A 57,671-nucleotide genomic window follows, 5' to 3' on the forward strand; every position below is an offset into this window, starting at 1 on the left:
CTGAATATTCTAAACTTATTAACTGATTGTCTTGGTTCCGACGCCGTTCATCAAAGAGATTCCGGTGTAGGCCAATAACAGGAAGAATGCGATCAAACCTCCCCAAACCAAGGTTCTTTTAAACCAATTCGGGTAAGTGCTTTTTCCTCCGAGAAGATAAATCGCGGGACTCAGGATCGGAACCAAAGTGATCGCCAAGATCCAGGAAAGTTTTTGATTCTGTTCCAAGTCCGTTCTGTCTTTCAGATCGAACAAGGACATGGAAGTCCAGCAGATATAAATCGCGAAAGGAAGTAGGAATCCCAACCAGTGATAGAAGAACGGGAAAAGACTTCTCGGTTTTACGAGAGTGATCGCACCCGTGGTCGGCGCCGGTTTTCTCGGAACCGATTTCAAAACTTCTTCTGTTTCTTTCGGAAGAGAGATTTTGTTCAGGTCGAGGTTGAAGTCTTCGAACGCGGTCAACGCGGGTCTCACGGGTGCGTTGCTTCCGTTCGGCATATTCAACTGAGGACCTGGAATCGGTTGTTCCTTATAATTACCGGAAGGAAATCTTCCGCCCGAAGCCTGAACCATCAAACCCAAGGCGCCGAGCATCATAGAAAGATCCCCGCCCATCGGAAGCCTGATAAAGGAATTACAGCCGTTCCATTTTTCCAAGAAGGCCGGAAGTTCGGTTCTGTATTCGTTACCGGAAAAACAATTTCCCGTGCTCATCGGACCGACGAGAGCGATATCCGCTCTGCCCGAGTTATAGACGACGTTGTCCTGAACCACGTTGTTATGCGAAATCCAAAACTTCTCATCCAAGTTGGGGAGAATTACGATTCCGTTGTTTTCGTGATCGACCACGACGTTCTTGCGAATGATGTTCGAAAGACCGCCCGCGATGAGAATTCCGTTTCCGAAAGAAGGATATTCCAAGGCCGCGATCGGAGCCTTCGGGTTATTGTTGTTGTAGACTAAGTTCCCGATGATCGTGGTTTCTCTTTCGGGAGGAAGAAGTTCCCGATCCAGAGTGTTCGGAGCAAGACCGACGATATTGTTTTTCCAAACGGAACTGATGAGATACAATTCTCCGCCTGAGTTCGTTCCGGAATAACCGAGTGCGTTGTGTTCCGAAACCACGTCGTAAAGAATCGCCTTACAAGGATAACATTGACCGATGTAAATTCCCGAGTCGGGCGAACCGGAAGCGTACGTATGTTCGATCACACCGTTCATGGAATCGAACGCGTAAACTCCGTAATCCCCGTTGTTGTGTGCGGTAAGATAAGAACCTCGAAAGCCCTTCACGCCGGTCCAATAAAAACCGTTCAACGTCGCGTTTCTCGCGGTCATGTTTTCGATCACAACCCCGTCCGCCGCGACAACCATGATACCGTTTCCTCTTTGAAACTGACCGTCGATGATCACCTTGTTCCGATCCACACCGCGAATCGTGATCGAAGGAGTCGTAACGGTGACTTCTTCCAAGTAAACGCCTTCGCTGATAAGAATCAAATCACCCGGATTCGCGGCGTCCACCGCGTTCTGAATCGTGGGATATTGGGAAGGAACCTTGCGTGTGGTTCCCGAAAATTGCGAAACATTCTTCCAGGATTTTCCCGCTTTTGCGGCCGGATTGTAAGGAACGTTTCCTACGACAACGTCCCCCACCATTCCGCTTTTGCCGTCGGGCGTCGCGTGAAAGGAACAGAAGTAAGGGAAAACGCCTTCTTTCGGAAAAGTCACCTTGGTTTTAGAACCGCGGGGCATAACGATATTCCCGAAAGACTTTTCGGTGGACCAATTCTTGTCCACGGCGACCGCGTTATGCGGATTGTTCCCCGAATTGACGAATTCGACGATTCCACCGACGGGAATTTTCTGCATAGGAGGAGAGAAAGAATTATCGATCATCAAGACGTGAGCGAAACCTTCGATCTCGTCCTTCTTTTCCCCGGAGCAGGCGGAAACGAGAACCCCTAACGTAACTCCGACCAGTAAAAGAGCGAATAGATAGGGAACTTTTTTGATTTCGAAACCTGGTTTTTTCATTTTTGATTGAACCCCCGGGTTTTCCGGAATTTTATTGTATACTTAATCTGAGGTTGGATGGGAAATGGAATGCTCATTTGTGTTCAGATTCAAAAAGGTTGCAAGGTAAAAACAATCCTTATCGATCTATAAATGGCTCCATATCTCTCTATTCAGAATAATGAGCATTTGCTCACATATTTAAAAAAACTCAAGACAAAAATTCAATGAGAGAGATTTTTCCAGAATCGAATTCGAACGTTCGTTATCTTTCAAAGAAAGAGAATCGATTGTTCAGGGATTGACGGAACGCCGATGGCCCTTTTTTCCCAAATCAAAGATCTTTTCAAAGTCCCTTCGCCGAATTCTACACATCCGAACGCCTGGAAACGAAATATCATCCAGGTTCTTTTGATCCTCGCCGCTTGTTTCGGTTTCGTCATTTATATCCCGAGCGTTTATTTGGCTTGGACACAAGGTCTCGGAGAAGTCGTCATCGTCGACACGCTCGCCCTTCTCCTCATTTGGTTTTTGCTTTTACTTCCAAGTCGTTATTACAAATCCAAATCCTATTTTTTACTGGCGCTCGTCTTCATCATGGGTTGTCTTCTTTATACGAAGATCGGACTCGGGGGCGCGGGAATTCTTTGGTTCTTTTTGATCCCCGTCTTCTGCGGAATTTTTCTAAGTCCAACGCTCGCTCTTTGGGGTTGGGTGATCGCTTCGGTCTGCGTGTTTGGCGGAGTATTGCTCGTAAACTATAAGATCTGGATCGGAAACGAGACGGGATTTCAGATTTTGGTCGTAGGCGCGAACTTCACCTTCCTTTGCGGAATTCTCACCTTTTCGGTGATCTCGATCTTAAGAGGACTTGCGGAAGGAATCCGAAAACAAAAACAACTCATTCTTCTGCAAAGAAAAACGAACCGCGAACTCCAAACCGAGGTTTCGATCCGCAGAGCGACCGAAACAAAACTGACCGAATCGTTAAACGACAAGGAAACCCTTTTTCGGGAAATTCAACACAGGGTTAAAAACAATATTCAACTCATCCTTGCGATGATGACCCTCGAACAGGAAAAGACGAAATCCGAACCCGCAAAACGAGCGATCTCATCGGCGATGAACCGGATTCAATCCATGGCGATGGTTCAGGATTATCTGTTTCATAAGAATTCTTACAAGGTAATTCACGCAAAGGATTATCTCAATTCTCTCGTAAATCATCTGTTCGTTTCCTACGGTCCGAGCGACGGAAGAATACAATCGGATTGTAATATAGAAGAAATTTTTCTTCCGATGGAAAAGGCGATCCCCTGCGGTTTGATCGTAAACGAACTTCTTTCCAATTCCTTCAAACACGCGTTTCCGGAAAACCGAAAGGGAAAAATCACTACCTTCTTTCAAAAATCGGCTTCCGGTTATTTGATCTTGGAAGTGGGAGACGACGGAATCGGCCAAGGATCTCCGGACAAGGACCCCGAAGAAGGAAGCTCCCTCGGACTCAGTCTTATCGAAGCTCTTTGTATGCAGTTAAGGGGAGAATTGGAAGTGGAAAAAGAAAACGGGTTTCGGGTGAGAATCCGCTTTTTTCCTTAATAGAAACATTCCATTTTTGGAATATTCAAAATTTAAGTTTTTGTTTCCGCCTTTGATCTCGGGCGTTTTTTATTCGGGAAAGGATTCGAAACAAAGGGTTCTTTCCTTCATAAAAGAATGAAACTGTTTATGCCCGGCGCATTCCTCTTCGGAACTTACGAAATAATCGTAACCGCCCCCGGCCATTTTAATTCGACAACAACCTTGCACCGGCGGCTTGGACGAGGTTTCCAAACCTCTTTCCGATTCCTTTTTTTCCGTTTCCTTAGCGAAAAGAGTTCCGCACAGGATCAAAATCAGTAAAACTCCGAGACAATTTTTGAGTTCGAATCTTCTCTTCATCGTTTACAAACCTTCACAAATCTATGTTCACGATATCGGCCCATTTTACGCAAATAAAATCGAGCTTCTTCGATAAATTAAATTGCAATTATAATTTCTTTACTAATACTGAAAGATTAGTTTTGATTTACAGGAACTTTATTCTTATGAAATTTTTTGCCCATCTTCGAAGGACGTTATCCCTTTCGAAAATTCTTTTTTTATTTTCGGTCCTCGTTTTTACCGATTCGATTTTCGGAGAGACCATTCTTTTTAAATCTGGAGAACGCGCATACGCGACCGTAATCGACCAAGACCCCGAAACGGTCACGATCATCAAGGAAGGAAAACGGGAAAGATTAGGAAAATCTAAAATTCTCAAGATCATCTTCAAGGAAATCCGGGACGAACAGGAAATCGCCAAAATCATCGAAGCCGAAAAAAAGAAACTGAACAAAGAAGGCAAAAAAAGCGATAAGGAAGAACAACTCGATACGATCTATCTGGAGCAAATGATCAAGGAGAACAGTTATAAGATCGTTCAAAAACGTTTGGCTCTGATGGAAAAATATCTCGAGGAACGGGACGGAGACTGGGAACGTTATATCTCCGCCAAAAGAAATCCCTGGGAACCGGTTTGGAAATCGGCGATCCTTCCGGGTTGGGGTCACAGTCTTATGAAGCAGGAAGGTTGGAGTTCCACCTATTCCACGCTATTTTTCGTTTCCCTGATTTCGTATGTGGGTTTGGACGCGGCCGAAAAGGACAGGGCTAGCGCGTACAACAAAAAGATCGAAAAGATTCTGGAGAATCAATTCACCGCGGGTTTGATCCCGAGTTCCAGTCTTCCGGCCGGAGTTCTGGATCAGTACAATCAGATCAATACATTCAAAAACTTGAATTCTCTCAATTCCATCCGTTCGGACGAATCGAGTTATAAACACGCAAAACACGCCGCAGCCGGAGTCGCGATCGGAATCTATCTGATTCAGTTGACCCATTCTTACTTTACGGGAAAAACCTGGGCGCAGAACAACGTGATTCAATCTCCAACGGGTGAAACCGTTTCGGAAGGTTTCGGAATTCGCGGAAATCCTTTGGTTTATAAGGAAATCGCCGGCGGAGCCAAAAGTGTGGACGTGGGCGGTCAGGTGATGTATTCTTTATTTTTCTAATTTAGAAAAATAGAATATAGTGAAAATAAAAAACCGGTCGATCGCGCGCGAATCAGACCGGTTTTCTTTTTTTGTTCAGGCTCTTGAACTCGAACTCCGAGCCTCGAACTCGAAACGGTTTTTGCCGATTCGAATTTCAAACGCTCTTACTCGAAATTCTTCCTCTTATTCCGGAACTTTGAATCCCTTGGAAGCCAACCATTCCTTGTTGAAAATTCTGGATTGATAACGAGCGCCCGAATCGCATAACACGGTTACGATGGTATGACCCGGACCGAGTTGTTTCGCGAGTTGAACCGCGGCGGCCACGTTGATTCCGGTGGAACCTCCGAGAAACAATCCGTCCTTGGAAAGAAGTTGATAAACGACTTTCAGACATTCCTCGTCTCCGATTCGGATCGCGTCGTCCATCGGAGCGTCTTTCATGTTTTCCGTGATTCTTCCGTTGCCGATTCCTTCGGTGAAAGAACTTCCCTCCGCGAGAACCTCTCCCTTCTTTACGAAATTATAAATTCCCGAACCGAACGGATCCGCGACCACGGTTTTGATCTTGGGATTTTTTTCCTTTAAGAATAACGAAACTCCTGCATAAGTTCCGCCCGTTCCGAGCGAAGTGATCCAAGCGTCGACTTTGCCGTCGGTTTGTTCCCAGATTTCTGGGCCCGTCGATTTGTAATGCGCTTCCCGGTTCGCGAGGTTGTCGAATTGATTGGCCCATACTGCGTTGCCCAATTCTTCCGCGATTCTTCCCGAAACCTTTACGTAGTTGTTCGGATCCTTGTAAGGAACCGCGGGAACCGTTCTTACTTCCGCGCCGAGCGTACGAAGCAGATCGATTTTTTCCTGAGACTGTGTGTCCGGAATGATGATGAGAGTTTTATATCCCTTCGAGTTGCAGATATGCGTAAGACCGATTCCCGTGTTACCGGCCGTCCCTTCGACGACGGTTCCACCGGGTTTTAGAAGTCCCTTTTTCTCCGCGTCTTCCACGATAAAAAGCGCGGCCCTATCTTTTACGGAACCGCCGGGGTTTAAGAACTCCGCCTTTCCGTAGATATTACAACCGGTTTCTTCGCTGAAACTGCGAAGCAGAATGAGCGGCGTGTTACCGACCGCGCTCGAAAAATCTTTTTTAACGTTCATAGCGCCATCTTTTTTGCGTAGAATGCTCTAATCTCTGATATGCCCTGAAACGCTTTCGTAAAAAGCGTTTCACTTGATTTGTATTTAAAAAAAATACTCCGCGAAAAACGCGGAGTATTTTTTCCTTCTTTCGAGCCGATCGAAACGGGTTCGAAAGAATATTTCTATATTTGAATGTTCTAATTTCGCTTTAACGTAAAATCGAACACGTTTCCTCGGACGCGATAACGCTTACGCGATCGTCACGTCTTTGGAAAGATAAACGTCCTGAATCGCGTTCAAAAGAGCGATTCCGTCTTTCATCGGTTTTTGGAACGCCTTTCTACCGGAGATAAGTCCCATACCGCCCGCTCTTTTGTTTACGACCGCCGCTTTGACCGCGTCGCCTAAATCGTTTTCGCCGGAGGCTCCGCCGGAATTGATCAGACCGATTTTACCCATGTAGCAGTTCGCCACTTGGTAACGCGCCATATCGATCGGGTTATCGGCCGTAAGAGTGGTGTACATTCTATCGTCCTTTTTACCGAATTTCAAATCCTTAAAGCCGCCCGCAAAAACTTCGGGAAGTTTTTGTTTAACGATGTCGGCTTGGATGGTCGCGCCTAAGTGGTTCGCTTGTCCGGTTAAGTCGGTGGCTAAGTGATAGTCTACTTTGTCCGGTTTGAATGCGTCGTTTCTGAGGTAGGCCCAAAGAATGGTTACGAGTCCGAGTTCGTGCGCTCTGTGGAACGCTTCGGAAATTTCCTGAATTTGACGGGAAGATTCGTCGGAACCGAAATAGATCGTAGCTCCGACCGCGGCTGCACCCATATCAAACGCTTGTTCCACGTTTGCAAAAAGGATTTGGTCGAACTTGTTCGGATAAGAAAGAAGTTCGTTGTGGTTGATCTTTACGATAAACGGAATTTTGTGCGCGTATTTTCTGGAAACGAGTCCCAACACGCCGAGGGTGGACGCGACCGCGTTACAACCGCCTTCGATGGCGAGTTTTACGATGTTTTCAGGATCGAAGTAAGCCGGGTTTTTCGCGAAAGAAGCGCCCGCACTGTGTTCGATTCCCTGATCGACAGGAAGAATGGAAGTAAAACCGGTTCCTGCGAGTCTTCCCGTGTTCAGGATCGACTGATAGTTTCTAAGAACCGAATTGTTTCGATCGCTTTTGGAAAGAATATCGTCTACGTAGTTTGCGCCGGGAAGGCTTAAAGATTCTTTTGGAATCGTTTTACAAGTATGGTTTAAAAGAGAATCCGCTTCTGCACCCAGGGCGGCCTTAATTTTATCGATCATTCCTTAGTTCCTTGCTCGATTTGAATGTTGAATACAGGTTTTTTCACTACACCTGGTTTTTCCATCGATTTTCATTCGCAAAATGCGAACGAAAACGGTTAAATTGAGTCCCTCATCGACTCGTTTTTGGATGCAAGGGAGAATCTAAATTCTCCCTCAAACTGGAATTTGGATGATAAAGTCCCAGCCCGAGTTCGATTTTTTGAGAAGAAGTTGTCCTCGGTTCGCCTGGAGAATCCCGTAACAAACCGAAAGTCCCATACCGATGCGTGCGTCGTTCGATCGAAAGTTTTCGAACGGCTCGAACCTGCTTTCCTCGTTGAGATTGAGTTCGACTCCGAGTTTTCCCGAAACCAAAACCTTGAGGATGGAATTCTCCCCCGCGTCCAACGCGGCTTTCAAATGAATGCGCGCCTTTTTTTGGTTTTCGGAATAGTAATACAGAATGTTGTACAAAACTTCTCGGATCTGATTCGGGCGAATCGAAACCTCGAGATCGTCCGGAATATTCTTTTCGAGTTGAATCTCTTGGGACTTTAACATCTCCGAAATCATATCTTCCACGGAACCGACGAGTTGTTTTACGTTCGTTTGCACCGGTTGTTCCGGATCTTTTCTGGAAAACAAAACGAGGTTGCGGATGATCGCCGCGATTCTTTCCCCTTGTTCGATGACAAGACGGGCGTAGTTTTTCGTGTCCGAATCTCCGCCCTTATGATTGCGAATGATATGTCCGTAGTTGATGATTCCCATCAAAGGATTGTTGATCTCGTGCGCAAGACCGGCCGCGAGTTTTTGAATCGAATCCAATCTTCTTTCGGATTGAATCACCTTTTCCATTTCGGAAATTTCTTTCTCGGAAACGGAAAGAGAGGAAAGTTCGGACAAGGTGATGATGGAACCGGCGATCGTTCCGTCTTCGTCGCGTATGGGAGAAACTCGAAACGCGACTTGAATGCGACTTCCGTTTTTACGAGTGAGCAAGGAAGGAATGTATTTCAGTTGATCCGGTTTTCCGATTCCGGTTCTGATGTTTTCACCGTCGTCGGTCGAAAGACTGAGAACCCGTTCCCCGTTCTCCCCTTGAACGTCGGAAAGGGCCCAACCCGTTAAGGCCTCCGCGGTTCGGTTCATAAATAAGATTTTTCCTTCCCGATCCAAGGAGATCGCGCCTTCGCCTATGTTTTGAATGACGTCCCTGAATTCCTTTCCTTCTTCCCTTGCTTTGCCGAAACGTTGTTGTTGTTTGAGCGCGATCTCGATCGAATTCTTAAGCGCTTGGGGTTGAAAGGGTTTGGAGATATAACCGAACATCGAAGCTTTGTCCACAGCCCGGTTGAACGTTTCTTCGTCCGCAAACGCGGTCATAAAGATAACGGGAACGTCCATTTTCTTTTGGATTCTTTCGGCGGCTTGAATCCCGTCGAGTTCTCCCTCGATGCGAATGTCCATGAGAATCAAATCCGGTTTGGTTCGCTCCGCGACTTCCAAAGCCTCGTCCGCGGTTCTCGCGGTTCCCGAAATTCTATAACCCAATTTCTGAAGAGAAACCTGAAGGTTGAACGCAATCAGCCATTCGTCGTCCACGATCAGAATCGAAGGACTGGAATTATTTTCGGAGGGATTCATTCTGAATTGCTCGACCTTGGCGAAAAAAATGTAAAAGTATACGTGAATTGAAAACCATTTTTCGATTTCAATGTAAGAATTCTAACCCGAAACGCCCGAATTCGAAAGATATTACGCGCGGACGTTGAAAAATCATTGAATCGAAATCGACGCGCCTTATTCTTTTGGCCGAGTCCGTTTTCAAAGAATTCCCGATGCGGGCTTCCAAAACGCGGGACGCCCGAACTTCTTGATTGGACGGAATTTTCCGTTTCGACCGGCGTATGAAAATTACAAATTTCCTGGACATTCTTTGAACATGGGATACATTGCAAATCATATCTCTTGAGAGGTAATTTCCTCATTCTTACCAAAATCAAAACCGAACGGAGACGGTGATGTATATAAAACAGATCCTGGCAAAAAAAGACCGAAAACTTCTTTCGGTGGAACCCGAGACCTCGGTAATGGATGCGGTCAAGTTTATGACCAAATACGATATCGGCTCGGTGATGATCTTAACGGACGGTAAACTCAAAGGAATTTTCACCGAACGGGACGTTCTCCATCTTTCGGCGGAACTGGGTCTGGATTTTTTCAAAAAATCGGTTTCGGAAGTGATGTCCACCTCTCTGACTACGATGAGTCCCGAAGACGACGTGGACGAACTTCTCGCCATTATGCTCAAAAAAAGAATCCGTCACATGCCCATCTTGGAAGAGGGAATTTTGATCGGAATCATTTCCATCGGGGACGCGGTCAAAGCCAAGATCGAAAAAACCGAAGAAGAGAATAAAAATCTCAAACAATACATGTACAACGAGAACGGATTTATCTAAAAGATCCGTTTTTTCCGATTGCAGGAAACCAAACCGGGGTCAAATTAGAAACAGACCGAATTATGAAACTGATTCTTTTTATTCTGATGACCTATCTAGTTTATCGTTTTCTTTCCCGATTTTTTACGAACCCTTCTACGCGTTCCGAACCTCAGTGGAAAACGTTTTATACGAACGTTCCCCCCACGGAACAACCTCCGCGCGAGAAAGATATTTCCGGCAAGGGTCGTGTGATCGATTCCGCTTCGTTGGGAGAAAAATGAAATATTTCGCTTCGCGGATTTCTTGGTTTTTTCGCGTTCTCGCCTTCGGATTGTTATTCGTTTCGGCGACCGCCTGTTTCAAACCTACGGGAGAATTCGGCTGGGCCCTCCTCGACGAAGAGAAATTCGACGTTCTTGAAAAGAAAATCATGACCGTCGGAGAATATACGATCACAAGGGAGAATCTGATTTTTTCCGACGACAAAACGATCCGTTATATTTATCGATTTTCCAGATCCGTTCCCGAAACCGCGGAAACCTACGTGAGTTTGAGCCGTTTTCAACTCGGATACAACGAGATGGACGTTCTTAGAAAAAGACCGAACCCGGTTTCAAAAACCATCGAAGGTTCCTTTCAGGGTTTGAGTCCCGGAAAATATCTTTTGAAAGTGGCCTACGAAGGGGACGTGATCGACGAGGTGGAATTTTTGGTCCGCTCCGCGCAGACTCCGTATATGGAGGATTCCCCCTCTTCCCCCGCGGACGACGACATCGAAAAAGCGATGAAGTAAATAGAAACGGATCGCGGCGTTCCGGAGATCTATTCAAATATTATAAAATTCTAAACTAAAGCGGTTCTCGTTTGATTCCGTCTTCGAGAATCTTGTTGATCCGATCTATGTTTTTCAAAGAAAGATTGATTTCGATCGGGTTTCCGATCTTCACGATGTCCTCGTAGATTTTTCTCGCGGAAAGAAAATCCTTTTCCTCTTCCAAAAGAACTGATAATTTTTTCATCGCAAGAGTCACCGGTGTGGAATTCAATTTGGTTCTCGCCACTCCGAGACGGCTCGTGGATTCCTGAAAATCCAAATCCTTGAGACGGTATTGGGCCATGACGGAATCGTCCGTTCTTTCCAAAAGATTTCTTTTGATCGCGAGCGTTTCCTTTTTGAGGGCCGCGTTTTTGATTTCTTCGTTTTTGTAAATTTCGCGAAGTCTTTCATAGGATTTGATCGCCGAGTTTAGGGAGAATTTTTCCTCTTGGCGCTTTCTATGATACGCGTATAACTTCGAAGTTCCGTATTCCGCGAGAAATTCCTGACGATTCAATTCGCAGACATCCGCAAAGGAAAGATTGGAAGTTTCGGGGTTCGGTTTTTCCTTCAACCAAATTCCGTAATACAAGGCAGCGCGTTCCAAGTCCCCGGTTCTGTTTTCAAAAAAGGAACCGAGTTCGTATGTGAACGGAATTTTCTTTTTGGAATCGGTTTCCGCCTTGTAATAGAGTTCGTAAAAGGAAGAAGCCAAAACGTTTTGTTTCAATTCGGTATAAAGAGAAGCGATCGAAAAATAAACTTCGGCGAGTTTCGATTCTTCCGTTTTTTCGGCGCGTGCGAGATCCAAATACTTTTTATAAAAGTCGATCGCCTTCGCTTTTTTACCAGAAGACTTGAGTTCCTTGGCGAGATCCAAAACCGGTTCCTTCATCGTAGGATCGAGTTTGCTCGCCAATTCCCAGAGCGCGGCGGTCGCGTAAAAGTCCGTATTGCGTTTATAATCGAAAAGAACAAAGATCCCGGTTCCGGCGATTCCCAAGTTGTTTACGACTTTCAGTCTTTCTTTGTTTTCGTTCTCCGCTTGTTTAACGAGATTCGCCAGATAATAAACGACTTCGGCGTCTTCTTTGGATTTTTTCTTTCGGAAGTTTTCATACGAACCCGATTTGGAATCGTCGTATTCCTTTTGTTTATTCTTCAGATCGTTTTCCGATTGGGAAATTCTTTCCTTAAACGCGGGAAGTTCGCCTGCGTTTAACGTTCTTTCCGTCGTTTGTCCGTTTTGCCCGCGTTCGGTGATTTTCGTTTCCCTTCCTCGAACGAGATTCGCTTCGAAAAGATGAAAGAAGTCCTTGGAATCCTTCAAATCCTTTTTCGATTTTTCCAAATTCTCCAAAGAACGTTTGTGGGAAAGAGCCGCTTGTTTTTCGGAAGGATCGAAAATTTCGACGAGTCTTCTTTCGTCCAAAAATTCCTCTTCCGAATGGGAAAAGTCGCGATAACGAAGAGCGGCTAACGCGGATTCGACGGCCTTCGCGTTTTGTTTTTTCTTGTCGTATTCCCTGGAAAGAAGCATGTGAAGATCGAACAAAATCGGAGAATCCCTCATCATACCGGAAGGCGTGAGTTTTGAGAACATGTTTAGAATCAGAAGACGGATCGTGTTTCGGTTGGTCTTCTCGTCGAAGATCTTACCGAGTCTTTTTTCCTCTTCGATTCTTCTCGAGTCGATAAACTGGGAATAATATTGTCCGAGTACTTTTTGGATTTCGGAAATCGCATCCTTGGAAGGATCTTGGAGGGATTGTTTGAGATCGTTTAAGTTTTGTTCGGTGATTTTTACCGAAGGAGGATCGTATAAATTTTTGGAATCGTATCTTCGATCCTGTTCGTCCGCAGAAATAGAAAATGCCCCGGCAAACGCGAGGCATACGAAAAAAAGAATTCCGAAAACGTTTGGGAGAAAGGAATTTAAAAAGCCGAACCGGCTTTGGACAAAACCGAAAGCGCGTTCAAAGAAAAACTTCGGAAGCCGACCGATTCCATCGGAAACGTTTCGATCGGGTCTTCGATTTCGAGAATTTCTTTTTTCATCCGACATTGCTTCCTAGTTCGGCCAATTCTTCCGATCCCAAAATCTTTTCCACGTCTATGATTATGATAAATCGATCGTCTTTCTTTCCGATTCCGGTGATATATCTTCCCGAAATTCCTTTGACCGAAGGAGGCGGAGGATTGATGGATTCCGGCGGAAACAAAACCACGTTCGCCACCTTGTCCACGATGATTCCCACGGATTGTCCGTTGACCTTGACTACGATCGCACGATCGTATTCCACTTCCCCGTCTCTGGGAACGGTGAGTTTGACGGCAAGATCCACCATCTTGACCACCTTACCCCGGATATCCATGATCCCCGCAAAATAACTTTTTGCTTTGGGAATTCGGATTAAATTGCTGATCTTGATGATCTCGTCCACGAGAGAAATCGGAATCGCGTATTCCTCGTCTCCCAGACTGAAAAGAATGTATTGGTGGTCGATTTCGGATGACATGATTTACCTCAATACCGGGTATATCCGACGTAGTAAAAGTAAGATCCAAGACTCATAAAGAGAAGGACTTTTACGAAGAGCGGATTTCTTTTTCTCAGCATCCAGTCTAAACCGCCAAAAAGCAAACCGAAAACGGCGAGCGAAAATCCGAGCAGATAGAAATCGACGTATGCGTAATAAATTCCGATCGCGGAACAAGCTCCGAGACAAAGATCCTGAAACTCGCTCCAAAATCTTTGTTTAACCCGAACGATCCAAGGTTCTTTGTATTCGCGGTTTCGGGAGAATAGTCGTTGCCAAAAAGTTTTCTCGCGATTGATTCCGAAGATATGATCGTAACGGCTGGAAGTTTCCCAAGGTCGGGGCGCTCTTTCTTCCACATGACCGAGAGGTTGTTTTGAAATTCCGTAAAGACCGCCGAGCGTGTTTAAAAGGTCAGCGTCCGGTAAACAGGAGAATACTTCCTGAAACGGTGCGAGTTTCGCGTAGATGGGAACCATTCTCCCGCTCGAAAGATCCTTCTCTTGGATCACTTCGCCGTCCTTAACGGTTGCGATATAAATCTTTCCGTTTTCTCCCGCGATTTCGAGAGTCAAACGAACCTTTTTTTCGTGAAAGTTGAGATCCGCCTGGAGAATGTCTCCGGATGGGGTTGTGGCGGAATAAGATTTTGTATAACCTCTCGCAGGAGGTGTTTCTTTTTTCCACCACCTGCGAAAAATGGAATAATCCTGAAATGAGCCCATACCGATTGTATCGGTCGATTCGGAAATGGGCTTAACAGTCCTATGATGTCTCTAGCTTGATTCCGGGACGAACGCCCGGAGAAGGAAGGAGGATCTACGGATTACTTTTTCTTCTTATGTCTGTTCGCTCTTCTCTTTTTCTTTCTTTTGTGAGTAGCGATCTTTCTGCGCTTTCTTTTCTTACCTGAAGGCATTCAGAACTCCTTAGATTTCCTTCCTGTCAGAAAACTATTCCGTGTACTTTTGTAAAGTTTTATTTTTACGAAGTTCCGCGACTAGGTTTTTGATATCGCCTACTCCCGATTTCGTACTGATAAACAAAACGTCTTCCTCTTCGACCACGATCAAATCGTTCACACCGAGAACGGCGGTGAATTCTTTTCTCGTCTGAGTGATGTTGCCGGAGGATTTGTGAAAGAGAATCGTCTTTCCCATATGTCTGTTTCCGTTTGTGTCGCCGGGCATCACTCTTTCCAAAGAGGTCCAAGAACCCACGTCGTCCCAACCGAAACTCGCTTCCACCATTCTGATCCGGGAACTTTTTTCCATGATCGCTATATCGACCGGATCGGAAGGAATGATCTTAAACGCGGCGGATAATTCTCCCGCTTTTTTAAAAGGAAATCTTTCTTCGAGAGGACCGAGAATCTTCGGAGAATACGCTTTAAATTCTTCTAATATTGTCGAAGTCTTCCAAAGAAAGATTCCTGGGTTCCAGTAGAAATTCTTTTTCTTGATATACTTCAACGCGGTCTTTACGTCCGGTTTTTCGTAAAACGATTTCACCGCAAAACATCCGTCAGTCGCCTTTCCCGCTTCGATATAACCGTAGCCGACCTCGGGACGATTCGGTTTGATCCCGAGAAGCACAAGATGATTCTCCGCTTGTTCCAGCGCTTTGGAAATCGTTTTGGTAAATTCTTTTACCGGATTGATCCATGCGTCAGCGGACAACACGACCTGAGTCGGATCTCCGTATTTTTCGCGGAAATACAAGGAAGCGAGCGCGATGATGGGCGCGGTGTTTTTTCCTTCGGGTTCTATGACGAAATTCTTTTCGGGAAAATTCTTTTCCTGAGCGAGAATGGATTTTTTCAAGCTCGCGTTGGTTCCGATATAAATGCGATCGATCGAGGTGATCGTAAGCGCGCGTTCCAAGGTTTCTTTCAGAAGCGTTTTATTGGAATATACTTTCTGAAGTTGTTTCGGTGTGGATACTCTGGAACGGGGCCAAAAACGTTCTCCTTTGCCCCCCGCCATAATGAGTACGACCGGCTTATCCTGTTTCATTCTACCTCTTTGGGTCTCTTAACGTTTCCGTTTTTTTTCTTTTTCGAAGACGGGATTTCTCCCAGTATCATTTCCGATGGAAGCAGAACCACTTCCACATTGTCCGATAAACTCTCATACAAAAGGAACTCCCTCATGTCGGGGTTTTTGGTCACGAAGTCCTTCGTTCTTTCCAAACGTTTGAGAAGAGCCGACGTTTTCGCGTCGTCTTCGATCTTATGCGCTTCGGCCCTTCCGAGCGCGGCGACCAGATCCGTTTTTCTTTGTAAAAGAAGGGTTTGATTTCTATAAACGCCCGTGATCAGAGCGGGTTCGGGAACCTGCAGGTCGAGAATTCTTAGATTCAAAGTTTTGAATGTTTTTTCGTCCGCGAGTACGTCCGCGGAGAAGTTCGTTCTTAAATAGGAATCCAGATTGGATTTTAACGTATTCGGGTTCGTTATAAATTCTTCGGTCTTTTTGCGAAGAATAGAATACAATATTTTACTAATATACGAGTCGATCTGTTCCTGGCGAACGCCGGACGCTTCCAGCAACTCGGGAACCTTGTTCGGTTCGAGAGAATATCGTACTTCGAGTCTGACCTTGATCTTTCCTTCCGGGGAACTTTCAGGAAACATTCCGGAGGAAAGATCCACGTTTATGTTCGAGGTGGAAACTCTGGAACCGATCTGAAAACGGGAGACGGAATACTTCCAAGGAAGGGTGGTTTTCCATTCGAAAACATAACCCGGCCCCGATGTGTATTCCAATATTTCTTCGGAACCGTCGATGACAAGAAGGGACTCTCCCTCTTTGAGAGGGTGAACGCAAAAATAAAGAAGAGCCGCGAACGATCCCGGAATCAGAATCCAGAATAACTTAGTCCAAAATCGCATTATCCTTGCGCTGCGTCTTTGGTTTCCTCGGTATAAAGTTTGATGATCTTAGCGGGAATGATCGTAGAGATCGCGTGTTTATAAACGAGACTTTGTTTATTTTCCTGCTCAAGCACAATCGTGAAATTATCGAAACTTACTACCTTACCTTTCAAAGGAACCCCGTTCAAAAGATAAATCGTAAGATCCAATTTATCCTTACGGGCAGTGTTTAAGAGTTGGTCCTGTATATTGTTTTTAGCAGACATCTTTTTTTGTTTCCGTTACTTTATATGTTTGATATGTTCCAGCGCCTCGGACCGATCCATCGGTTGTAAGTATGTTTCCTTACGAAACCAAGTGACCTGCCTTTTGGCGTAATTCCTATGAGACTGGCTTAAATCCGCAAGGAATGTCTCTACATTGGAGTTTCCTTTTTTATTTTCAAGTGCAAAATTATAGCCTAAGGATTTGAGACCGGGACAAGTTTCTCCGTATCGTTCTCGGATCGTCCAAGCCTCTTCCGCCATTCCGTGTTCGATCATCTGTTTGGCTCTCAGATTGATTCTTTCATAAAGTTCTTTCCGATCCAGATCCAAAAAAACTCCCAGACGAATCTCCAAATCGTAATTGTGAACGGCGGAAGTTTTCGGATCGATCTTCAAGCGGGACCATTTTTCTCCCATCAGATTCACTTCCAAGGCTCGGCCCAGTCTGTAATCGTCTCCGGGAAATATTTTTTCCAATGAATCGGGATCCAATTCCTTTAAAAGAATCCGTTTTTCTTCCATGCTCAGGGAAAGAACTTTTTCCCGAACGGAATCTTCGATGTTCGGAACCGGAAACATTCCGAACAAAAAGGCTTTGAGATAAAAACCCGTTCCCGCCGTGAACACTGGAATTTTATTTCGATTCAAAACGTCTCGAAGCGCTTCTTCGGCGAGACGATTGTAAAGACCGGCGTCCACGTTTTCGGAGGGGGAAAGAATTTCGACAAGATGATGCCGGATCGTTTCCTGTTGCTCCTTTGTGGGAGCGGCGGTTCCGATCGGCATTTCTTTGTAGATTTGTCTGGAGTCGAAGGAAAGAATTTCGAACCGGGTCGAATCGAGTTCCGTGATGAGAGAGGTTTTACCCGCTCCGGTCGGAGCGGCAAGAATCAAAATCGGATCAGCCAAGGAAGAGATTACTCTTCGGCTTGTTCATCCGCGTCGTCTTCTTCTTCCAAAGCCTCTTCCAGAGGTTCTTCGGTGAATTCCATATCCTCGTCTTCCACCAAGTTTTCTTCGTCGATTACTTCCTCTTCTTCCACCACTCTCGGACGAACGGTTCGAGTGCGCGTAACGGGACGTTTATTCTGATCGGCTCCGCATTTAGGGCAGATCTTTTCTTCTTTGTTGAGGTCGTAAAATTTGGTCGAGCAGGTATGACAGGTCCACTTTTTTCCAAGAGGATTGAGGGCCACACCCTTGGAAGCGGAAGGTTTTTTAGCTCCCGAGGACTTTGCGGAAGGACTCGAAAGAGCCTTTTTGATGATTTCTTCTTTCTTTTTTGCCGAAGCGTTCGCTTTTTTAGGCGCAGCTTTTTTCGCCGTCGCCTTTTTCTTAGCCGCGGCCGAGGCAGTTTTTTTGGATGTAGTCTTTTTACCAGTTGCCATCGGAATTGACCATGCTCTGCGAGAGGTATTCACGTTCAAGCAGAAATAAATATTAATCTCCGTCTCGAAAGACGGGCGCAAACCCTAACCGATTTCCAAAAAAAATGCAAGGAAAGAATCGTAGTATTTTCCATTTTTTTTCGGATTCCCAGAAAAACCGAAAATTTTCTTCTTAGAAAAAGAACTAAGAACCTGCGGAGCGAAATCTTTGAAAATCAAACTGAGCGTAAACATCAATAAAGTCGCAACCCTTCGAAATTCGAGAGGCGGGAATATTCCGGATCTTTTGTATTTTGCCGATCTCGTTCTGAAAGCCGGGGCTCAGGGAATCACGGTGCATCCGAGAGAAGACGAAAGACATATCCGCAAAGACGACGTGTTCGCTCTGAAAGAATTTATCGATTCCTACAACCGAAAAAATCAAACCGAAATCGAATACAATATCGAAGGAGAACCCTCCCCTCGTTTTTTGGATTTGGTTTTAAAAACGAAACCGGATCAGGCTACCTTGGTTCCGGTGACTCCGGGTGAAATCACTTCGGATCACGGATTCGATTTCGAAAAGGACATGGACGTTCTTCAAGAATATTCTAAAATTCTAAAAAAGGAAAAAATACGCGTTGCTCTTTTTGTGGAAACCGATCTGAAAAATCTAAAACTCGCGTCCCGATCCGGGGCCGATCGTGTGGAATTTTATACCGGTCCGTTCGCGGAAGAATTCGATCGTTCTCCTTCCGCCGGAAAAGAATGTTTTGAAAACCGTTTTGTTCCCGCGGCGCAAGAAATTCTCGGCCAAAAAATGGGAATCAACGCAGGTCACGACTTGGATCATTGGAATCTAAAAGTTTTTTCCAAACTCCCCGGTCTTCAGGAAGTTTCCATCGGTCACAGATTGATTTCCAGAGCGCTCGAAACCGGAATCGATCGAAGCGTTAAGGAGTATCTTCAAGCTCTTTTGTGAGATGACGGAATCCTTCGAAGTTCGGATCTCCTTGGATCAGATAAAACGCCGCTTTTTTGAGATGAACCGCGAGATTTTTCGCGTGTTGACTTTTTTGGGAAATCGTTTCCAGACTTTGTTTGAATTTCTTTAGATGTTCCGCGGCTTGGATTTTATTTTTGGATCGTACGGATTGTCTGAATTCTTTCCAAGCGCGGGTGACTTCCTGGTTCGGAGTTTGCATCTTTTCAAGAGTTTGTTTTCGTACGACTCCGGTCACGTCCCAGACTTCTTTGTAGGGATGTGAATTCTCCAGAAATTTATAATATTCTTTCGTATAGTTGATCTCGTTCGGTTTTACTTGGACGAGGACTTCGGCTTCTCCCACACATTCGGAAAAGATCCCCTTTTTCAAGGATTCTCTTCCGATTTCCTTTAAGTCCGCGAGAACGATCAGATCCGCGAGGGTTTCGTTCTTTTTTCCCGCCTTGCAGTTTTTGATCGCTCTGAAATATCTTTTTTCCACTTCGTCCGAGGAAAGGGTTTCGCCTTGTTCCAGTTCCAAATAATAAGCGACTTGGAAAACCTGATCCCGATACAAGGTGTCGCTCGGATCGGCCTTTCTCGCTCGGAGCGCGTATTCGAGAGCCTCGGGATAATTTTTAGAAGAAGACAAAAGTACGGAAAGATTGTAACAGGACAAGGCGCGTTCGGGATGTAAGGATCGGCAACTGGAGCGTAAGAGTTTGATCGCGGATTCTCTTTCTTCGGGTGTTCCGTAAAATTCCAAAATGGCCTGTTCTTGAATCATTTCGAGCGCGAATCTTCCCGAGCCGGGCATGGAAACCGTAGAACAAGAGAAAACGAAAATCAAGAGAACCGAGATGAAACTTCCGCCCCAAAGAGATTGACACTTTGAGATTTGAATAGAGAATGAACCGAAAATTTCCTGAAATCTGAGGGACACGAGTTTGAAAAAAGGATCTGCCGCTCTTTCGTTGTTACTTTCCACTCTTTTGACCATTTTTATCCTGTACTGCGAGCCTACATCCGGCAAATCTCCGGTCAAGGCGGACTTTACTCTCAAGGATTTCGATAACGTGGTCGGCACCGTGTCCCGGTATTACATCGATAAAAACATCGATAAGAACCGCGCCTACCGCGAAGCCGCAATCTACGCTCTTTTATCCCTTCCGCATTCCATCTATCTCTATCCCGAAAGTTATTTCAAGGAAAGAGAGAAATACGAAGAGAAGGACGAAATCTTTCCCGGTAAAACCTTCAAAATTTCCGCGGACGATTCGTTCGTTCTTTTCGATCCGGATTATACCGAAGTCGAAAAAATCCGCGATCGCAAGTTGAAGGAAGACGCGAATAAAGCCAAGGTCAACGACGACGAGGTCAAAAAAATCGTGGAACGGGAAAAGGTTCGTAAGAACGTTCTTTCCTCCAAATGGGAACAAACCGGTTTTAGTAAAAAAGATTTCGACCGAATTCTCGCGTATATCGAAACCAATCTGGATAAGTATAAGGATTCTCCGCTGAAAGATCCTTTCGGCGAATCGGAGGAGAAATCCAAAGAACCGTTTACGATGAACGACGTTATGCTCGCGGCGGCCAACGGTTATCTTTCTTCCCTCGATCCTCATAGCAACGTTTTCTTAAGATCCGCTTGGGAAGAATCCATGGCGAAGATCCAAGACGGAAGTTTCGAAGGAATCGGTGCGATTCTTTCGGGCGGAGGCAACCGTGAAGTTGTCGTTGAAAATCCTCTCGAAGGAAGACCCGCTGTCAACGCCGGAATTCGTTCGGGCGACGTGATCCTCGCCGTCGACGGAAAGTCGATCAAAGGAATTCTTCTGGACAAGGTCGTGGAAAAGATCAAAGGAAAAAAAGGTTCCAAGGTCGTGCTTACCATCCAGAGAAAGGGAGTTCCGGGAACTCTGAACATCGAAGTCGTACGAGATACGATCGAAATTAAAAACCTAAGCAGTAAACTGATCGAAGGTCACGAACATATCGGTTATATCAAACTCACCGGTTTCGTGAAGTCGGAAGACGGACCTTCCGTGGACCGCGAACTCGTGGACAAATATAAGGAACTCGAAAAAGAAGCGCAAGCCAAAGGAACCAAACTCAAGGCCGTGATTCTGGATCTTCGAAGCAACGCGGGCGGTTATCTGGATCTCGCGATCGACATCGCGGATATGTTCATCGAAAAGGGTTTGATCGTTTCCACAAAAAGTCCGAACCGCAGTCCCGAAGACGCGTATGCGAAGAATAAGGACATCACCAATTTACCGTTAGCCGTTTTGATCAACGCGAAGTCGGCGTCCGCTTCCGAAATCGTAGCAAGCGCGATCAAACACCACGGAAGAGGATTGATTCTCGGGGAAAGAACCTTCGGAAAAGCGACGGTTCAGAAACTGATGCCTTTGGGGAACGATTATCTGATCAAACTCACACAGGCGCGTTATTATTCTCCGTCCGGAAATACGATCCAAGTCGTCGGCGTTAAACCGGACATCGACATTTCCTCCGAAGAAGACGGAAGTTTTCCGTTCCGTTTCCGCGAAGAGAATATGTGGAACCACCTTTCCGAACTTCCCGCGGCGGCCGAGGAAAGAAGTTCTTTCGACGTGAAGAAACTCGAAGCCTGGGTTCAGAAAAACGGAAAGGCGGCCGAGTTTATCGCGGCTCATAAAAACGATCCGATCAAACCGGACTATCAACTGATTCGTTCCTTGGATTACATCGAGGCTCTGATCAACAACGCACCTAAAAAGAAATAGTATGCCCCGCATTCAAACGGACTTTTTAGTCTTAGGGAGCGGAATCACGGGCCTCTTTGCGGCCTTGAAACTTGCTCCCTACGGCTCCGTTCTCATCGTCACAAAAAAATCGGACTACGAATCCAACACCAACTACGCGCAGGGCGGAATCGCTTCCGTCTTTGCCGAAGGTGATAAACTCGAAGATCACGTCAGAGACACTCTCGAAGCCGGAGCCTGGCTCTGCGATCCGGCGGCCGTTCAGGTTCTCGTGGAAGAAGGCCCTCCTCTCGTAAAAGAACTTTTGAACTACGGGGTTCCGTTCAATCTGGAACCTTCGGGCAAATTCGATCTTTCCAGGGAAGGCGGTCACGGGAAGAATCGAATCGTACACGCTCACGACAGAACCGGACGCGAAATCGAAAAAACGCTTCTTGGAGTGGTCAAACAAAATTCGAATATTCAAATATTAGAATATCATACTTTAGTCGATCTAATCACGCCGCACCATTTGAAACAAAAAGGGCTCGTGTGTTACGGAGCGTATGTCCTTTCCAATCATACGGGGGAAGTGTTTCCGATTCTCGCCAAGGAAACCATTCTTGCGACCGGAGGAGCCGGTCAGGTTTATTCGCATACAACCAATCCGAAAATCGCGACCGGAGACGGGGTCGCGTCCGCTTACAGAGCGGGAGCTTTGATTAAGAATATGGAATTCTATCAATTCCATCCGACCGCTTTGTATCACGAAGACGGAGATTCTTTTTTGATCTCGGAAGCGGTGCGCGGAAAGGGCGCCATTCTTTTGAACAAAGACGGCGAACCTTTTATGAAACGGTATCATTCGATGGCCGATCTCGCTCCGAGAGACGTGGTCGCGCGCGCGATCGACTCGGAGATGAAAAAAAGAGGAGAAGCGCACGTCTATCTCGACATCACTCATCTTCCCTCCGATCAAATCAAAGATTCTTTCCCTTCCATCTACGAGAAGTGTAAGGAACTCGGAATCGACATCACCACCGACCGGATTCCGGTCGTGCCCGTGGCCCACTTTCTTTGCGGCGGGGTCGCTTCCGATTTGGAAGGAAGAACCACGATTCCGAATCTATCCACGGCCGGAGAAACCGCGTGCACCGGAGTTCACGGTGGAAACCGTCTCGCGTCCAACAGTCTTTTGGAATGTTTGGTGTTCTCGAATCGGATCGCAAAAAGAATCGCAAGGGAAAAACCGAGTTTTACAAAAGCGCACGACGCGATTCCTTCTTGGAACAAGGAAGGAATGGTCAACACGGAAGAATGGGTTTTGATCTCGCACGACTTAAACGAGATCAAAAGTACGATGAGCAATTACGTGGGAATCGTTCGTTCCAATCTTCGTCTCGAAAGAGCCAAACGGAGAATGGATCTGATCTACGACGAAGTGAAGGATTATTACAATCGGACCGTAATCACGAATCCTTTGATCGAGCTGAGAAATCTCGTGATCGTCGCGGAACTGATCATTCGTTCCGCTTTGTCCCGCAAGGAAAGCAGAGGACTTCATTTTTCCACGGATTATCCGGAGGATAGAAATCCGTCCCGGCTCGATACGGAAATTCGAAACGACAAGGTTCCTCTGTAAATTCCGAAAACGCGGAAATTCAGAAAGTTCGAACGTGCGCGTTTCGCCCAAACCGCGGAACTCGCGACTCCCGCGATTCTCGCCTTTAAAAGAAGTATTTTAAGATTTTAGAATATTCTTTTTTAAGAATGTATTTCTCGAAACGTTTTTAGAACACGTGACTAAAGTTCACGAAGAGCTGTTTGTCCTCTCTGGAAACCGCGTAGTCGATCATGATGATCGTCGCCTGATTCCACGCGATTCTAAGACCCAAACCCTGGGAATATTTGTAATCCTGTAAACCGGCCTTGTGTTCGTCGTTCCATACGCGACCGAAATCCCAAAACGGAACCAGGTTCAACGCGAAATATTCGCTCCCAACGGAGAAGTCATAAAATTTCCAACGCACTTCCACGGTTCCGAAACCCATCGCGCGCCCCACAAAACGATCCTGTTTGTAACCGCGTAAAGTTCGTAGCCCCCCGAGACCGGAGACGGTGCTTTCGGTTCCCCAAAGATTTCTATATTCAAAAAACGGAACGTCCCCTTCCGAAACTCCGAAACCGAAGCGGGAAGCGAGAACCAACTTTTCGAACGTTTTCGGAAACGGACTATAAAAGAATTTAGCGTGCCCGAAATATTTCTGAAAATTAAAATCGGAACCGATCGTTTTTGTAGCCTTCTCATAAGTGGCTTCCAAGAAAACGCCCGAGTTCGGATCGGGTTCAAAGTCGCGCGTATCATAGACCAAACCGACCTTGGCCGTATTGACAAAGCCCCCGTGATAGCCGAGAATTTTTCCGGCTTCCGCGTCCTGGGTCAGTCTCGTTTTTGCGTTCGGAACCTCTCCCGAATTGCTCAGTGGGGTTCCGTCGAAAATCGGATCCACGGATTTTACGAACTTACCGTCGTTCGCCTGCACGATGTTATTCGAAAGTCGAAAACCGGTCACCACTCTCACGGTTCCGTGAAAGAAGGATCTTTCCGTACTGAAGTTCAACTGAGGAGTTTGGATCGTATAACGATTGTACATACGATCGGTTACGTTGAAGGCCGGTCCTGCCGGAATTCCCGAATACGTTCTTCCTCCGAGTTCGATTGGATCGCCCGGACCTCCGGGTCTTTGATACATGAACGTGGATTCTTGGGAACCGTACTGAGCGTTGGTCACTTGTGGACCGCCGGGTTGATTTCTTTCCTGATACGTGAGAGGTTTTAACGTCGATTCCCCCACTCCGAAATACAAGGTCGTTGGAGTGATCGTCAACAACGCGTCGGCGCGAAGTCTCCACTGGGTGTTTGCGACGTAAGGCATATCCAAACTCAGCTGGTGATACTGCGCGTTCTTTGTCGTATTAAAATATTGTGCAAAAAAACGAAGTCGATACGGAGTGTATTCGAAAAGAGGATCTGTCTTTTTACCGTTGTTGTACGCATACGCCCGAACCCCGTAACCGATTCCTTCGTTCGGATCGGAGTTGATCAAAGGAAGACCGGTCGGATACCAGCCTTCTTTTTTGTTATCCAAATCCTTTTTACACATCTGTTTTACTCTGTCGATCGTAAACGGAAGATCCTTTCGCGCCTCGGGTTTATCACAACCGGTAAAATTCTCCTGAGCCACAAGCTCCGAAGAAGAAAAAAGAAACGATGACCCAAAAAGAATGAAGAGCGAAAGGAAGGATACGACGAAGGACTTCGTATTAGCAAAAGGGTCTTTATTATTCATCATAGCAGCACCAAAAGATTACGAATTTCTAACCAATCTACTTTAGCTGTCAAACCGAATATGAGATTTCGCTCACATTTACGGTTCGATCCGATGTTCACCCAACTCTTTTGAAGATCCGATCCGCGCGTTCTCGGTTTTGAAAGGAGAAGCGCCAAATCAAAACCGCCTTCTGTCGATCAGGCGGTCTTTTTATATTTTTAGAAACTGAAGTTAGTTACTTCAGCGATTTTGTTACGGGAGATTTCTCACACAACGAACGAAGTAACGGCTCGTTTTTGCGAACGTAGTATCATCGCCGAAATGCGTAGCTCCGAAATTCACGGCGCGCGCCGTATCGACCGCGCCTTCTTTCGCCCAAGAAGACCAGTAGTAGTCTTCCACTGTATTCGGAAACTTTAATAGAAGAGCGTTCAAACTTCCCGATCCGGTCAAAGCCTTGAGCTCCGCAAAACTTGGAAGTCTCCAATCCGAACGACCCGCCGTACGATCGGATGCGCAGGAAGTGTAAGCCTCGCTGGTTCCGGTAAAACCGGGAGTTTGTCCCACGAGCACGGGAGGCAACGCGATGGTGTTACAATCGTTTAAGTTCAAGGAACAATACTGGAGCAAAGTGGCTCCGTATCTTCCGATCACGGTGGATGTGTTGTTGATTCCTTCGCAATCGTAAGTTCCGTTCTGCCCCACTCTCAAAACCTGTCCTTGAGAACAGATCTTCCACATAAGCCCAGTTACGTTATTCGAAATCGTTCCGGAAGCGGGATCGGCCACATACGGGCTGAAAAAAATCATTCCCGCAAGAAGAACCTTGGAATCCTCGTTGATAAAGCCCAGAGTCGTATCGTCCGGTTTCTCCTCGCAGTTTGCGAAAAGAGAAAGTGCGATACTGAGTATTAGAATATTCTTATATTTTTTCATGATTTCGATTTCCTCAGAAAATGTGGTTAAAGTTCATAAATATCTGTTTGTCCTCTTTGGAAACCGCGTAGTCCAACATAAGGATCGTACTTTGGTTCCATGCGATTCTAAATCCCATACCTCGGGAATATTTATAATCCTTGAGTCCCACGTTATGCTCATCGTCCCAAACACGACCGAAATCCATAAAAGGAACGAGGTTTAATGCGAAGTGTTGTCCGGCGACCGTAAAATCGAAAAACTTCCAACGCACTTCTACGTTCCCCCATCCCATCGCCTTACCGGCAAAACGATCTTGTTTGTAACCGCGTAGAGTTCTCAGACCTCCGAGACCGGTGATCCCGCCTTCGGTGGACCAAAGGTTTCTGTATTCGAAGAACGGAGCGTCCCCGTCCGTCATTCCGAAAGCTCCGCGGCCCGCGATTACCAGTTTATCAAAGGTTTTTGGAAACGGACTGTAGAATACTTTCATTTGAGTGAAATATTTCGAGTATTGAAAGTCGGAACCCAAGGACTTTGCGACCTTCTCATACGTCGCTTCCAAGAAAACGCCTCGGTTCGGATCCGGCTCCAAGTCGCGCGTATCCAATACCAAACCGAAACGGACGGAGTTTACGTTTCCTCCGTTGGCGCCGATGATTCTTCCCGCTTGCGCGTCCTCGGTCACTTTCGTCTTTCCTGCGGGAGCCAATCCCGAATTGCTGAAAGGAGTTCCATCCGTCAAAGGATCCGTACTTTTTACGAACTGACCGTCAAACGTCTTTACGATGTTCTGCGAAACGCGAAGTCCCGCAACCATCCGAACCAAACCGCCGAAAAAGATATGCTCGCCGCTGACGTTTGCCTGTGGAGAACGGATATCGTATCGGTTGTACATCCGATCCGTTACGCGAAACGCGTCGTTCGTAGGAAATCCGGAATAATTATTTCCTTGAAATTCAACGGGATCTCCGGGACCGCCGGGTCTAGTAAAATAAATGTTCTTCTCCCGATCGTGATACGTCGCGTTTCGTACGACTTCGCCGCCGGGTTGATTTCTTTCCTGATAAGAAAGAGTTTCGAGAGATTTCTCGCCGATCCCGTAGTAAAGGGTGTTCGGGTTCGTATCATAGATCAAATCCCCGCGCAATCTCCACTTGGTATCGAAGATATAGGGAGCGTCGAAGCTGACGTCCTGATACTGTCTGTTTTTGGTGGTGTTAAAATACTGAGCAAACATCCGAAAACGATAAGGAGCGTATTCGAAAAATGGATCGGACTTCTTTCCGTTGTTGATGAGGAACACCCGCACACCGTAACCCACGCCCACGTTCGGGTCGGAATTCAAAAGAGGAAGCCCTGTCGGGAACCAACCTTCTTTCTTTTTACAAATGTCTTCGGGTCTCAAACGTCTCATTTCCGAGATTTCGAACGGTAAATCCGTTCTTGGCTTTCGATTGCTATAATCGACAAACGCCAACTTGGAACAGTCCTCTTTGTCTTGCGCATAGACCGAACCCGCGGTTAAGGTCAGAGCGAACAGACAAGTTGCAATACTTACGAGTTTCAGAAATTTCTTCATGGATTTCCTGTTTCTATATTTCAGAACAAAACGGAAACGGTTCGGGGACATACTGTCAATAGGATTTTTCCAAGAATTGGGAAATACGTTAGGAAAACTAGGGTCGAATTCCAGTTATTCATAACAATTGGTATAATACCTTGGAAAAGAGGAAACATCGAATATGACGCTGCGATTCCAATCTGATTTCGTTTCATTCCCTTCTGAAATAAGATGTTTCCAAAGCGAACGCGCGTTTACCGAAGCCCGTCTCGCATCTCAAAAAATAAGGGAGAATCAAACCCGACCTAAGAAGAACGTTTTTTCAGTTTTCGATGGGCTCGTATGAATTCTTTCGGATTGAGATATCCTTTCGGGTTCCGATCGTAGCCCGGACCCGTGGGAAGAAAAAAATCCTCTCTCAACTCGAAGTGAAGATGAGGTCCGTAACGCCCGTCGGCGTCTCCGATTCTTCCGATTTTATTTCCTCTTCGGATCTTATCTCCCGAAACGACGTTCATCTTCGAAAGATGCGCGTATAAGGAATTGACCCACTTTCCGTTCGGAAGTTGATGTGTGATGATGATTACGTTTCCCCAACCCGGTCCTTCTTTTCCCGCGAACTTTACGATCCCGTGCGATACGGAATAAACAGGATCTCCGTAGTCGTTTCGTCCGGCCGCGTTCCAGTCTTCGCCGAGATGAAAATTCTTTCCAAAAGGTTGTTTGTCTATGTAACCCTTTGCGTTTGGTTTTCCAACGGGAAAATCGAATCCGTCGGAAAGATATTCCGGATGTTCGAGGAAGAATTTCTTCGCGTCTTCCAAGTCGAGTTCGTTTTGGGAATCGGATTCTCCAAGTATCGCAGAATACCTTCCTACGAAAAAATTCAGCACGATCAAAACTGATATAAAAGTGATTCGATACGTCGGTTTCATTAGGTCACTGATTCATCCGTGTAAATAATATCAGAATACGAATCCGCCGTATCTTCATTTCTACTGAATTTAGAATCGAATCGAATTGAACCGAAAAGAAAATACCTTTCTCGATGGGAGAAGAAAAAATTCATAACAAATTGTTTCATCCCAGAAAATACTTCCTAATAGTTTTACCAATCCATGAATAATTGCGGACAACGTTCCTTCTGCATTGACAAAAAAGAAACATTTGAAAAATAAACAAGTAAAACGCTATGAAACACAAATTTCTAATTTTTACGATGCTTATCTTTCTAAGTGATTCCTCGTCATCCGTATTCGGTAAAAACACCGGTTCCAAGAATTCGGATAAGAATTCAAAAGCTTTTTATTATGCGATCAGCGATGGAAACCTGAACGAGGTAAAGTCGATGATTCAGGAAGGTGCGAATGCAAATAAGGCATTCGAATTTGAAAAGAAGATTACTCCTTTGGGACTTGCAACTCTCAAAGGGCACACGGAAGTTATGAAACTTCTCATTGAAAACGGTGCAAAAGTAGACTATAAGAATAGCAAATCCGACCTTACTCCGCTGATGATCGCGACGGGAAACGAACAAGCGGATGCTCTTAAAATTCTCATTTCTAAAGGAGCGAAAGTTGATTTTAGAGAAACGAAATCAGACCTTACGGCATTGATGTACGCGGTCGAAACAAAGAAATATGGAATCGCAAAACTTTTGATTGAAAGCGGAGCGGATATTAATGCGAAATTAGACCATTACGACGCGGTGATGACTGCCGCAATAAGAGAAGACGGCGATGAAGACTTTATCGCATATCTTATCGAAAAAGGCGCGAATGTAAACGGGATCAACGACAAAGGCGGATCTCTGTTATCCAAAGCGGTCCAGTTCGGTCTTATAAAGACCGTTTCCCTCATGATTCAAAAAGGTGCGAACGTGAATTTCGGTTTGGAATCGAACGAGTTTTCTTATCCAATCGCTCTCGCCGTTTCCCATGGAAATTTAGATCTTGTAAAAATATTAATCGAAAACGGAGCGCAAATCAATGTAAAACCGGGAAGAGTAGCCCCGCTTTTACTCGCGAGCCATTCCAATCATCCGGCAATCGTCAAATACCTCGCAAAAAAAGGAGCGGACGTGAATTTTATCTCTACGGTGAACGCCGGGAATATCACGGCTCTTGAACTTGCTTGTTCCAGCAATTTCACGGAAGTCGTCGAAGAGCTTTTGGACCACGGAGCGAATCCGAATATTTCCAGTCAGAAAGATGGGCGAACTCCTTTGTTCTTTGCCGCAGTCGAAGGGAATAACGATATCATTAAGTTACTGTTAAACGAAGGCGCCGATGTTAACGTCAGATCCAAATCGGGATTTACCGCTTTGTTTGACGCGGTCGGCTTCGGAAAAATCGAAACGGTAAAACTTTTAATCAAGAAAGGAGCCGACGTAAACGTGGTAGATCTCGACGGAGATACGCCGCTCAAGGTGGCAATTCATCGTAAATTTACGGACATAGAAACTCTGTTACGGGAGAACGGGGCTAAATAATCTTTCTTATTTTAGAAATAATTTCGGATTCGCAAAGAAATATTAAAAATAATTTCCGGCGAATCCGATTTCAAAAATCGATCGAAGTCTCGATCACTGACCGAGATTCAATTTTAGAATGACGTCGTCTTGGGAAACCATACTTCCTTCCTTCGTCAAAACCTCTTCGACGGTTCCTTCACCGGGAGAAAGAATGTTGTTTTCCATCTTCATCGCTTCCACGATCGCGAGAACGGTTCCTTTTTTTACCGCGGTTCCCGGAGCCACCAGAACTCGAATCACCTTACCGGGCATCGGACTTTTGATCAAACCTCCGCTTCCCTCTTCGAGATGAATCTCTCGGTTCGAAAGAACGATCTTCGTGTTCCAACCTTTGTAGTGGATGAAGATCTGGTTTCCTTTGCGGAGAATTCTCCAGTGATTTCCAGGACCCGAAAAAAGTCCGTTGCCTTCGCTCTGAAAATTTCTGGAAATCCGAAAGTCGTGAACGGTTCCGCCTAACGTAATCGATACGGACATATCGCCGGGAGAACTGGTTCGAACACGAACGGGGATTTCTTCTTCCCTATGTTTAAATCGAAAATTTTCCTCGATCACCAGAAACCTCCCTGACCAACCGCCTCCCAGATTCCCTGGGATTTTTTCTTTTCGGAAAGGGCCGCAGCCGCAAAGGAGAACGCATCCGCTTGCACGTCCCTCTCGGGCGTATATGCGATCGAATGTTCTTCCAGAAAGTGCGTGTGAGTCAGACCTTTTTTAAATTCTTCATGGGAAAGAATTCCGGATAAGTAAAACGTATTCGTGACCGGTCCGAAGATCACCGTGGAATCGATGGATTCCCGAAGACGGGTTGCGCATTCTTCCCTGGTTTTTCCCCAAGAGATCATCTTGGCGATCATCGGATCGTAGTAGACCGTGATCTCCGATCCGGTTTCCACTCCCGTGTCCACTCTCAAAAAATCGCGATCTGGAAATTCAATATATTCTAATATACCCGTGGAAGGTAAGAAATTATTTTCGGGATCTTCCGCGTAGATACGAGCTTCGATCGCGTGACCGTTCTGCGTAAGCGCCTTTCCTCCGGTAAGATCGGAAAGTTTTTTTCCTTCCGCGACCCGGATCTGCCATTCGACAAGATCTTGTCCGGTGATGTATTCGGTCACGGGATGTTCCACTTGGAGTCTCGTATTCATTTCGAGAAAATAAAACTTTCCGTCCTTCCCGAGAATGAACTCCACGGTCCCCGCCCCAACGTATCGGATCGATTGCGCCGCTTTGACCGCGACCTGACAGATTTCGTCCCGAAGCGAAGAAGGAAGATTCGGCGCCGGAGATTCTTCGATGACTTTCTGATGTCTTCTTTGGATCGAACATTCCCGTTCGAAAAGGTGCATAACGTTTCCGTGTTTGTCTCCGAAAACCTGCACTTCGATATGACGCGGAGTTTCGATATACTTTTCGATGAACACGGTTCCGTCTCCGAAGGCCTTCTGTGCTTCCCTTTGCGCGGATTCGAGGGAGGAAAGAAACTCTTCGGGTTTGTAAACCCTCTTCATTCCTTTTCCGCCTCCTCCCGCGGTCGCCTTGATCATCAGAGGATACCCGATTCTTTCGGCTTCCTTCTGGAGAATCTTTGGATCCTGATTTTGTCCGTTGTAACCCGGAACGACCGGAACTCCGGCGGCTTCCATCTTAATCCGAGAATTGATCTTATCGCCCATCAGCTCCATGGACTCGGGACTCGGTCCGAGAAAAAGAATATTCTCTTTTTCTAATGCGTTTGCGAACTCGGTTTTTTCGGATAAAAATCCGTAGCCGGGATGCACCGCGTCCGCTTTCGTTTTACGGATCGCTTCGAGAATATTAGGAATATTTAAATAAGAAGAACCGGGGCTCGGTTCTCCGACATACACGGATTCGTCCGCGAGTTTTACGTGGGGAGAATCCTTATCCGCGTCCGAATACACGGCCACGGTTTTGATTCCCAGTTTTTTACAAGTGCGGATCACACGAACCGCGATTTCTCCGCGATTGGCGATCAAAAGTTTTGAAATCAAGAGGCTAACACCGATTCCTTTTTGGCTTCGGAAGAAAGACTCCCGTCCAAGGACTTCTTTTCTCGTTCCATCGTTTCGTGGATGAAATCCTTAAATTCTTCCCAAGTTTCGTATTTCGTTGGATCGTAGGTTCCGATCTGTTTGTAAGCGACGACAAATCCCTTCTCCAAGGTTTGATAACCGGTAAGTCCCGATTTCAAAACGACGACGACGGGGATCTTATTCTCCCAAGCGAGTTTGATCATTCCCTTTTGCATCGGTTGGATTTCTTCGCTGTAAGAATTATGACCTTCCGGATATACGATAAACGAAGCGTCGCTCAACCCTTTGAGAAGATTTCTTACGGAAACGGCAATCGTCGCGGCCTTAGAGGATTCGAAAACCTGAGAACCCATCGCCTTCATCCACCAATACGCGATCAGAGTTTTTTTGATCACTTGGTTGGCGAGATACGGTTTGTTGATCACGAGGCAATCGTATGGGAAGTCGAGTTCGTTTACGTGGTTCACAAAGATCATGTGACCTTTGGCGGGAATTTGAAATTCTCCGATTCTTAAAAAACGGGTTCCGCTCATCCAGCGAATCGCATCTCCCCAAACCGCGGAGCCTTTTAGAAAAGCGGCGTTCTTTCTTTTTTGATTTCCGATCAACGCGAAAAACAAGCCCGCGACCAAACTGGGAAACGCAAAACTGAATACGAGCGGAAGTGTGATTAAATAGGTTTTAAGAACGAGCCTACGATAAGATTTCGGAAAGCGGCCCAATCGACTTTCCATAAATTTCAATGGGTTCATCGGAAGCTATCTTCCAAAGGAATCCGTTTTTAGAAAAGCTAGTTTTCATAAAGAAAAAGCCCGCGGGTCGCGGGCTTTTTTGTTACCGAACACGATTCAGAAGTTCGTTGGAGATTATTTGTTAGCGGGAGCCTTATCTCCGATCAACTGTTTACGCTTTTCGGGATCCCATTTTAGGAAAAGTCTGTTTTTCACTTCGTCGTCGTAGATTTTTTCCAGAACGTCCACCGCGTCTCTGCGATATTCTTCCGGAATTCTTCTGTCGAACACGGGGCTCAGTCTATGATCGTATTCCAAAGTCGGGTTTTGAGAAAAGTCGTAAGTAACTCCCTGTAAAACCACCGGCTCGGAAGGACCGGCCTTTCCTTCGTCGTCTTTGATCGCTTCGGTCTTCGCGTCGCTTTTGAAAAGATAGTAGTTATCGTACGGATACTTCAACTTAAAGATATTGATCGCGTTCGCTCTTGCGTCTCTGCAAAGCTGAATCGCTGCGATGTAATGTTCGATTCTATGTTTTCTATGGCTCGGTTGAAGTTTCTGATGTTTCTCGAGATGTTTTTCGATCTTGAGTGCGTTGTTACGCGCTTCCTTAGCGAGTCCCAGAAATTTATAACCGGTTTCCATATTCTTTTCGATCGCGTATTTATTGGTTACGTAATGAAAGTCTCTCGGGTTGTACATTCTTCTTGTGAGAGGAGCTTCGCGGTCCGCGGTCATGTCCCGAACTACGAAAGAATTCTTACTCCACTCGATCGCGATATCGACGAGGTTTCTGTCTTCCGGGTTGTTCGGATTTTTTTTCTCGATCGCCGCTTTGAGAATCTCGTCCGTTCTTTCCACGTAATATTGGGAAAGTTCTTCCAGAAGCATTTCGGTTCCGAGTTGCGCTTCCAAGAATCTTCTGTAGGCGTTTACGTGGTTGTTCTCGAAGAAGTATTGAAGTCCTTCTTGATAGAGACGTTTGAGTTCCTTGTATTTTTTAATTCTGTCTCCGTCCTGCTCGGGGGTTCCGCCTTGCTGGTTGTTAGCCGGAGCCGTTCCACCCGCGTTTTGCTGATTCTGTCCGCCCGGAACTTCGCCTTTGTAGTTCCGAACGATCGGTTCAATCGCGCGGAGATAAACGAGTAGTTCCACCCTTTTTTTATAGGCCTTACTGGAGACCGCTTCCCCGAATACGGAAACGGGAAGAATGGAGATGGCAATTAATATGAGAATCAGTCGTTTCATCGGTTAACCTTTTCCAAAGTTTTTCCGGATTTAAGGCCGGACGCAACAGGAAATTAGTGCTTTTCTTCCTACTCTATCGGTTAGAATGGTGTCCGAATTGACAGCCCGTTCCTGTTTTTTTCGGGTTTTTCACAGATAAGACTATGACAGCCAGCGCACTAGCACAAGGAAAAAAGATCTCGTTCCGCGCAAAGGAAGATACGGTTTGTCCGATCTGTCACGAGGTTCATCAAAAAGAAAACATGTTTCAGGGCGGCGGCCGTTTGATCGCCGGAAAACTGACCATAGAACTCAGAAGACTTTACGAAAAGAATAAGAAATTCGGCCGTGTCAGTCCCAATGATTATGTCATCAGCGTTTGTCCCCGTTGTCTTTATTCTTCCTTTACCAAGGATTGGTCCACGTTAGACGCGGAGGAAAACGAAAAGATCCGCTCCCAATCCGATACGAGACGTTCCAATTTGGAAAAGATTCTCGGACCCTTGGATTTTTATCAGGAACGCAATTTGGTTCTTGGAGCCGCTTCCTATCTTCTCACCATAGAATGTTATCAAAACCGAAAAGTCACCGTGGCGCCGACTCCGAAAAAAGCGGTCTGCGCGGTTCGCGGGGCTTGGTATTTCGACGATCTGAACAACGACTTCCCGAACATGGGATTCGATAAGGTTCGGGATCTTCTCTATCAAAAAGCCGCGGGTTGGTACACCGACACGATGGAAATCATGCAGAGCGGATCGGAACCGGTGGATCAGGCTTCTTATCTTTTGGGTCCCGATACGGATAAGAATTGGGCCTTTGACGGAGTCATTTATCTTTCCGCTTATCTTACGATGAAGTTCAAGGATCAGCTCGCGACCGATCCCGCCGCGAAACTCAATCTTTTGGTTCGCGCAAAAAGAACCCTTTCCAGACTCTACGGTTCCGGAAAAGGGTCCAAATCAAAACCGTCCGTGATCATCGACATGGCGAAAGAACTCTACGACGAATACAACAAGCTCATCGAGGAAATGGGGGGGGAAAAATAAACTACGCCCTCCTCGTCGAATACGACGGACTTTGTTTCAACGGTTTTCAAACTCAAAAAGGTTTTCCAAGCGTTCAGGAGAATTTAGAAAAAGCCGCAAAGATTCTCCTCCAAGAAAAGATCGCAGTTGTCGGCGCCGGTAGAACGGACACGGGAGTTCACGCTCGCGGAATGATCGTGAACTTCAAAACTACCAAGGTCGTGGACAATTTCGGCAAATTCCTTTTGGGAATGAACGCGATCACCGACGGCGGAGTCGCGATTCTCAGCATGACCGAAGTCGCCGAGAACTTCGATTCCCGTTTTACCTGCACTTCGAGAGAATACGAATATCTGATTCTCAACACGAAGTATCCCAGACCCACTTGGAAAAATCGAGCCTTCTGGTATCAACATAAGATTGACGTTCCGCGCTTGGAAGCCGAACTTGAATTATTAAAAGGAGAACACGATTTTCGCAGTTTGGCGAAGGTTGCGTCCATGAAGAATCGTTCCACAGTTCGGACGATTTTGGACACGGGACTGGAACGAAGCGCCGAATTTGACGGTCTCCTGAAAGTAAGAATCCGGGCGAACGGCTTTCTTCACAATATGATTCGGATTCTTACGGGTACCCTTCTGGAAATCGCAAACGGCAAACGACAAGACACGAACGTTTTGGATATTCTTTCCTCGAAAGACAGAACGATCGCGGGTATCACTCTTCCTCCTCAGGGACTTTATTTTATCAGAGCGTATTACGATTCCAATCCGGGAATCGATTCCATGTATGCTCTGCGGGACTTTCAATAATAATCATGTTCTCCCGTTTCCGCATTTCCGCAAAACCTTCGATCCTCGTATTGCTTACGATGGTTCCGGGAATTTTATCCGCTTCTCCCTCAAAACCGGGAGTGTTCGAACTTTTAGGCGGCTATCAACCGAACCTCGGCAAAAATAAATTCTTTACCGATTTTATCCCCAGACCTTTGGCACAATCCGGAAGTTTGCCTTCGAGCGGAGTCGTTTCTAAAGAAGAGGAGGAAGCGGAAGCCGCGGCCGAAGAAGAAGACGAAAAGTCCGAAAGCTTTCACGACAATCGAAAGTCGGAGATCGGAGTTTGGCTCGGAGCTTCCAATCCCTGGCCCGGAACCGAAACTCAGAAATATTTGGACACCACCTTGGGCGGCGGATTCTTTTTTAGAATTCCCTGGCCTTGGATTTTTTATCTCGAGATGGGAGCGTATTACGCAAACTATCTTTCCGCGACGGAACGGGGATTGACTACGATTCCGGTCTATCTCGCGCTCGGTTATAAGATTCCGATCGATCTTCCGATTTCGTTTATCGTTCGTGCCGGCGGAGGAGAAGCCTTCGTAGTAGCCAGACCTTCCAACACTTCCCGTTGGGATCCGATGATGCTCATCGGTTTGGAAACGAGTTTTGTCGCCGGAAAAAAAATCAGAATCGGGATCAGAATCGATTACAATAAGATTTACGAGTCGCAGTTGGACGCTCCCGAAGAATCGAAATACTATTATGCGAGTCCTTACAGCGATTCTCGTTTGAACAACCCGAACTACTATCGGGTCGTCGATACGGAATTCTTTCAATTCGGTCTGATGGTGAGCGTGTTTTTATGAAACGATCCTATTTTCCATTCGTAATTCTACTTTCCAGTTTTCTAATGTTCTTCTGCAGGGTCGGAGACTGGCACGGAAAAGGTTCCAGCGATCCCGTGATCAGCACGCTCTTCAACCAAAGAATGCTTCTTCTCGTAAAAGGAACATACGCCACGGATAATCCGATCGGTTTCGAAGCGTATTCCGGAGGGACGGGACAAATTTATCAGGATAACGCGGGCACAGGTTTGGATCCGATTCCCGATTTGACCGGAATGCCGCTCGCGCAGAATCTTCCGATCTTTATCGACATCGGAGAAATCCGTATTTCCACGAAATACGAACAGGGTCTTTACAATCTCAGTTTGATCAAAAACGTAAAGGATACGAAAAAATTCTGGGACGATATCGCTCCGAACCGTCAGGTGTTTTGTACGATTCCTTATACTACGAACTCCAACTCCTGTCGTTTGAACGACGGAGAATTGAAGGCGATTCAATTCTTCAACGGAGAAGGAGTCGTGTATCCTTCGAACGATCCGACTTCGGCAACGGACTTGGGAGCTTTCGGAAACGGTCCCGTTCAATTCTATTATACCGGTTTGTATCTTAGAAACCTAGTGACCGCTTGGGCGACGGAACCGGGTCTTACGTTTTCCAATCTTACCTTGTTCGACAACTATCGTGTTCCCGGAATCAACATCGTTCCCCGTTTGAGCTACAAACCCGGAGCCGACGCGACTACGAAAACGATCTTCCCTCCTCTTGTGTTTCCCGCTCTTTATACGGCGGACAACGGAGACGAGGACATGATCATTCATCCCGGATTCGATCCTTATATTTTGGAAGTAAGAATCAACCTTAAGGAAAATCTAATGGTTCATTCTTACGTTTCGAGTTTGGGCGGAGTAAGAACGTTAGTCGGCGTGAGCGACTGGAAAGCGGACAGCAATCACAACGGAGAATCGGATATGGGTGGAGGTCTTTTGCTCCGCTCGAGAATCATCCGTCCCGAAATCGCGTCCAGCTTGACCGTGTTAGGCGGAACCGCTTCTACCACTCACTACTACGGAGTGTATCGTTCCGTCGAACTCGATATGGATAATAAACTTCCTTTGATGGCTTCTCCCGTGCAAGGCGCCGCTACAAAATTGAAATACATTCATCCCGGTGAATACAGACTTCGTTGTTTGGGCGATTTGGCGAGAGTGGACGGTTATCCGGAAACTGTCGTTAGAGAAACGACGTTTACGGTTCCGGATAACGCACCTCGTTCCGAGGTTCAAGTCAGCCTGAGCTGTCCTTAACGAGCGCCCCATAGAAAGCGAGCTAGTAGAATTACTGCGGAGCGTCGTAATTCTACTTCCGACGAAGTTGGAAAATAGAGCACTGGTCTTGTAGGAACTCCTACAATCCTTCTGTAAAAAATGCGCCCCACCCTGTTTTTGGGAGGTGGGGTGAGGTGGTGGGAAGAATCCGGAAATTTTCCTTTAACAAAAAATTCAACGATTGTAAAGTAGAATTTCCACGCTCGAGCTTTGTCGGAACTCCGACAAAATCTTACTTTAAAATTTCGTCTTGACGTCCCATCAGTTTGATACCGAGTCTCGGACCGATTTCTTGAACGATTCTAGACGCGACGTAGTTTCCCCAACGAGTCGATTTTTCCAAACTGAAACCGTGCGTAAGACCGTAAAGAACGCCCGCCGCAAAACAATCTCCTGCGCCCGTCGTATCGATCGGTTTTACGGGAAATCCGTCCACGTGCGAAATCGTTCCATTCTCCGCAAAGTAAGCTCCGTTTGCGGAATCGGTCATAAACACGAGAGGAGAAAGACCCGCGATGAACTTCAACGCTTCGAGTTTATCCTCTTTTTGAGAAAGAGCCTTGGCTTCTTCCGCGTTGCAGAAAACGATATCGAAGTAGTCTTTTGTTAAGCGAACAAAGTCTTCCCGGGAACGGTTTACGCAAAAAGGATCGCTGTATGTGTAAGCGACTTTGACTCCGTTCTTTTTGGATTCCTCCATGGTCAAAAGAGAAGCTTCTTTGGTTCCCTGCCCGTCCCAGAGATAACCTTCGATGTAGGAAATGCTCGAAGCCTTGAGTTTAGAAATATCTATATCCGATTTTTGTAATGTGATGGAAATTCCCAAGTGGGTGAGCATCGTTCTTTCCGCGTCGGGTGTCGTCAATACGACGCAGGTTCCGGTATGGCCTTGGTCCTCGGGCGCGACTTCGAAAAGAATTCCCGCGTTCTCCATATCCTGTTTGTAAAATTCTCCATAAGTGTCCATGGAAACTTTTCCGGTATACGTTCCCGTTCCGCCGGAGTTGGCGAGAGCGATCATCGTATTGGCCGCGCTTCCGCCGGAGCGTAGTTCTTTTTTGCTTCCTTCGAGTGCGACCAAAACTCCCGCTTGTTTTTCGGAATCGACCAAGGTCATGATTCCCTTATCGAACCCGAGACGTTTGATGAATACGTCTTCCGTCGGGACCAAAATATCCACGAGTGCGTTGCCGACTCCGAATACGTCGTAGTGTTTCATTGAATTATCCTTTTCTTTTCCATTCGATCAATTCCCAGCCGGTATCCTCTTGGAAGAAAACCCCTTCTCCGCCGACCTCGGCCTTAAGAAGTTCCAAAAATTCTTCCTTTCTTTCGGTGATGACCCCGCTGAATAAAAAATGATCGGTTTTAACGGATGCAATTTTTTGAATATTCGCTTTTAATACTGCGAATGTTATGTTGGCGATCAAAAGATCCCATTCTTTCCCTTGAACGTCCGCGTGATCGAAGCCGCCTTCGTCCACGATCAAAACGTCCGAAGAAATCTCGTTGTCGTCCCGGTTGAACGTCGCGGATCGCACGCTGTTCGGGTCCACGTCCACGGCGAGAATCAAAGCCGCGTTCGACTTCGCTGCCGCCACGCTCAAAATTCCGGAACCGGTTCCCACGTCGGCGATTTTTTTACCGGCGAGACCGAGGCTTCCCATTCTTCCCAAAACGAGACGAGTGGTTTCGTGATGTCCCGTTCCGAACGCAAGTCCGGGATTGATGAGCAAGGGAAGAATTCCTTCCGGAGTCGTGCTGATCGCCGTATCTTTTTCCCAAGTGGGAATCACTCGATACGAACCGACTATAAACGGTTTATAAAATTCTTTATAAGCCTCTTCGTATTCCTTCGTTTCGATCCATCTCGATTCGAGAAAGAAAGCCTCGCCCGCGCGCACTTTCAAAAAGATATGAATTTTGGTTTCGTTTTCTAAATCGTCTTCCGCGAGATAAACGCGGAACTTCGTATCGTCAGAGATGATCTCTTCGTGAGGCGCGCGAGGAACTTCGCGGTCAAACAGAATTTCGTAATATCCCGCGACTCCCGCTTCGTCCAAAAACGAAGTGAAGTCTTCCGCGATTTCTTTGGGTAAGTTTAGAATGATTTCTCTGTATCTCAAGTCGTTTCTCGGGTCTCATCCAAGATTTCCGCGTCGATCGCAGTGTCACTTACGATTTCATTCTCCTGAATGAAAGTCCGGAAGTCCTTTACGATCCAAACCCAGATTCCCACGAAGAGAGCCGTTGAAAGCCAACCGCCGAATCTGGATTGAGGCAATACGAAAAAATTGAACAACCCGTGTTGAGAAACCGCGAGTAAAAAAGCGAGAAACAAATAAACCGGTTTGTCCCTTGTATCCTTGTGATTGGATTTTACGAAGGCCAACGCGAAACAGAGATTGATGAGAAAGTGCGCGTTTGAAGATCGGATCGTCCTTCCCACGAACATCGCGATTCGATCTTCTTCCTTTGCGGAAAAAATATAATTCGCGTTTTCGATTCCGGCAAAACCGAGCGCGACAAATCCGCCGATCAAAACCATTTCCTTTTTAAACTTGTATGTCTTCCAATCGAACGCGAACAAAAGTCCCGCGGAAAGAATCAGAATTCCTTTGCAGAATTCCTCCATCATTCCCGCTTGAATGAACGCGATATGCGCGGTCTGCGTGAGAATATGTCCGCTTCGTTTGGGCGCCGCGAGTTTTACGTCCGGCCAAAAGATCGGATGTAGTTTTAAAACGATCTCGGTAGAAAGATAACCCAAGAAAAGCGCGAGTAAAATCAGGAAGATTCTTTGTTGCGTATTCTTTCCCGGAAAAAGAAGAATCAAAAAAAATCCCCAAGGAAGAATGGATAAAAAGCCGAGGAGCGCGACGTCGAAACTCATAACTCCTCCATATAACGGCCGTCATACATCGTAACGAGTTCTTTCTGAAGCGGAGTCGGCATCGCTTCCGGATCGATGCTTCCATTCCAAAAGAGTTCGGTCACTCTCACGTAACCTTTCGTTCCGGGCGGAGGCATCAAAGGAGAAAGACTTTCTATGAGTTCCAAGGTCATCTGATCCTGATCGGGATAACCCGAAGCCTCTACAAGATCCACGTCCACCACTTCTCCGTCGGGTGTAACCGTATAAGCGACCACGGAAGAATAATTACGCGGAGCCCTTCTCCAATATTCCATAAAGGATTCCGGACCTCGCATCTTTGCGGAGATATAATTCGAATAGGTCGAAGGTAATTTTTTTCCTCGAACCTGTTTGACTTCCCCTTTGACGCGGCCTTCTTCCGCGGGTTTGTCGTCCGGAATTTTATCGCCTTCTTTTTGAGTCGGAGTTTCCGTTCCCGAAACCACTCCTCCGTTCAAACCTTCGACTTCGTTCGGAAGATTGGGATCTATAAAATAGAATTCCAAATTCTCGGGAGTAAAGTGGGTGCGTTGTCTTTCCTTTTCCTTCTGTTCCTTTTTTCTCTGAAGCGTCACCGGAATGATGAGAATCAAAGAAAGAAGAATAAAATGAAGCAGAATACTATATGATAAATTACTAATAAATGTGCTTCTCGGCGTGGAATCCTCGGGTTCGGCCCGGAAGGTTCTGTTTAAAAGAAACTTGGAGACGAGATGAATGCCCGCGATTCCCGAAAGGAAAACCAAAATCGGAACGACGCTCGAAGTGATCGCAAAGAATTTTTTATCCGCGATTCCGGGTTTCAATCCCATCGACATCAAAAAGCGGATTCCGTCCGCGGGTTCGAGCCAGGAGAAAAACGAGGTCGCTAAAAAAAGCAAAAGAAGAAGATATAAAAATAAAATCGAAAATCCCTTCCAAAGATTTCCGAGATAGATATGCCCCCATCCCGGAAAAAGCCAGTCGCGAACCTTGGAATACTTTTGTTTTCGTTTTCCCCATTCTCCCTGAAATCCCGCATAACGCGCGACCCGGGCTTGTTTTTCGAAAAGTTTCCAAGGTCTTCTGAAAAGGAAGAATTGTTTGCCTCCGCTTAAGAGCGTATCGCCCGCGATCAGAACGGAGAAGAAATATAAAAAACTGTCCTCTAAAATTCCGAGCTGTCCGTATTCCAATCGATACGGATCCTGAAAGACGAGTCTCGAAGTCAGATAACCCGCCACGAGCAAGACGAGAATTTTGTAATGAATTCTTTCTATCTTTTCCTCGGGCAAGGCCTCGGCGGATCCGGATCTCTTTTTTAGAAGACGTTCCCGTTCCTTTCTTAACGAGAAGGAATGCCCCACGAGAATCAGAAGACCGATCAGCACATAGAAGCCGATCAACCATTCTCCCAAGTCCATAACGAGGGCGCGGACAAAGGCTTCTACGATCGGGAAAAGAATCGCGGATACTTCGAGAGGATAAAGAATGCTCCAGCAGAAAATCTGAAACAAAAGCGAACCGAAAGCGGCGGTACGGATTTCCTTGTCTTTCGGAAACGCAAAGAGTACGCCGAGAGGAAAAAATATTCCCAGCCCCAGAAAGGGAGAACTCCAGGACAAGAAATTGACGCCGAAGATGACTAGTTTCTTTTTCAGGCAAGGTCTCCTTGGACGTTGCAAAACGGATTTCAATCAACCATTTGACCCGAACAAGGGGCTTAGGCAAACAAGAAATCCTTCGATGCGAAGAATTAAAATACTTTATTCCGGAATCCGGGACAGAATTCTGGACTCATGGAAAAGAAAGAAAGTCTCGATTCCTCTCTGAAGGAAATTGTATCCGTCTGTAAACGCAGAGGGTTTGTCTATCCCGGTTCTGAAATTTACGGAGGGCTCTCCAATACCTTCGACTACGGTCCTTACGGGGTCGAACTTCTCCAAAATCTAAAACAACTTTGGTGGAAATTTTTCGTCCATCTTCGGGAAGACGTTGTGGGTTTGGATTCCTCCATTCTCCTCAATCCGAAAGTCTGGGAAGCGTCCGGTCACGTTTCCAACTTCACCGATCCTTTGATCGATTGCAAAAACTGTAAGACCCGAATCCGCGCGGACAAGTTCCTCGAGGATCAAAAGGGAGAGGGTTTCGCCACCGGTTTAACTATCGAAAAGATGAACCAGGTCATCAAGGAAAGCAACTTCGCCTGCCCGAACTGCGGTCAACGAGGAACGTTCACCGAGGCCCGAGACTTCAATCTTATGTTTAAAACCTCGCACGGAGCGAGCGCGGAAGACGCTCTGGATATTTATCTCAGACCCGAAACCGCTCAGGGAATTTTTCTAAATTTTAAAAACGTAGTTTCCACAACGAGAAGAAAGATTCCTTTCGGAATCGCTCAGATCGGAAAATCTTTCCGCAACGAAATCATGGCGCGCCAGTTCGTTTTCCGCACGCGAGAATTCGAACAGATGGAAATGGAATTCTTCTGCGAACCCGGAACCCAAAAAGAATGGTTCACTCATTGGGTCGATTATTGTATGAAATGGCTCACCGAACAGGTGGGAATCAAAAAGGACAACCTAAGAGTCAGAGAACACGAAAAGGAAGAATTGTCTTTTTACAGCGAAGGAACCTCGGACATAGAATTCAAATACAACTTCGGTTGGGGAGAATTATGGGGCATCGCTTCGAGAACCGATTACGATTTGAATCAGCACCAGAAATTTTCCGGCGAGGATTTGAAGTATCAGGATCAGGTGCAGAATAAAAAATTCGTTCCGTTTGTCGTCGAACCCGCGTTAGGCGTCAATCGTCTGTTTCTCGCCGTTGTCACCGACGCATACGAAGAGGAAAAACTTCCCGACGGCGAAATAAGAACCGTTCTTCGTTTTTCTCCTAAGATCGCTCCCGTTAAGGCAGCCGTTTTTCCTTTGATGAAAAAGGACGGAATGCCCGAAAAGTCGAGAGAAATTTTCGCGGATCTCGCCAAACTCGGAAACATAGAATACGACGACAGCGGCGCGATCGGAAAACGTTATCGGAGACAGGACGAAATCGGAACTCCGTTTTGTATAACAGTAGATTATGATACTCTAAAGGACGATACGGTTACCGTTCGGGAAAGAGACAGCATGAATCAGGAAAGAATTCCCGTAAAACAACTCAGGACTTGGTTGTTCGAAAGGCTGTAAGAGATAAAGAAGAATCCGCGCGTCTGCGCGCGGGTCCGTTGTCGTAGGTACGACGAAGTCTTAGGTGGACTTTTTAGTTTACAAAAGTTGAATTTTCTGCTAAAGGAAAATTTCGCAATCGTTCCCACGGCGCCCTCCTCCACCTCCCGAGTCTGGGTGGGGGCCGCAAGTTTTACGATAAGGCTGCAGGAGTTCCCACAAATGACCCTCAAACAAACATTCGTCGAAACTGCCTCCCGTTATTCTTCCGACACAGATTTGATCGAATCTCTTTGGAAAGAAATTACAACCCGCTACGGCGAACCGCATCGCCACTATCACAATCTTTCGCATCTTGAAACCTTGCATTCCCTACTTCTGGAAATAAAAAATTCTGCGACCGATTGGGATTGTATTCTGTTTACCATGTATTACCACGACGTCGTTTACGACGTAACGCAAAACGACAACGAAGAACAGAGCGCGAACCTCGCCGAAAAAAGGTTGCGCGAAATCGGATTTCCGGAAAAACGAATCGCATCCTGCAAATCGCAGATTCTCGCGACCAAAGGACACTCCCAGAGCGAGGATAACGATACGAACTTATTTACGGACGCCGACTTGTCGATCTTAGGACAAAACTGGAACGTTTATTCGGAATATTCGAAAAACATAAGAATTGAATATTCGATTTATTCGAACGAGGAATATTCCCAAGGCCGGAAAAAAGTTCTGAACTACTTTTTGAATCTGGAAAGAATTTACAAAACAAGATTCTTTTTTGAACGTTTTGAAACCGGCGCAAGGGAGAATTTGACCCGAGAATCGAAAGAAATTTAATCGGACATTCAAAAATACGAAAGAACCTCCGATTCCAATTGCAAAATAAAATCCTCTTTGCATCAAAAGAGAATCAATGGATCAACCATGAAACCGAACAATCAAAATGTAAAAAAGACGGCCGGATATTTCTTCATTCTCATCTTTGTCGCCATCACCATCTTCCATCTTTTTGTTTTGAGCGGAATCGTTCCCTACTCGATCGTTTGGGGCGGACGTCTGACAAATCAGGAAGAGATGTATAGATTCGAGTTTGTATCGATCGTTTTGAATTCTTTTTTTATCTGGATCGCATTGATAAAAACGGGGAACACAAAGCCGATTCTCCCTCAAAAAGCGATCTCCGTGATTTTATGGATCATGGCCGTCCTGTTTTCAATCAACACGATCGGAAATATCGTTTCACAAAACGACTTAGAAAGAATCATTTTTACGCCGATCACGGCTATATTAGCAATCCTTTGTGCGTTTCTTGCTAAAGATTGATTTCTTTTTTACAACCTTCTGTAAAACTCAAAAAAAGTTCGATCGATTCTGGAAATTTGATTCCTTATAGTTTTATATCAAAACAATTAACTGCCGAACTTCCTAACACTTCCAAAAATCATCGTCCTTGATTGTGCTGCGAAAACGAATTGACTCGCAAAAAACAGAAAAGAACCTATCGAACAAGATTCAAACAAAACAAATCGACTCTTGAGAAATCCCTTCTAAACAAGCAAGGAAGATAAAAATCAATATGATATTGTACAAAACGGACCAATCACTTTCGGCCAAGGGATTTAAAATCGAAGATTCAAAACGAAACTACGCACAAAATTTTTTGAATATTCTATTTTTATTATATATACTCTTCGCCTTTAACGGCGTATCGCTCCCGGTTTTCGCGCAAACTCCGACCGGAGAATACGCGATCGCATCCGCACAACTCACCGTAAAAGTCACGGGGCTTCGCAACGCTCAAGGTCAAGTTTTGATCAGCGCCTACGATCGTAGCGAGGGATTTCCTAAAAAACCGGCCAAAGCTTTGCGAAGCGCTCGGGTCAAAATCGAAGACGGAACGGCCGTCGTCGTATTTTCACTTCCGCCCGGAGAATACGCAGTCGCTGCCGCTCATGACGAAAATGCGAATAACGAGCTCGATACGAATTTGGTAGGAATGCCCAAGGAAGGAGTCGGAGTTTCGAACAACGTCAAAGGTTTCATGGGACCGCCGAAATACGACGACGCTAAGTTTAAATTTACCGCGAACGGTAAAACGATCGAGATCAAGATCAACTATCTCTAATCGATTTCCGGTGGCCGCGATTTTACGGAGTTGTTCTTTCATTCTTAAAAATCGCGGTCATTTTTTCTATGGATCGATTTCTCAGTTTCAGATTCTGTATCATCGAACCGGAAGATCCAATTCGGGAGCAAACCGAGTTCTTATCAAAATCTTTACAAAATCTGTATTCACCAATGTGCGCGATTTCGCGACGCTGCGGAGGTTGCGATCGTCGGCCGCGGTTTCCAAAACGCAAACAAAGCCGGCAATAAAAATTTTTGGATGCAAATATACGAACTTCGTAGATTTTTACAAAATCCATCTACAAATTCAAAACCCAAAACGAAACTGATCGCTCCCGTATTATGCCGAAATCCAAAACCAATACCGGTTCATTTCAAATCGCCAACCTTCTTCCCGAACACAGAGAAGCCGCGATCGAACTCATCAATCAATTCTTTCGTTTGGTAAATTCTCTCAAGTTGGACGGAGTTTTTAAGATTCGTCCGCGGGCCGGAACCAAGATGATGGACGTTTATCTGAAACTGAGAGGGACCAGAAAGGTTCTTTTGCTCGGCGGTTTTTTAGGCGAAGAACTCGTATCGGTCCTGATCGCCAGAACGGAAGACAAACCCTATCTGGAAGAACAAAAAACCCTTTTTATCGATCTCGCCGTCACCAAACGCGGAAAACAAAAAGCGGGATATATGAAACCTCTCGTTCTCGCCTGCGAGGCTTGGGCCAAAGATCAGGATTTCCAAAGTGTGGAACTCAGAGCGATCGCGGAAAACGAAAACGCGGTTTCTTTTTGGAAAGCGATGGGTTACGATCCTTTTTACGTTCGCTTCCGAAAATTAGTTTAGAATTTTAGAATATTCTATTTTAATAACTCGATTGATTCCGCTCCACAGGCCGCATCCGCAAAAAAACCGACAGTTTTCTCTCAAAAAAGACCATCCCGTTTTAAACAAAATCGCACTTTACAACGTCGAGCTAACCAAACGTTCACTCGACTCGAATCTTACAATAAGGTAATGGTCGAAAAAAACATAAGGTTGTGCGTTAAAATCCTTCTCCAATCGTCGTCCGAGAACGGTTCCACATAACTGATGATGGATTTCACCTGAACGGTCATCTTATGTTTCGGGCTGTAATAAATTCCCACGATCGAGGTCCCGATAAATCTTCCGGGTCCGTATAGAATGACCTTCTTGGACGCGCCGCTTAGATCCAACTCCATCCAACCTTCCATAACTTTCGGTTGTCCTTGGCCGAAATCGTTCGAATAAGAATCCTTTACCAACTTTTCATAGGAATGGAGTTTTTCCGGAATCAACATAACCATAAGCAACATGGACAAACAAGGATCCTGACCGCCGCAATGACCGTCATAACTGTAGATCGTATATTTATCCTTTACGTGCGTGGTCACGTTCTTACGAAAGGAAGCGGGAACCTTCATCAAAAGAACGTCGTTTATATTCTCCATAACTTTCGGGTTAAAACGAACGTTGCGAATCGGCGGATCCTCTTCGGCTAAAACGGATTGAACGATCCTTCTCGCGTTGTCTTCCGGATCGGCCGTCTGACCTTGGTTCTGGCTTTGATTTTTGCCGGGCGAAGTACAATAAAAACCGAATATTAGAATTAATAAAACTACCCGTAGATTCATTTTGATTATTTCCTTTTCATAGATCGTATCTCGATCCGTTGTATTCCCGAATCACGTCCACTTCCACCTTGAGTTTGTGTTTACCGCCTCCGAACAGAATTCCTTTGAGCGGAGATACGTCCGCAAAGTCTCGACCCACGGAAGTGAAAATATATTCTTCGCTTAACATTTTACCGTTTGTGGGATCGTAATCCACCCAACCGATTCCGGGAGAATAAACCGAAAACCATGCGTGGGACGCGTCCGAACCTTGCAGCTTTTTTTGACCCGGAGGCGGAAAGGTTTCGATATAACCGGAAACGTATCTGCAGGGAATTCCCAAACTTCTCAAGGCGGCGATCGAAAGATGAGTGAAGTCCTGACAAACTCCCTTCCTATTTTTTAAAACCTGCGCGGGCGGAGTATGAATCGTAGTCGCGCCGGATTTGAATTCAAACGTATTAAAAAACTTTAAAGTATAATCGGAGACGGCTTGGAGAAGCGGCTTCTCGGCGTCCAACATTTCCAATGCGAAGTCGGCAAAGAGAGAATTCTTACTTACAAAAGCGGAATCGGCGACGTATTCCAAGGCTTCCAAATCCTCTTTGGAATGGGAAGATTTTAATAGAATCGGAATTTCGGAGACCTTGGGAGAATGACTCAAATCTCCGTAATCCACGGGATGAGTCGTCACCTTACTTTCCGAAACGATTTCCAAGGACTTATGTGAATCCTCCACCGAAAAAGAATAAACCAGGTTGCCGAAGTAATCCTTTCGATAACTGGAAACGGAGGGACCGGGTAAAACGTGCAGTTTAAGATCGTTGCAATCCTGATGACGATTCGTCACGGGACACATGTGAGCCAGGTTATGACAGTGTGAGACCTCTTCCTGATAGCTGTATCGCGTAACGTGTTTCACCGTATATTCAGCCATTGTAATCTCCGAGTTGAATCTGTTCCTCGACGTAACGGAAATAACGAGAGCCGATCGACTCCGACAAGGCGGCGATCTGATAATTGATGTCGTTCAGCCAACGGACGATGCTCAAGGAAGGATTGACGTATTCGAAAAGTCGTTTTGCGTCCTCTTGGATAAAACGGTTTCTGACTTCGGAGACGATTCTTTCCTCGGCGGTCGCCTCTTCCTTTTCGGAATGAGGAAGATAGGAAACGTATTCTCCCAGTTTACGAAGCTGATACGCCAAAGATCTGGGGTTGGACTCGTCGAACAAAAGAATATCCAAAACGGACTCGGCTTCGACTCTATATCTGTATCTTCTTCTATAAGTGATCTTGATATCGTTGATGTTCAACAAGGCTTCGAACATACTCTTGTTGTAAAGCGTGGAAAGATTGAGAACCGAAGTCACGAGACGGATCGTATAAGAAGCCCTTTCGATTCTTTTACCCATATTCATAAAATACCAGCCGGTTTCCCGTGACATACTTTCGATTCCGAGACCGGAAAGAGAAGCGAGTCTGGTTATGAGTAAAATCAAATATTCTAATATTTCATCGTATGACTGAAGTTTATCCGTGTTTTCGGTTTCGATCACGGAAAGAATGTATCTCATATCCTCCGACAATCGATCCCGAACCGATTTCGAAGATCGAACGAAAGAATTCAAATCCGACTGAATGCTTCCGGCTACGTCCGGAGAAAAAACCTGAGCAACCATTCTTTCCTTGGCACCGCGCAAAGGATCGTCCAGATTGAGTTGTAAAAATCCGGGATACGTCGCGGTAACATGAGTCACGGTTTGAAGAAGAAGTTGGACCTGTTCCTTTTCGTACGATTCTTCCATGTGAATCATTTTTAAGATCACTTCGCGTAACAATCTCGCTTGGTTCTCGGAGCGTTCCGCATAACGTCCCATCCAAAACATATTGTCCGCGACCCGGCTCGGAATACTTGCGCCCGAACGTTTGATCTGCATTCTTTCCGTTTTACCCGGAAGAAGTGTGAGATCCTTTTTCTCTTCGGAAGCAAGAACCCAAAGATCTTTCGAGATCGCACCGGTTTGATTGGTTACGATCAGATCTTCCACGTTCTCCGTTACACGAACCAAACCTCCGGGCATCGTCATATAACCGTTTTCGGAAAGCGTAGTAAACGCGCGAAACACGGAACGACCTTGAATCAGACGATCGCCCGAAAGTACGGGACAAGTGGAACCGCTTACGATTTCCTGGGCCACGTATTTTTCGGGATGAAGAATCGTCTTTTTGCGGATTTCTTCGATTTCGTTCTTCGGTAAAGAAGAAAGAAAAACTCCCGGCTCCAACGGATCGCGAACCGCTCTTTTAAAAACGAAACGTTCGGGCCGGTCAAAAACTTCTTTCATGGATTCCGGATTTCCCATCCAAAGAGTTCTTACGTTAGGTAAAATCAGATCTTCGGAAAGATAATATCTGCAAAGTGAGGAAAGAAAGGGATGAATCGCGCGATTCTCCAGAAAACCCGAACCGATCGGATTGGCTACGCGTACGTTTCCTTCCCGAATCACGTTCAAAATTCCCGGCACGCCCAAAAGAGAATCCCCTTTGAGTTCGAGAGGATCCATATAAGAATCCACGACCCTTCGAAAGATCACGTCGACTTGTTGAAGACCTTCCACGGTTTTTATGAATACGAAATTATTTCTGACCGTTAAGTCTTCGGCTTGGGCCAGAGTAAAACCGAGATAACCCGCGAGATAGGCGTGTTCGAAGTAGGTTTCGTTTCCCGCGCCCGGAGTTAAAAGAACGATGACCGGTTCCCGATCCTGAATCTTGGATTGAGACTGAAGCGCCTTTCGCAAAGAACGAAAATACAAAGCGACACGATGCACTTGAGAATCGCGGTAGATGGAAGGAAAAATTCTAGAAAGAACGATTCGATTCTCCAGTGAATAACCCGAACCGCTCGGAGCTTGAATTCGATCTCCGATCACCACAAAACTTCCGTTCTCTTGTCTCGCAAGATCGGAAGCCATAAAACAAAGTTCGTTGGTCGTCGAATGACCGAAGCCGTTGCACTGTCTTAAAAAATCGGGAGAACTGAAAAGAATTTCGGGAGGAATTTTTTTATCATACAGAAGTTTTCTCGGACCGTAGACGTCCTTAAAAAGCGCGTCGAGAAGTTCCGCTCTTTGAATGAGACCGCGTTCCACTTCTTCCCATTCTTTGCTTTCCATCAAAACGGGAAAAAGATCCAAGGACCAGAGCCTTTCCACAGCGCCCGGCTCCTCGTACACGTTGTATGTCACGCCGTTTTCCTGAAGGATACGGAGTGAATCCCTTTTTCTTCGGTTTAATTCCTCTTCGCTTAACGATTCGAGGGAATTGATTAAGAATTCGTATTTGGGTCTGAGGTTACCGTCTCCGTCGTAGAGTTCGTCGTAAACGGACGGAATCGGGTTGTATCCTTCCCGCAAGTTCAATCTGGCGTTGGATGGGTTGACCATAAAATTCTGAACCATGATTCAATGTCCGTAGATTTTGGCGATTCTTTACGGAGACTTTTTTTTCCAGCCGGGGCCCGGCGCAAGACGCAGATCCAAGGTAAACGGAGAATGGGGATGCGACAAAGGTTTCGGAGCCGCCGTCGGTCCGGCCGTATGACCTTGATCGATAAACCGATTGATTCTTCTGCTTTCCGCTTCGAAAGAATTTACGGGAAAGGTATCGTATGATCTTCCTCCCGGATGAGAAACGTAATACTTACAACCTCCGATCGACCTTCCGCTCCAAGAATCCCAAAGATCGAAGACGAGAGGATTTGTGACCGGAAGATTCGGATGTAACGTAAAAACGGGGGACCAAGCCTTATAACGAACGCCCGCGACCGCTTCTCCGTTTTTTCCCGTCGGTTTCAATGGAACCTCGTAACCGTTGCACGAAAGAATATATCTTCCCTGCGTCCATCCTTCCACCTTCACTTGAATTCTTTCCAACGCGGAATCTACGGCTCGGGAAGTTCCGAACGAATTCGCCTCTTCTCCGAGAACGTCCCAAGGTTCCAAAGCCATTCTCAACTCGAGACGGATCTGATCCTTGAGAACGTGACCATATTCAGGAAATCTAAATTCAAAAAATGGAATAAAGTCTTCCTCGTAAAACGGATAACCGTTTGATTTTAAATCCTTCAACACGTCCTTAAAGTCCTCCCAAACGTAAAAAGGAAGAAGGTATTTGTCGTGCAGCTCCGTTCCTCTTCGGATCGGGGGATGTTTGTAAGGTTCTTCCCAAAATCTGCACAATAAGGATAAGACGAACATTTGTTGCAGAACACTCATCTTGTAGTGAGGGGGCATCTCGAAAGCTCTGAATTCCACGAGCCCCAAACGCCCGGTCGATCCCGTGGGAGAATACAGTTTATCGATGGAAATCTCGGATCGATGCGTATTGCCTGTGATATCCACGAGAAGATTTCGAAAAAGACGATCCACGAGCCAAGGCGGAACGCTTTCCAAATGATCGACTTGTCTGCAAGCGATTTCGAATTCGTACAACGCTTCTTCCCTGCCCTCGTCCATACGTGGAGACTGGGAAGTGGTTCCGATAAAAAGTCCCGAAAAAAGATAAGACAAAGAAGGATGATGTTGCCAATACGTCGCAAAACTTCGAAGCAGATCCGGTCGTTTTAAAAAAGGACTTTCTTCGGGAACAAGAGCGCCTAACGTGATATGATTCCCGCCCCCGGTTCCGGAAGCCCTTCCGTCGATCTGAAACTTTTCCGTGCTCAGTTTTGTTTCGATCGCCCTTTCGTACAGAATTCTTGTTTTGTTTTCCAGCTCCACGAAGGACGTGGACGGATGCAGATTGACTTCGATCACACCGGGATCGGGTGTGATTCTAAACTGTCCGATTCTTTCGTCCATGGAAGACTCGTATCCTTCGATCCGAACCTTTAAGCCCGAAGCGAGAACCGCCTGTTCCACGCTTGCGATCAACTCGACCCAAACATCTGTGGAAGGAACCGGAGGAAGAAAGACGTGCAAAATTCCTTCTCGAACCTCGACCACGATCGTGGACTGAATCGGAAGTTCCTTTTCACCGAAGGTTTTCGAGGGAGAATCGAGTCTTTTACGAATCGTCGCATCCAAAGTTTTTCTCGAAGGAAGAGCCTCTTTTTTTTCGATCGAAGTGAAGTAAGGAACCTCGCGAAAACGATCGCTGATCGAAGAAAACGGAATTCTAAAACCGGCAGGAGAATCGCCCGGAATCAAAAAAAGTTTTTCCCTTTTAAAATGCCAAACGGAACTCTCCCATTCCTTCTTTACATAATTATAATATACGGGAATACCGAAGGCCACTTCCTTCTTAAAACCCTTGTCGAGAAGTTTCAAAAGACGCTGACGTTCCAGCGTATCGAAAGCCGTGGAAAGCTTTTTCTCCATTTCAAAAGGGAGATTTCCCTCTTTCCAAAGATAATAAAGATTGTCCTCGTACATGGGAACCATATACGAAAGATCGATGCCTAAGGTTCTGCAAATCGCGCACGCGAGAGTTTCCGAGGCTTTTTGAGGATCCAAATTCTCCGCTTTGGGCTTAGAATCGGACGCGTGCGGACCGTCCGCCAAAAGAAAAGGATCTTTCCAAAGTTCGACTCCGTCCTTTCTCCAAAGACAACCGATGCTCCAGCGCGGCAAAGGTTCTCCCGGATACCATTTTCCTTGCGAGAATTGTAAAAAGGAACCGGACGTGAATTCGTCCTTCAACTTATACATTAAACTTTTTGAAAGTTCGAACTTATCCTCGCCTAAGGCTTCGTGATTCCATTCCGGACTTTGACGATCCGCGTCCGAGATAAACGTGGGTTCTCCGCCGATCGAAAGGGACAAACCCAGATCCTTGATCTTATGATCGAGGGCCTTGCCCCTTCTTAAAATATCGTTCCATCTCGTTTCCGAATAGGGAAGAGTCACCCGAGGACTTTCCCGGATCCTTTCCACTTCCATTCTAAACTCGAACTCGGTTTTCGCGGGGTCCGCATAACCGAAGATAGGCGCCGCGCTCATCGGCTCCGGTGTTGCGGCTAACGGTATATGACCTTCTCCGGTAAGAAGTCCCGAAGTCGGATCCATTCCCACCCAACCCGCGCCGGGAAGAAACACCTCGGCCCAAGCGTGAAGATCTGTGAAATCTTTTTCGGGACCCTTCGGACCTTCGAGAGGTTTTTGATCCGCCTTGAGCTGAATCAGATAACCCGAAACAAAACGAGCCGCCAAACCGAAACGACGTAAAATTTGAACGAGCAAAAAGGAAGAATCCCTGCAGGACCCGGTTCGTTTCCGCAAAGACTCTTCACAGGTTTGAACCCCGGGTTCCATCCGAATGATATAACCGATGTCGTTTGAAAGTTTTTGATTTAACGCGACGATAAAATCGATGATCCTTTTCGGTTCCGCAAAACCTTCCGCACGCAGCGATTTCACATAAGAATCGAGCAGTTTTCCGTTTTCGGAAGGAACCAGATACGGGGCCAATTCGTATTTTAGAATTTCCTCATATTCGAACGGAAAATTCTCCGCGTAAGCCTCCACGAAAAAATCGAAAGGATTGATGACCTTCATATCGGCCACAAGATCGACTAACACGCTCAGACGATCGGTCTTTTCGGGAAAAACGAGTCTCGCCTGAAAGTTGCCGAACGGATCCTGTTGCCAGTTTAGAAACTGATTCTCCGGTTCCACCTTCAGAGAATAGGAAACGATATTCGTCTTACAATGAGGCGCCGGACGAAGTCGGATCACGTGTGGAGAAAGGGAGATGTTTCGATCATACCGATAAACGGTTTCGTGAGTGAGAGCGACTCGAATGGTCATAAAAAAATTTCCGCCTAAGTTTTCCGTTCCTAAAAAAACAAATCGTTAAAATCGAAAATAACGTTCGTCGATCCGGTCGTGAATCCCGTTGATCTGCAGTTGAAGTTTATCCAAATACTCGTGCATCCCCGAGTTGAAAATTTCCTCCACGGAAGTGTAACTGAGTTCGGATAACAAAACACCCACTCTCTTTTCCGCTTCGCAGGAATATTCGTCCGGATCGGTGCCGCTCAAAACTTTTAAGCTGTCGAAAATTTTTCGAAGAGAAAAACGGACCGCTCTCGGAAATTGTCTGTCGAGAATCAAAAACTCCGCGATGTTTTTCGGAGTTATCTTTTGATAGATTCGATTGAACATCTCGTGCGCGCTCGTGGATTTCAAAAGCGAAAGCCACTGGATCAGATCCAGATTGGAACCCACGTCGTGCGAAGGAAGAAGGATGAAGTATTTCATGTCGAGAATTCTCGCGGTTTTATCGGCGCGTTCCAGATATCTTCCGAGTTGCGCGAAATACCAAACCTCGTCCCTTGCGATCGTCGCTTCCTGACAACCGTAAAACAGAAGACATTGATTGCGGATCGACTTAAAGAATTCGCTCAACACGGAAAGATCCGTATCGGTAAAATGTTTTTTGCTCTTAAACGTAAGATAGAATTCGTTCATCACTTCCCACATCGGAGTGGAAATGTTTTCGCGGATGGTTCTTGCGTTCTCTCTCGAACGGATCAAACAGTTCAGAATCGAATTCGGATTCTCCGTATCGAAGGTCATGAAGTGAATCACGTTCTCCTTCGAAGGTTCCGAATATTTTTTCTGAAAGAGTTCGTTGTCGCCCGTTGTGAATACGAGAGGCATCCACTGACGGTTCACGTCTTCGTTCAAGTCCAAGGATAATTGAAAGTTAACGTCGATAAAGCGGGAATAATTCTCCGCCCTCTCCATATACCGATTCATCCAGTACACGGACTCAGCCACTCTGCTCAGCATAGCAACCTCTTTCGTTCTAAGTATGTATGTATCTTTTTAGCCTTCGCCCATAACCCAGGTATCTTTCGAACCGCCGCCTTGGGAAGAATTGACCACGAGAGAACCTTTTCTCAAAGCGACGCGAGTCAAACCGCCCGGCATGACATAGATGTCTTCGCCGTAAAGAATGAATGGTCTAAGATCCACGTGTCTTCCTTCCAACTTGTCTTCGATCAAAGTGGGAACTCTGGAAAGACTGAGGACTGGCTGTGCGATATAGTTTCTGGGACTTTTATCGATGAGTTCGCAAAATTCTTTTTGTTCCTTCTTGCTCGAGCGGGAACCGATGAGCATACCGTAACCGCCCGCGCCGTTCGCCGCTTTTACTACGAGGTTGGAGATATTCTCCTTAACGTATTTACGATCCTGATCGTTCGAACAAAGATAAGTGGGAACGTTCGGAATGATCGGTTCCTCACCGAGATAATATTTTATCATCGCGGGAACGAACGTGTATAAAACCTTATCGTCCGCAACACCGGCCCCCGGAGCGTTTACGAGAGCCACGTTTCCTTTTTTATACGCTTCGAAAATACCGGGAACACCCAGAAGAGAATCCTTGTTAAACACGAGAGGATCCAAGAAAGAATCGTCGATCCTTCTATAAATCACGTCGACGACTTTCAAACCTCTTGTGGTTCTCATATAAACCTTGTCGTCCTTCACGACGAGATCGCTTCCTTCCACGAGAGGAACTCCCATCTTCTGAGCCAGGAAAGAATGTTCGTAATAAGCCGAATTGTAGATCCCCGGAGTTAAAACCGCAATGGAAGGATTGGACTTGCCGCTCATGTATTCGAGCATGCCTCGAAGGCGAATCGGATAATCGTATGTAGGACGTACGTTTAAACTCGCGAAAAGTTCGGGGAACGTCTTCTTCATCACTTCACGATTTTCTAATACGTAAGAAACGCCGGAAGGACATCTGAGATTGTCTTCCAAAACGTGAACGGTTCCGTCTCCGTTGCGAACCAAATCCGTTCCCGAAATATGAATCCAAGTTCCTTGAGGAGGATTGATTCCTTTACATTCTTTTAAATAACCCGCGGAAGAATAAACGTACTCGGCGGGAACAACTCCGTCCTTGATGATCTTTTCATCGTGATAAATATCGTTGATAAAAAGATTCAAAGCCCTGGTTCTTTGTTTCAAACCTTCTTCCAGCTTTCTCCATTCGTGAGAAGTGATGATCCGAGGAATGATATCGAAAGGCATGATTCTTTCTTCTTCCTCTTCGTCGCCGTAAACATTGAACGTGATGCCGAGCGAAAGAAGTGCTTTTTCCGCGCTCGACTTTCGGCGAACCAATTCCCGATCGTCCATCGTTTCGATTCTCGATTTTAGAAAATCATAACTTTGTCGGATCCCGCCCTCGGGAAAAAACATTTCGTCGTAAAAAGATTCCGTCTCGTAGTTATTCAGAAGCATATTCATACCTCAATTAGAATTTCCTAAATTAAGCCCAATATGCAAGCAGTTTTTATTTTTATTGTTTAAATTTTAGATATATTACTCAGATATGCTAATTTATTATACATTTTGATTTAACGGTAAAATTTTTCCTGAGAAAAGTAGCGATTTTTGCCCGAAATTCAGACCTTAAAACCCCAATGGAGAATTTTGATTTTTGCGAACGTGGGAAATTGAACCGACAAAGGAAGGAATTCGAAAAAGCTTCGACTGTGTTTTGAGAGGTGGGGCCGAGCGTCGTCTTCCAAAGCAAAAAAGACGGAGAGCGCTGAAGGAAAGTCTGGGTAATTGGAAGGGAGTACAAGAGGGTAAGAATCACCTAAGAAGTGAAACCATTTTGATTCAAAATGATCCGCGGCGTAAAGGCATTATCATTGGAACGATGATTCGAATTTTGAAACAACATTCAATTAGAGAAGCGTTATACACGGAAATCTGATAAACATTTTAAAATTTAATGCGAATTGCTCGAAACAAGTTAAATTCACCCGAAAAGTTGTTTCTGAAATTTAAGGGTTCCTCAAGATCATCAAAAATCAAAGTACTTCCAAGGGAAAAATGAATACAACTAACGTTCGTAAACTTCTGTTCGCTTTGGTGATCGGCTCATTCATGAACTGTATCGCCTATACATCCGATCTATTACAAAAACCGAAT

At 45.9% G+C, this 57,671-nt stretch carries 50 protein-coding genes and 1 pseudogene (1 of these 51 only partly in view); 19 read left to right on the top strand and 32 right to left on the bottom strand.

The genetic code is table 11. The features are described from left to right. Positions 1-18 precede the first annotated feature (18 nt). The gene (locus LEP1GSC052_RS07810) at positions 19-2,040 is read right to left on the bottom strand and encodes a right-handed parallel beta-helix repeat-containing protein (protein WP_010575246.1); all 2,022 of its coding nucleotides are present in this window, start codon (positions 2,038-2,040) and stop codon (positions 19-21) included. 294 nt (positions 2,041-2,334) lie between these two features. Between LEP1GSC052_RS07810 and LEP1GSC052_RS07815 the strand changes: the two genes are divergently transcribed. After that, positions 2,335-3,618: a sensor histidine kinase gene (locus LEP1GSC052_RS07815; RefSeq protein ID WP_010575247.1), complete on the top strand. Its 1,284-nt coding sequence runs from the start codon at positions 2,335-2,337 to the stop codon at positions 3,616-3,618. A 69-nt stretch (positions 3,619-3,687) separates the two neighbouring features. Here LEP1GSC052_RS07815 and LEP1GSC052_RS07820 read toward each other — a convergent pair whose 3' ends face one another. After that, positions 3,688-3,960 carry an LIC_11321 family protein gene (locus LEP1GSC052_RS07820; RefSeq protein WP_010575248.1) on the bottom strand — a complete coding sequence of 91 codons (273 nt, stop codon included), beginning with the start codon at positions 3,958-3,960 and terminating at the stop codon, positions 3,688-3,690. Between the two features lie 146 nt (positions 3,961-4,106). Between LEP1GSC052_RS07820 and LEP1GSC052_RS07825 the strand changes: the two genes are divergently transcribed. Then, the gene (locus LEP1GSC052_RS07825; RefSeq protein WP_010575249.1) at positions 4,107-5,114 is read left to right on the top strand and encodes an LA_0442/LA_0875 N-terminal domain-containing protein; all 1,008 of its coding nucleotides are present in this window, start codon (positions 4,107-4,109) and stop codon (positions 5,112-5,114) included. A 165-nt stretch (positions 5,115-5,279) separates the two neighbouring features. Here LEP1GSC052_RS07825 and LEP1GSC052_RS07830 read toward each other — a convergent pair whose 3' ends face one another. The 3 genes from LEP1GSC052_RS07830 to LEP1GSC052_RS07840 form a co-directional block, all read right to left on the bottom strand. Further along, positions 5,280-6,257: a cysteine synthase A gene (locus LEP1GSC052_RS07830; RefSeq protein WP_010575250.1), complete on the bottom strand. Its 978-nt coding sequence runs from the start codon at positions 6,255-6,257 to the stop codon at positions 5,280-5,282. A 231-nt stretch (positions 6,258-6,488) separates the two neighbouring features. Then, positions 6,489-7,544 (bottom strand): class I fructose-bisphosphate aldolase, encoded by a 1,056-nt coding sequence (locus LEP1GSC052_RS07835; protein WP_010575251.1) that lies wholly within the window; start codon positions 7,542-7,544, stop codon positions 6,489-6,491. 156 nt (positions 7,545-7,700) lie between these two features. Beyond that, complete coding sequence (locus tag LEP1GSC052_RS07840) at positions 7,701-9,173, bottom strand: ATP-binding response regulator (RefSeq protein ID WP_020985675.1); 1,473 nt, start codon at positions 9,171-9,173, stop codon at positions 7,701-7,703. Between the two features lie 377 nt (positions 9,174-9,550). On the opposite strand from LEP1GSC052_RS07840, the gene LEP1GSC052_RS07845 reads away from it, so the two are divergent. The 3 genes from LEP1GSC052_RS07845 (at position 9,551) to LEP1GSC052_RS07855 (ending at position 10,766) form a co-directional block, all read left to right on the top strand. Beyond that, on the top strand, positions 9,551-9,991 hold the full coding sequence (locus LEP1GSC052_RS07845) for a CBS domain-containing protein (RefSeq protein WP_010575252.1): 441 nt from the start codon (positions 9,551-9,553) through the stop codon (positions 9,989-9,991). Between the two features lie 62 nt (positions 9,992-10,053). Continuing rightward, complete coding sequence (locus LEP1GSC052_RS07850; RefSeq protein WP_010575253.1) at positions 10,054-10,254, top strand: hypothetical protein; 201 nt, start codon at positions 10,054-10,056, stop codon at positions 10,252-10,254. Beyond that, positions 10,251-10,766, top strand: a complete 516-nt coding sequence (locus tag LEP1GSC052_RS07855; protein ID WP_010575254.1) for an LIC_12238 family plasminogen-binding lipoprotein — start codon at positions 10,251-10,253, stop codon at positions 10,764-10,766. Before LEP1GSC052_RS07850 ends, LEP1GSC052_RS07855 begins: the two co-directional genes overlap by 4 nt. A gap of 55 nt (positions 10,767-10,821) precedes the next feature. On the opposite strand, the gene LEP1GSC052_RS07860 is transcribed toward LEP1GSC052_RS07855, so the two are convergent. The 8 genes from LEP1GSC052_RS07860 to LEP1GSC052_RS07895 form a co-directional block, all read right to left on the bottom strand. After that, entirely contained in the window at positions 10,822-12,855 is a 2,034-nt protein-coding gene (locus LEP1GSC052_RS07860) for a tetratricopeptide repeat protein (RefSeq protein ID WP_020986294.1), read from the bottom strand. After that, positions 12,845-13,309: a chemotaxis protein CheW gene (locus LEP1GSC052_RS07865; RefSeq protein WP_010575256.1), complete on the bottom strand. Its 465-nt coding sequence runs from the start codon at positions 13,307-13,309 to the stop codon at positions 12,845-12,847. Before LEP1GSC052_RS07865 ends, LEP1GSC052_RS07860 begins: the two co-directional genes overlap by 11 nt. A gap of 8 nt (positions 13,310-13,317) precedes the next feature. Beyond that, positions 13,318-14,055 carry a hypothetical protein gene (locus LEP1GSC052_RS07870; RefSeq protein ID WP_020986058.1) on the bottom strand — a complete coding sequence of 246 codons (738 nt, stop codon included), beginning with the start codon at positions 14,053-14,055 and terminating at the stop codon, positions 13,318-13,320. Between the two features lie 228 nt (positions 14,056-14,283). Further along, positions 14,284-15,345 (bottom strand): mannose-1-phosphate guanylyltransferase, encoded by a 1,062-nt coding sequence (locus LEP1GSC052_RS07875; protein WP_010575257.1) that lies wholly within the window; start codon positions 15,343-15,345, stop codon positions 14,284-14,286. Further along, on the bottom strand, positions 15,342-16,223 hold the full coding sequence (locus LEP1GSC052_RS07880; protein WP_020986579.1) for an SPFH domain-containing protein: 882 nt from the start codon (positions 16,221-16,223) through the stop codon (positions 15,342-15,344). The genes LEP1GSC052_RS07875 and LEP1GSC052_RS07880 overlap by 4 nt, the downstream gene beginning before the upstream one ends. Further along, positions 16,223-16,471: an RNA chaperone Hfq gene (gene hfq / locus LEP1GSC052_RS07885; RefSeq protein ID WP_003009702.1), complete on the bottom strand. Its 249-nt coding sequence runs from the start codon at positions 16,469-16,471 to the stop codon at positions 16,223-16,225. Before hfq ends, LEP1GSC052_RS07880 begins: the two co-directional genes overlap by 1 nt. A gap of 15 nt (positions 16,472-16,486) precedes the next feature. After that, positions 16,487-17,380: a tRNA (adenosine(37)-N6)-dimethylallyltransferase MiaA gene (gene miaA, locus LEP1GSC052_RS07890; RefSeq protein ID WP_020985660.1), complete on the bottom strand. Its 894-nt coding sequence runs from the start codon at positions 17,378-17,380 to the stop codon at positions 16,487-16,489. Positions 17,381-17,388: 8 nt separating this feature from the next. Beyond that, on the bottom strand, positions 17,389-17,859 hold the full coding sequence (locus tag LEP1GSC052_RS07895; protein ID WP_020986290.1) for a TIGR02300 family protein: 471 nt from the start codon (positions 17,857-17,859) through the stop codon (positions 17,389-17,391). Between the two features lie 208 nt (positions 17,860-18,067). Between LEP1GSC052_RS07895 and LEP1GSC052_RS07900 the strand changes: the two genes are divergently transcribed. Then, positions 18,068-18,820: a pyridoxine 5'-phosphate synthase gene (locus LEP1GSC052_RS07900; protein WP_020986840.1), complete on the top strand. Its 753-nt coding sequence runs from the start codon at positions 18,068-18,070 to the stop codon at positions 18,818-18,820. Here LEP1GSC052_RS07900 and LEP1GSC052_RS07905 read toward each other — a convergent pair. Further along, complete coding sequence (locus tag LEP1GSC052_RS07905; RefSeq protein WP_020985731.1) at positions 18,792-19,823, bottom strand: hypothetical protein; 1,032 nt, start codon at positions 19,821-19,823, stop codon at positions 18,792-18,794. The genes LEP1GSC052_RS07900 and LEP1GSC052_RS07905 overlap by 29 nt on opposite strands. Here LEP1GSC052_RS07905 and LEP1GSC052_RS07910 point away from each other — a divergent pair. Further along, complete coding sequence (locus tag LEP1GSC052_RS07910) at positions 19,771-21,591, top strand: S41 family peptidase (RefSeq protein ID WP_010575262.1); 1,821 nt, start codon at positions 19,771-19,773, stop codon at positions 21,589-21,591. The two genes, LEP1GSC052_RS07905 and LEP1GSC052_RS07910, sit on opposite strands and share 53 nt — an antisense overlap. Before the next feature lies 1 nt (position 21,592). Next, positions 21,593-23,191: an L-aspartate oxidase gene (gene nadB, locus LEP1GSC052_RS07915; protein WP_010575263.1), complete on the top strand. Its 1,599-nt coding sequence runs from the start codon at positions 21,593-21,595 to the stop codon at positions 23,189-23,191. Between the two features lie 148 nt (positions 23,192-23,339). Here nadB and omp85 (LEP1GSC052_RS07920) read toward each other — a convergent pair whose 3' ends face one another. From omp85 (LEP1GSC052_RS07920) to LEP1GSC052_RS07935, 4 genes and pseudogenes are all read right to left on the bottom strand, one after another. Next, positions 23,340-24,902, bottom strand: coding sequence for an Omp85 family outer membrane protein (omp85, locus tag LEP1GSC052_RS07920; protein WP_010575264.1), 1,563 nt, complete (start codon positions 24,900-24,902; stop codon positions 23,340-23,342). A 231-nt stretch (positions 24,903-25,133) separates the two neighbouring features. Further along, positions 25,134-25,817, bottom strand: a complete 684-nt coding sequence (gene lsa25, locus LEP1GSC052_RS07925; RefSeq protein ID WP_010575265.1) for a surface adhesin Lsa25 — start codon at positions 25,815-25,817, stop codon at positions 25,134-25,136. A 13-nt stretch (positions 25,818-25,830) separates the two neighbouring features. Further along, on the bottom strand, positions 25,831-27,378 hold the full coding sequence (gene omp85, locus LEP1GSC052_RS07930; RefSeq protein ID WP_020986420.1) for an Omp85 family outer membrane protein: 1,548 nt from the start codon (positions 27,376-27,378) through the stop codon (positions 25,831-25,833). A 287-nt stretch (positions 27,379-27,665) separates the two neighbouring features. Continuing rightward, a pseudogene (locus tag LEP1GSC052_RS07935) lies at positions 27,666-28,202 on the bottom strand (M23 family metallopeptidase); the annotation flags it as partial. 350 nt (positions 28,203-28,552) lie between these two features. On the opposite strand from LEP1GSC052_RS07935, the gene LEP1GSC052_RS07940 reads away from it, so the two are divergent. Next, positions 28,553-29,851, top strand: a complete 1,299-nt coding sequence (locus tag LEP1GSC052_RS07940; RefSeq protein WP_010575268.1) for an ankyrin repeat domain-containing protein — start codon at positions 28,553-28,555, stop codon at positions 29,849-29,851. Between the two features lie 93 nt (positions 29,852-29,944). Here LEP1GSC052_RS07940 and LEP1GSC052_RS07945 read toward each other — a convergent pair whose 3' ends face one another. From LEP1GSC052_RS07945 to LEP1GSC052_RS07960, 4 genes are all read right to left on the bottom strand, one after another. Next, the gene (locus tag LEP1GSC052_RS07945) at positions 29,945-30,448 is read right to left on the bottom strand and encodes an acyl-CoA carboxylase biotin carboxyl carrier protein subunit (RefSeq protein WP_010575269.1); all 504 of its coding nucleotides are present in this window, start codon (positions 30,446-30,448) and stop codon (positions 29,945-29,947) included. Next, positions 30,445-31,908, bottom strand: coding sequence for an acetyl-CoA carboxylase biotin carboxylase subunit (locus LEP1GSC052_RS07950; RefSeq protein WP_010575270.1), 1,464 nt, complete (start codon positions 31,906-31,908; stop codon positions 30,445-30,447). The genes LEP1GSC052_RS07945 and LEP1GSC052_RS07950 overlap by 4 nt, the downstream gene beginning before the upstream one ends. Continuing rightward, positions 31,905-32,702 carry a lysophospholipid acyltransferase family protein gene (locus tag LEP1GSC052_RS07955; RefSeq protein WP_020985959.1) on the bottom strand — a complete coding sequence of 266 codons (798 nt, stop codon included), beginning with the start codon at positions 32,700-32,702 and terminating at the stop codon, positions 31,905-31,907. Before LEP1GSC052_RS07955 ends, LEP1GSC052_RS07950 begins: the two co-directional genes overlap by 4 nt. Before the next feature lie 114 nt (positions 32,703-32,816). Further along, the gene (locus tag LEP1GSC052_RS07960) at positions 32,817-33,929 is read right to left on the bottom strand and encodes an LIC11274 family protein (protein ID WP_010575272.1); all 1,113 of its coding nucleotides are present in this window, start codon (positions 33,927-33,929) and stop codon (positions 32,817-32,819) included. Between the two features lie 143 nt (positions 33,930-34,072). Here LEP1GSC052_RS07960 and LEP1GSC052_RS07965 point away from each other — a divergent pair, with 143 nt between their 5' ends. Genes LEP1GSC052_RS07965 through LEP1GSC052_RS07980 form a run of 4 tightly spaced genes read left to right on the top strand, consistent with a single transcriptional unit; the run spans position 34,073 to position 37,861 of the window. Further along, on the top strand, positions 34,073-34,954 hold the full coding sequence (locus LEP1GSC052_RS07965) for a DUF2225 domain-containing protein (RefSeq protein ID WP_010575273.1): 882 nt from the start codon (positions 34,073-34,075) through the stop codon (positions 34,952-34,954). Next, positions 34,951-35,745 carry a tRNA pseudouridine(38-40) synthase TruA gene (gene truA / locus LEP1GSC052_RS07970; protein ID WP_084492205.1) on the top strand — a complete coding sequence of 265 codons (795 nt, stop codon included), beginning with the start codon at positions 34,951-34,953 and terminating at the stop codon, positions 35,743-35,745. The genes LEP1GSC052_RS07965 and truA overlap by 4 nt, the downstream gene beginning before the upstream one ends. 5 nt (positions 35,746-35,750) lie before the next feature. Further along, positions 35,751-36,575, top strand: coding sequence for a hypothetical protein (locus LEP1GSC052_RS07975; protein ID WP_010575275.1), 825 nt, complete (start codon positions 35,751-35,753; stop codon positions 36,573-36,575). Further along, the gene (locus LEP1GSC052_RS07980; protein WP_010575276.1) at positions 36,572-37,861 is read left to right on the top strand and encodes an LIC11270 family surface protein; all 1,290 of its coding nucleotides are present in this window, start codon (positions 36,572-36,574) and stop codon (positions 37,859-37,861) included. The genes LEP1GSC052_RS07975 and LEP1GSC052_RS07980 overlap by 4 nt, the downstream gene beginning before the upstream one ends. A gap of 253 nt (positions 37,862-38,114) precedes the next feature. Here the strand turns inward: LEP1GSC052_RS07980 and LEP1GSC052_RS07985 are convergent, their stop codons facing one another. The 4 genes from LEP1GSC052_RS07985 to LEP1GSC052_RS08000 are packed head-to-tail and all read right to left on the bottom strand — an operon-like array spanning position 38,115 to position 42,400. After that, on the bottom strand, positions 38,115-39,101 hold the full coding sequence (locus LEP1GSC052_RS07985) for an adenosine kinase (protein ID WP_010575277.1): 987 nt from the start codon (positions 39,099-39,101) through the stop codon (positions 38,115-38,117). Positions 39,102-39,105: 4 nt separating this feature from the next. After that, a complete protein-coding gene (locus LEP1GSC052_RS07990; protein WP_010575278.1) occupies positions 39,106-40,008 on the bottom strand; it encodes a 50S ribosomal protein L11 methyltransferase in 903 nt (300 codons plus the stop codon). Next, positions 40,005-40,775, bottom strand: coding sequence for a PrsW family glutamic-type intramembrane protease (locus LEP1GSC052_RS07995; protein WP_010575279.1), 771 nt, complete (start codon positions 40,773-40,775; stop codon positions 40,005-40,007). Before LEP1GSC052_RS07995 ends, LEP1GSC052_RS07990 begins: the two co-directional genes overlap by 4 nt. After that, positions 40,772-42,400, bottom strand: a complete 1,629-nt coding sequence (locus LEP1GSC052_RS08000; protein ID WP_010575280.1) for an energy transducer TonB — start codon at positions 42,398-42,400, stop codon at positions 40,772-40,774. Before LEP1GSC052_RS08000 ends, LEP1GSC052_RS07995 begins: the two co-directional genes overlap by 4 nt. Positions 42,401-42,574: 174 nt before the next feature. Between LEP1GSC052_RS08000 and LEP1GSC052_RS08005 the strand changes: the two genes are divergently transcribed. The 5 genes from LEP1GSC052_RS08005 (at position 42,575) to LEP1GSC052_RS08030 (ending at position 46,918) form a co-directional block, all read left to right on the top strand. Beyond that, positions 42,575-43,969: a glycine--tRNA ligase gene (locus tag LEP1GSC052_RS08005; RefSeq protein ID WP_010575281.1), complete on the top strand. Its 1,395-nt coding sequence runs from the start codon at positions 42,575-42,577 to the stop codon at positions 43,967-43,969. A gap of 201 nt (positions 43,970-44,170) precedes the next feature. Further along, entirely contained in the window at positions 44,171-44,788 is a 618-nt protein-coding gene (locus LEP1GSC052_RS08010) for an HD domain-containing protein (protein WP_010575282.1), read from the top strand. 87 nt (positions 44,789-44,875) lie between these two features. Then, positions 44,876-45,274, top strand: a complete 399-nt coding sequence (locus LEP1GSC052_RS08015) for a hypothetical protein (RefSeq protein WP_010575283.1) — start codon at positions 44,876-44,878, stop codon at positions 45,272-45,274. Positions 45,275-45,527: 253 nt separating this feature from the next. Then, positions 45,528-46,076 (top strand): DUF2141 domain-containing protein, encoded by a 549-nt coding sequence (locus tag LEP1GSC052_RS08020; protein ID WP_010575284.1) that lies wholly within the window; start codon positions 45,528-45,530, stop codon positions 46,074-46,076. A 344-nt stretch (positions 46,077-46,420) separates the two neighbouring features. After that, on the top strand, positions 46,421-46,918 hold the full coding sequence (locus tag LEP1GSC052_RS08030) for a GNAT family N-acetyltransferase (protein ID WP_010575285.1): 498 nt from the start codon (positions 46,421-46,423) through the stop codon (positions 46,916-46,918). 158 nt (positions 46,919-47,076) lie between these two features. Here LEP1GSC052_RS08030 and LEP1GSC052_RS08035 read toward each other — a convergent pair whose 3' ends face one another. The 6 genes from LEP1GSC052_RS08035 to LEP1GSC052_RS08060 are packed head-to-tail and all read right to left on the bottom strand — an operon-like array spanning position 47,077 to position 56,972. Beyond that, positions 47,077-47,727: a hypothetical protein gene (locus tag LEP1GSC052_RS08035; protein ID WP_010575286.1), complete on the bottom strand. Its 651-nt coding sequence runs from the start codon at positions 47,725-47,727 to the stop codon at positions 47,077-47,079. Positions 47,728-47,743: 16 nt separating this feature from the next. Then, positions 47,744-48,643 carry a transglutaminase family protein gene (locus LEP1GSC052_RS08040; RefSeq protein ID WP_020986805.1) on the bottom strand — a complete coding sequence of 300 codons (900 nt, stop codon included), beginning with the start codon at positions 48,641-48,643 and terminating at the stop codon, positions 47,744-47,746. Continuing rightward, on the bottom strand, positions 48,636-51,170 hold the full coding sequence (locus tag LEP1GSC052_RS08045; RefSeq protein ID WP_010575288.1) for a circularly permuted type 2 ATP-grasp protein: 2,535 nt from the start codon (positions 51,168-51,170) through the stop codon (positions 48,636-48,638). The genes LEP1GSC052_RS08040 and LEP1GSC052_RS08045 overlap by 8 nt, the downstream gene beginning before the upstream one ends. A 30-nt stretch (positions 51,171-51,200) precedes the next feature. Beyond that, positions 51,201-54,518, bottom strand: coding sequence for a transglutaminase family protein (locus LEP1GSC052_RS08050; protein ID WP_020985872.1), 3,318 nt, complete (start codon positions 54,516-54,518; stop codon positions 51,201-51,203). A gap of 45 nt (positions 54,519-54,563) precedes the next feature. Beyond that, on the bottom strand, positions 54,564-55,505 hold the full coding sequence (locus LEP1GSC052_RS08055) for an alpha-E domain-containing protein (protein WP_040912903.1): 942 nt from the start codon (positions 55,503-55,505) through the stop codon (positions 54,564-54,566). Positions 55,506-55,541: 36 nt separating this feature from the next. Then, positions 55,542-56,972 (bottom strand): circularly permuted type 2 ATP-grasp protein, encoded by a 1,431-nt coding sequence (locus tag LEP1GSC052_RS08060; protein ID WP_010575290.1) that lies wholly within the window; start codon positions 56,970-56,972, stop codon positions 55,542-55,544. Between the two features lie 600 nt (positions 56,973-57,572). On the opposite strand from LEP1GSC052_RS08060, the gene LEP1GSC052_RS08070 reads away from it, so the two are divergent. Then, positions 57,573-57,671, top strand: the start of a protein-coding gene (locus LEP1GSC052_RS08070; RefSeq protein ID WP_010575292.1) for a hypothetical protein. 519 nt of this gene lie beyond the right edge of the window; the window shows 99 of its 618 coding nt (coding positions 1-99); it begins with the start codon at positions 57,573-57,575; the stop codon falls past the right edge of the window.

The organism is Leptospira kmetyi serovar Malaysia str. Bejo-Iso9 (assembly GCF_000243735.2).
In the GTDB taxonomy this organism is placed as follows: Bacteria; Spirochaetota; Leptospiria; order Leptospirales; family Leptospiraceae; genus Leptospira; species Leptospira kmetyi.

What these genes read in the sequence shown, in the direction of transcription:
- LEP1GSC052_RS07810 (WP_010575246.1), bottom strand. Translation starts at nt 2,040, where the DNA reads ATGAAAAAACCAGGTTTCGAAATCAAAAAAGTTCCCTATCTATTCGCT.
- LEP1GSC052_RS07815 (WP_010575247.1), top strand. Translation starts at nt 2,335, where the DNA reads ATGGCCCTTTTTTCCCAAATCAAAGATCTTTTCAAAGTCCCTTCGCCG.
- LEP1GSC052_RS07820 (WP_010575248.1), bottom strand. Translation starts at nt 3,960, where the DNA reads ATGAAGAGAAGATTCGAACTCAAAAATTGTCTCGGAGTTTTACTGATT.
- LEP1GSC052_RS07825 (WP_010575249.1), top strand. Translation starts at nt 4,107, where the DNA reads ATGAAATTTTTTGCCCATCTTCGAAGGACGTTATCCCTTTCGAAAATT.
- LEP1GSC052_RS07830 (WP_010575250.1), bottom strand. Translation starts at nt 6,257, where the DNA reads ATGAACGTTAAAAAAGATTTTTCGAGCGCGGTCGGTAACACGCCGCTC.
- LEP1GSC052_RS07835 (WP_010575251.1), bottom strand. Translation starts at nt 7,544, where the DNA reads ATGATCGATAAAATTAAGGCCGCCCTGGGTGCAGAAGCGGATTCTCTT.
- LEP1GSC052_RS07840 (WP_020985675.1), bottom strand. Translation starts at nt 9,173, where the DNA reads ATGAATCCCTCCGAAAATAATTCCAGTCCTTCGATTCTGATCGTGGAC.
- LEP1GSC052_RS07845 (WP_010575252.1), top strand. Translation starts at nt 9,551, where the DNA reads ATGTATATAAAACAGATCCTGGCAAAAAAAGACCGAAAACTTCTTTCG.
- LEP1GSC052_RS07850 (WP_010575253.1), top strand. Translation starts at nt 10,054, where the DNA reads ATGAAACTGATTCTTTTTATTCTGATGACCTATCTAGTTTATCGTTTT.
- LEP1GSC052_RS07855 (WP_010575254.1), top strand. Translation starts at nt 10,251, where the DNA reads ATGAAATATTTCGCTTCGCGGATTTCTTGGTTTTTTCGCGTTCTCGCC.
- LEP1GSC052_RS07860 (WP_020986294.1), bottom strand. Translation starts at nt 12,855, where the DNA reads ATGTCGGATGAAAAAAGAAATTCTCGAAATCGAAGACCCGATCGAAAC.
- LEP1GSC052_RS07865 (WP_010575256.1), bottom strand. Translation starts at nt 13,309, where the DNA reads ATGTCATCCGAAATCGACCACCAATACATTCTTTTCAGTCTGGGAGAC.
- LEP1GSC052_RS07870 (WP_020986058.1), bottom strand. Translation starts at nt 14,055, where the DNA reads ATGGGCTCATTTCAGGATTATTCCATTTTTCGCAGGTGGTGGAAAAAA.
- LEP1GSC052_RS07875 (WP_010575257.1), bottom strand. Translation starts at nt 15,345, where the DNA reads ATGAAACAGGATAAGCCGGTCGTACTCATTATGGCGGGGGGCAAAGGA.
- LEP1GSC052_RS07880 (WP_020986579.1), bottom strand. Translation starts at nt 16,223, where the DNA reads ATGCGATTTTGGACTAAGTTATTCTGGATTCTGATTCCGGGATCGTTC.
- hfq (WP_003009702.1), bottom strand. Translation starts at nt 16,471, where the DNA reads ATGTCTGCTAAAAACAATATACAGGACCAACTCTTAAACACTGCCCGT.
- LEP1GSC052_RS07895 (WP_020986290.1), bottom strand. Translation starts at nt 17,859, where the DNA reads ATGGCAACTGGTAAAAAGACTACATCCAAAAAAACTGCCTCGGCCGCG.
- LEP1GSC052_RS07905 (WP_020985731.1), bottom strand. Translation starts at nt 19,823, where the DNA reads ATGGTCAAAAGAGTGGAAAGTAACAACGAAAGAGCGGCAGATCCTTTT.
- nadB (WP_010575263.1), top strand. Translation starts at nt 21,593, where the DNA reads ATGCCCCGCATTCAAACGGACTTTTTAGTCTTAGGGAGCGGAATCACG.
- omp85 (WP_010575264.1), bottom strand. Translation starts at nt 24,902, where the DNA reads ATGATGAATAATAAAGACCCTTTTGCTAATACGAAGTCCTTCGTCGTA.
- lsa25 (WP_010575265.1), bottom strand. Translation starts at nt 25,817, where the DNA reads ATGAAAAAATATAAGAATATTCTAATACTCAGTATCGCACTTTCTCTT.
- omp85 (WP_020986420.1), bottom strand. Translation starts at nt 27,378, where the DNA reads ATGAAGAAATTTCTGAAACTCGTAAGTATTGCAACTTGTCTGTTCGCT.
- LEP1GSC052_RS07940 (WP_010575268.1), top strand. Translation starts at nt 28,553, where the DNA reads ATGAAACACAAATTTCTAATTTTTACGATGCTTATCTTTCTAAGTGAT.
- LEP1GSC052_RS07955 (WP_020985959.1), bottom strand. Translation starts at nt 32,702, where the DNA reads ATGAACCCATTGAAATTTATGGAAAGTCGATTGGGCCGCTTTCCGAAA.
- LEP1GSC052_RS07960 (WP_010575272.1), bottom strand. Translation starts at nt 33,929, where the DNA reads ATGAAACGACTGATTCTCATATTAATTGCCATCTCCATTCTTCCCGTT.
- LEP1GSC052_RS07965 (WP_010575273.1), top strand. Translation starts at nt 34,073, where the DNA reads ATGACAGCCAGCGCACTAGCACAAGGAAAAAAGATCTCGTTCCGCGCA.
- LEP1GSC052_RS07975 (WP_010575275.1), top strand. Translation starts at nt 35,751, where the DNA reads ATGTTCTCCCGTTTCCGCATTTCCGCAAAACCTTCGATCCTCGTATTG.
- LEP1GSC052_RS07980 (WP_010575276.1), top strand. Translation starts at nt 36,572, where the DNA reads ATGAAACGATCCTATTTTCCATTCGTAATTCTACTTTCCAGTTTTCTA.
- LEP1GSC052_RS07985 (WP_010575277.1), bottom strand. Translation starts at nt 39,101, where the DNA reads ATGAAACACTACGACGTATTCGGAGTCGGCAACGCACTCGTGGATATT.
- LEP1GSC052_RS07995 (WP_010575279.1), bottom strand. Translation starts at nt 40,775, where the DNA reads ATGAGTTTCGACGTCGCGCTCCTCGGCTTTTTATCCATTCTTCCTTGG.
- LEP1GSC052_RS08005 (WP_010575281.1), top strand. Translation starts at nt 42,575, where the DNA reads ATGGAAAAGAAAGAAAGTCTCGATTCCTCTCTGAAGGAAATTGTATCC.
- LEP1GSC052_RS08010 (WP_010575282.1), top strand. Translation starts at nt 44,171, where the DNA reads ATGACCCTCAAACAAACATTCGTCGAAACTGCCTCCCGTTATTCTTCC.
- LEP1GSC052_RS08015 (WP_010575283.1), top strand. Translation starts at nt 44,876, where the DNA reads ATGAAACCGAACAATCAAAATGTAAAAAAGACGGCCGGATATTTCTTC.
- LEP1GSC052_RS08020 (WP_010575284.1), top strand. Translation starts at nt 45,528, where the DNA reads ATGATATTGTACAAAACGGACCAATCACTTTCGGCCAAGGGATTTAAA.
- LEP1GSC052_RS08030 (WP_010575285.1), top strand. Translation starts at nt 46,421, where the DNA reads ATGCCGAAATCCAAAACCAATACCGGTTCATTTCAAATCGCCAACCTT.
- LEP1GSC052_RS08035 (WP_010575286.1), bottom strand. Translation starts at nt 47,727, where the DNA reads ATGAATCTACGGGTAGTTTTATTAATTCTAATATTCGGTTTTTATTGT.
- LEP1GSC052_RS08040 (WP_020986805.1), bottom strand. Translation starts at nt 48,643, where the DNA reads ATGGCTGAATATACGGTGAAACACGTTACGCGATACAGCTATCAGGAA.
- LEP1GSC052_RS08045 (WP_010575288.1), bottom strand. Translation starts at nt 51,170, where the DNA reads ATGGTTCAGAATTTTATGGTCAACCCATCCAACGCCAGATTGAACTTG.
- LEP1GSC052_RS08050 (WP_020985872.1), bottom strand. Translation starts at nt 54,518, where the DNA reads ATGACCATTCGAGTCGCTCTCACTCACGAAACCGTTTATCGGTATGAT.
- LEP1GSC052_RS08055 (WP_040912903.1), bottom strand. Translation starts at nt 55,505, where the DNA reads ATGCTGAGCAGAGTGGCTGAGTCCGTGTACTGGATGAATCGGTATATG.
- LEP1GSC052_RS08060 (WP_010575290.1), bottom strand. Translation starts at nt 56,972, where the DNA reads ATGCTTCTGAATAACTACGAGACGGAATCTTTTTACGACGAAATGTTT.